This window comes from Streptomyces sp. NPDC007164, assembly GCF_040634135.1.
Classification (GTDB): domain Bacteria; phylum Actinomycetota; class Actinomycetes; order Streptomycetales; family Streptomycetaceae; genus Streptomyces; species Streptomyces sanglieri.
Window position 1 is genome coordinate 170,482 of record NZ_JBEYFB010000008.1, and the last position, 53,961, is coordinate 224,442.

General features: G+C 66.8%; 53 protein-coding genes, 1 tRNA gene and 2 pseudogenes (1 of these 56 only partly in view). 34 read left to right on the plus strand and 22 right to left on the minus strand.

The window, feature by feature from the left end:
• Positions 1–1,234, minus strand: partial view of a molecular chaperone DnaK gene (gene dnaK / locus ABZ622_RS14410; RefSeq protein ID WP_360542883.1) — the 5' portion only. The gene continues 620 nt to the left of window position 1, outside the view; the window shows 1,234 of its 1,854 coding nt (coding positions 1–1,234); it begins with the start codon at positions 1,232–1,234; the stop codon falls past the left edge of the window.
• 317 nt (positions 1,235–1,551) lie between these two features.
• On the opposite strand from dnaK, the gene ABZ622_RS14415 reads away from it, so the two are divergent.
• The 5 genes from ABZ622_RS14415 (at position 1,552) to ABZ622_RS14435 (ending at position 7,601) form a co-directional block, all read left to right on the plus strand.
• Positions 1,552–2,286: a sugar transferase gene (locus ABZ622_RS14415; RefSeq protein ID WP_360542885.1), complete on the plus strand. Its 735-nt coding sequence runs from the start codon at positions 1,552–1,554 to the stop codon at positions 2,284–2,286.
• A 96-nt stretch (positions 2,287–2,382) separates the two neighbouring features.
• Positions 2,383–4,650 (plus strand): (Fe-S)-binding protein, encoded by a 2,268-nt coding sequence (locus ABZ622_RS14420; RefSeq protein ID WP_360542887.1) that lies wholly within the window; start codon positions 2,383–2,385, stop codon positions 4,648–4,650.
• 235 nt (positions 4,651–4,885) lie between these two features.
• Positions 4,886–5,863 carry a Yip1 family protein gene (locus ABZ622_RS14425; protein ID WP_360542889.1) on the plus strand — a complete coding sequence of 326 codons (978 nt, stop codon included), beginning with the start codon at positions 4,886–4,888 and terminating at the stop codon, positions 5,861–5,863.
• A 176-nt stretch (positions 5,864–6,039) separates the two neighbouring features.
• The gene (locus ABZ622_RS14430; protein WP_360542985.1) at positions 6,040–6,447 is read left to right on the plus strand and encodes a YciI family protein; all 408 of its coding nucleotides are present in this window, start codon (positions 6,040–6,042) and stop codon (positions 6,445–6,447) included.
• Between the two features lie 8 nt (positions 6,448–6,455).
• Positions 6,456–7,601 (plus strand): DUF6596 domain-containing protein, encoded by a 1,146-nt coding sequence (locus tag ABZ622_RS14435; RefSeq protein ID WP_360542987.1) that lies wholly within the window; start codon positions 6,456–6,458, stop codon positions 7,599–7,601.
• Positions 7,602–7,668: 67 nt separating this feature from the next.
• Here the strand turns inward: ABZ622_RS14435 and ABZ622_RS14440 are convergent, their stop codons facing one another.
• On the minus strand, positions 7,669–8,166 hold the full coding sequence (locus ABZ622_RS14440) for a phosphoribosyltransferase (protein ID WP_360542989.1): 498 nt from the start codon (positions 8,164–8,166) through the stop codon (positions 7,669–7,671).
• A gap of 23 nt (positions 8,167–8,189) precedes the next feature.
• Complete coding sequence (dcd, locus tag ABZ622_RS14445) at positions 8,190–8,765, minus strand: dCTP deaminase (protein WP_072487843.1); 576 nt, start codon at positions 8,763–8,765, stop codon at positions 8,190–8,192.
• Between the two features lie 476 nt (positions 8,766–9,241).
• On the opposite strand from dcd, the gene ABZ622_RS14450 reads away from it, so the two are divergent.
• Positions 9,242–9,312 (plus strand) — tRNA-Gly (locus ABZ622_RS14450).
• A gap of 220 nt (positions 9,313–9,532) precedes the next feature.
• On the opposite strand, the gene ABZ622_RS14455 is transcribed toward ABZ622_RS14450, so the two are convergent.
• From ABZ622_RS14455 to ABZ622_RS14465, 3 genes are all read right to left on the minus strand, one after another.
• Positions 9,533–10,741 carry a tyrosine-type recombinase/integrase gene (locus ABZ622_RS14455; RefSeq protein WP_360542891.1) on the minus strand — a complete coding sequence of 403 codons (1,209 nt, stop codon included), beginning with the start codon at positions 10,739–10,741 and terminating at the stop codon, positions 9,533–9,535.
• Positions 10,741–10,953 carry an excisionase family DNA-binding protein gene (locus tag ABZ622_RS14460; protein ID WP_360542893.1) on the minus strand — a complete coding sequence of 71 codons (213 nt, stop codon included), beginning with the start codon at positions 10,951–10,953 and terminating at the stop codon, positions 10,741–10,743. Before ABZ622_RS14460 ends, ABZ622_RS14455 begins: the two co-directional genes overlap by 1 nt.
• Before the next feature lie 1,796 nt (positions 10,954–12,749).
• Entirely contained in the window at positions 12,750–13,121 is a 372-nt protein-coding gene (locus ABZ622_RS14465; protein ID WP_360542895.1) for a hypothetical protein, read from the minus strand.
• Between the two features lie 303 nt (positions 13,122–13,424).
• Here ABZ622_RS14465 and mobC point away from each other — a divergent pair, with 303 nt between their 5' ends.
• Positions 13,425–13,871 carry a plasmid mobilization relaxosome protein MobC gene (mobC, locus tag ABZ622_RS14470; RefSeq protein ID WP_360542897.1) on the plus strand — a complete coding sequence of 149 codons (447 nt, stop codon included), beginning with the start codon at positions 13,425–13,427 and terminating at the stop codon, positions 13,869–13,871.
• On the plus strand, positions 13,872–15,536 hold the full coding sequence (locus ABZ622_RS14475) for a relaxase/mobilization nuclease domain-containing protein (RefSeq protein ID WP_360542899.1): 1,665 nt from the start codon (positions 13,872–13,874) through the stop codon (positions 15,534–15,536). It begins immediately after the preceding gene.
• 45 nt (positions 15,537–15,581) lie between these two features.
• On the opposite strand, the gene ABZ622_RS14480 is transcribed toward ABZ622_RS14475, so the two are convergent.
• Together ABZ622_RS14480 and ABZ622_RS14485 are read right to left on the minus strand one after the other, a co-directional pair.
• Positions 15,582–16,145, minus strand: a complete 564-nt coding sequence (locus tag ABZ622_RS14480; RefSeq protein ID WP_360542901.1) for a peptide deformylase — start codon at positions 16,143–16,145, stop codon at positions 15,582–15,584.
• Positions 16,142–17,092 (minus strand): helix-turn-helix transcriptional regulator, encoded by a 951-nt coding sequence (locus tag ABZ622_RS14485; RefSeq protein ID WP_360542903.1) that lies wholly within the window; start codon positions 17,090–17,092, stop codon positions 16,142–16,144. The genes ABZ622_RS14480 and ABZ622_RS14485 overlap by 4 nt, the downstream gene beginning before the upstream one ends.
• A 164-nt stretch (positions 17,093–17,256) precedes the next feature.
• Between ABZ622_RS14485 and ABZ622_RS14490 the strand changes: the two genes are divergently transcribed.
• From ABZ622_RS14490 to ABZ622_RS14505, 4 genes are read left to right on the plus strand one after another with little or no spacing between them, the layout of a single operon-like run.
• A complete protein-coding gene (locus ABZ622_RS14490) occupies positions 17,257–18,417 on the plus strand; it encodes a glycosyltransferase family 1 protein (protein WP_360542905.1) in 1,161 nt (386 codons plus the stop codon).
• The gene (locus ABZ622_RS14495; RefSeq protein WP_360542907.1) at positions 18,414–19,118 is read left to right on the plus strand and encodes a hypothetical protein; all 705 of its coding nucleotides are present in this window, start codon (positions 18,414–18,416) and stop codon (positions 19,116–19,118) included. Before ABZ622_RS14490 ends, ABZ622_RS14495 begins: the two co-directional genes overlap by 4 nt.
• On the plus strand, positions 19,115–20,356 hold the full coding sequence (locus ABZ622_RS14500; RefSeq protein WP_360542909.1) for a hypothetical protein: 1,242 nt from the start codon (positions 19,115–19,117) through the stop codon (positions 20,354–20,356). Before ABZ622_RS14495 ends, ABZ622_RS14500 begins: the two co-directional genes overlap by 4 nt.
• Complete coding sequence (locus ABZ622_RS14505) at positions 20,356–21,246, plus strand: hypothetical protein (RefSeq protein WP_360542911.1); 891 nt, start codon at positions 20,356–20,358, stop codon at positions 21,244–21,246. The genes ABZ622_RS14500 and ABZ622_RS14505 overlap by 1 nt, the downstream gene beginning before the upstream one ends.
• Here ABZ622_RS14505 and ABZ622_RS14510 read toward each other — a convergent pair.
• Positions 21,204–21,707 carry an ATP-binding protein gene (locus tag ABZ622_RS14510; protein ID WP_360542913.1) on the minus strand — a complete coding sequence of 168 codons (504 nt, stop codon included), beginning with the start codon at positions 21,705–21,707 and terminating at the stop codon, positions 21,204–21,206. The genes ABZ622_RS14505 and ABZ622_RS14510 overlap by 43 nt on opposite strands.
• 100 nt (positions 21,708–21,807) lie before the next feature.
• Between ABZ622_RS14510 and ABZ622_RS14515 the strand changes: the two genes are divergently transcribed.
• Positions 21,808–22,725: an FkbM family methyltransferase gene (locus ABZ622_RS14515; protein ID WP_360542915.1), complete on the plus strand. Its 918-nt coding sequence runs from the start codon at positions 21,808–21,810 to the stop codon at positions 22,723–22,725.
• A 94-nt stretch (positions 22,726–22,819) separates the two neighbouring features.
• Entirely contained in the window at positions 22,820–23,293 is a 474-nt protein-coding gene (locus tag ABZ622_RS14520; protein WP_360542917.1) for an NUDIX domain-containing protein, read from the plus strand.
• A 466-nt stretch (positions 23,294–23,759) separates the two neighbouring features.
• Here the strand turns inward: ABZ622_RS14520 and ABZ622_RS14525 are convergent, their stop codons facing one another.
• Positions 23,760–25,055: a DUF6602 domain-containing protein gene (locus tag ABZ622_RS14525; RefSeq protein WP_360542919.1), complete on the minus strand. Its 1,296-nt coding sequence runs from the start codon at positions 25,053–25,055 to the stop codon at positions 23,760–23,762.
• A gap of 123 nt (positions 25,056–25,178) precedes the next feature.
• Positions 25,179–26,021: a hypothetical protein gene (locus ABZ622_RS14530; protein ID WP_360542921.1), complete on the minus strand. Its 843-nt coding sequence runs from the start codon at positions 26,019–26,021 to the stop codon at positions 25,179–25,181.
• Between the two features lie 1,470 nt (positions 26,022–27,491).
• On the opposite strand from ABZ622_RS14530, the gene ABZ622_RS14535 reads away from it, so the two are divergent.
• On the plus strand, positions 27,492–28,112 hold the full coding sequence (locus ABZ622_RS14535; RefSeq protein ID WP_360542923.1) for a hypothetical protein: 621 nt from the start codon (positions 27,492–27,494) through the stop codon (positions 28,110–28,112).
• A 21-nt stretch (positions 28,113–28,133) separates the two neighbouring features.
• Positions 28,134–29,006, plus strand: a complete 873-nt coding sequence (locus ABZ622_RS14540) for a TIR domain-containing protein (protein ID WP_360542925.1) — start codon at positions 28,134–28,136, stop codon at positions 29,004–29,006.
• Here the strand turns inward: ABZ622_RS14540 and ABZ622_RS14545 are convergent.
• Positions 28,896–29,894 (minus strand): hypothetical protein, encoded by a 999-nt coding sequence (locus tag ABZ622_RS14545; RefSeq protein WP_360542927.1) that lies wholly within the window; start codon positions 29,892–29,894, stop codon positions 28,896–28,898. The genes ABZ622_RS14540 and ABZ622_RS14545 overlap by 111 nt on opposite strands.
• 1,546 nt (positions 29,895–31,440) lie before the next feature.
• On the opposite strand from ABZ622_RS14545, the gene ABZ622_RS14550 reads away from it, so the two are divergent.
• Positions 31,441–31,788, plus strand: coding sequence for a transcriptional regulator (locus tag ABZ622_RS14550; RefSeq protein WP_360542929.1), 348 nt, complete (start codon positions 31,441–31,443; stop codon positions 31,786–31,788).
• Complete coding sequence (locus ABZ622_RS14555) at positions 31,785–32,456, plus strand: nucleotidyl transferase AbiEii/AbiGii toxin family protein (RefSeq protein ID WP_360542931.1); 672 nt, start codon at positions 31,785–31,787, stop codon at positions 32,454–32,456. The genes ABZ622_RS14550 and ABZ622_RS14555 overlap by 4 nt, the downstream gene beginning before the upstream one ends.
• Before the next feature lie 292 nt (positions 32,457–32,748).
• On the opposite strand, the pseudogene ABZ622_RS14560 reads toward ABZ622_RS14555, so the two are convergent.
• A pseudogene (locus ABZ622_RS14560) lies at positions 32,749–33,117 on the minus strand (site-specific integrase); the annotation flags it as partial.
• A gap of 67 nt (positions 33,118–33,184) precedes the next feature.
• Between ABZ622_RS14560 and ABZ622_RS14565 the strand changes: the two are divergent.
• Positions 33,185–33,613, plus strand: a complete 429-nt coding sequence (locus tag ABZ622_RS14565; protein WP_360542933.1) for a hypothetical protein — start codon at positions 33,185–33,187, stop codon at positions 33,611–33,613.
• 348 nt (positions 33,614–33,961) lie between these two features.
• Here the strand turns inward: ABZ622_RS14565 and ABZ622_RS14570 are convergent, their stop codons facing one another.
• A complete protein-coding gene (locus ABZ622_RS14570; protein WP_360542935.1) occupies positions 33,962–34,453 on the minus strand; it encodes a hypothetical protein in 492 nt (163 codons plus the stop codon).
• A 211-nt stretch (positions 34,454–34,664) separates the two neighbouring features.
• Here ABZ622_RS14570 and ABZ622_RS14575 point away from each other — a divergent pair, with 211 nt between their 5' ends.
• The 3 genes from ABZ622_RS14575 (at position 34,665) to ABZ622_RS14585 (ending at position 36,247) form a co-directional block, all read left to right on the plus strand.
• Positions 34,665–35,102, plus strand: coding sequence for a hypothetical protein (locus ABZ622_RS14575; RefSeq protein ID WP_360542937.1), 438 nt, complete (start codon positions 34,665–34,667; stop codon positions 35,100–35,102).
• A 150-nt stretch (positions 35,103–35,252) separates the two neighbouring features.
• Positions 35,253–35,702, plus strand: coding sequence for a hypothetical protein (locus tag ABZ622_RS14580; protein WP_360542939.1), 450 nt, complete (start codon positions 35,253–35,255; stop codon positions 35,700–35,702).
• 275 nt (positions 35,703–35,977) lie between these two features.
• Positions 35,978–36,247, plus strand: coding sequence for a hypothetical protein (locus ABZ622_RS14585; RefSeq protein ID WP_360542941.1), 270 nt, complete (start codon positions 35,978–35,980; stop codon positions 36,245–36,247).
• 445 nt (positions 36,248–36,692) lie between these two features.
• Here the strand turns inward: ABZ622_RS14585 and ABZ622_RS14590 are convergent, their stop codons facing one another.
• From ABZ622_RS14590 to ABZ622_RS14610, 5 genes are read right to left on the minus strand one after another with little or no spacing between them, the layout of a single operon-like run.
• Positions 36,693–37,130: an NUDIX domain-containing protein gene (locus ABZ622_RS14590; protein ID WP_360542943.1), complete on the minus strand. Its 438-nt coding sequence runs from the start codon at positions 37,128–37,130 to the stop codon at positions 36,693–36,695.
• 30 nt (positions 37,131–37,160) lie between these two features.
• Positions 37,161–37,952, minus strand: a complete 792-nt coding sequence (gene fabG / locus ABZ622_RS14595; RefSeq protein ID WP_360542945.1) for a 3-oxoacyl-ACP reductase FabG — start codon at positions 37,950–37,952, stop codon at positions 37,161–37,163.
• Positions 37,933–39,051 (minus strand): hypothetical protein, encoded by a 1,119-nt coding sequence (locus tag ABZ622_RS14600; RefSeq protein WP_360542947.1) that lies wholly within the window; start codon positions 39,049–39,051, stop codon positions 37,933–37,935. The genes fabG and ABZ622_RS14600 overlap by 20 nt, the downstream gene beginning before the upstream one ends.
• Positions 39,048–40,955 (minus strand): nucleotidyltransferase domain-containing protein, encoded by a 1,908-nt coding sequence (locus tag ABZ622_RS14605; protein ID WP_360542949.1) that lies wholly within the window; start codon positions 40,953–40,955, stop codon positions 39,048–39,050. Before ABZ622_RS14605 ends, ABZ622_RS14600 begins: the two co-directional genes overlap by 4 nt.
• Positions 40,956–40,965: 10 nt before the next feature.
• Positions 40,966–41,265 (minus strand): hypothetical protein, encoded by a 300-nt coding sequence (locus ABZ622_RS14610; protein ID WP_360542951.1) that lies wholly within the window; start codon positions 41,263–41,265, stop codon positions 40,966–40,968.
• Between the two features lie 271 nt (positions 41,266–41,536).
• Between ABZ622_RS14610 and ABZ622_RS14615 the strand changes: the two genes are divergently transcribed.
• Positions 41,537–42,856: a tetratricopeptide repeat protein gene (locus ABZ622_RS14615; protein ID WP_360542953.1), complete on the plus strand. Its 1,320-nt coding sequence runs from the start codon at positions 41,537–41,539 to the stop codon at positions 42,854–42,856.
• Between the two features lie 10 nt (positions 42,857–42,866).
• Here the strand turns inward: ABZ622_RS14615 and ABZ622_RS14620 are convergent.
• Positions 42,867–43,192, minus strand: a pseudogene (locus ABZ622_RS14620) (hypothetical protein); the annotation flags it as partial.
• 227 nt (positions 43,193–43,419) lie between these two features.
• Positions 43,420–43,938, minus strand: coding sequence for a hypothetical protein (locus ABZ622_RS14625; RefSeq protein WP_360542955.1), 519 nt, complete (start codon positions 43,936–43,938; stop codon positions 43,420–43,422).
• Here ABZ622_RS14625 and ABZ622_RS14630 point away from each other — a divergent pair.
• The 8 genes from ABZ622_RS14630 (at position 43,928) to ABZ622_RS14665 (ending at position 50,634) form a co-directional block, all read left to right on the plus strand.
• Complete coding sequence (locus ABZ622_RS14630; protein WP_360542957.1) at positions 43,928–44,134, plus strand: hypothetical protein; 207 nt, start codon at positions 43,928–43,930, stop codon at positions 44,132–44,134. The genes ABZ622_RS14625 and ABZ622_RS14630 overlap by 11 nt on opposite strands.
• Entirely contained in the window at positions 44,115–44,762 is a 648-nt protein-coding gene (locus ABZ622_RS14635) for a pentapeptide repeat-containing protein (RefSeq protein WP_256088848.1), read from the plus strand. The genes ABZ622_RS14630 and ABZ622_RS14635 overlap by 20 nt, the downstream gene beginning before the upstream one ends.
• Before the next feature lie 276 nt (positions 44,763–45,038).
• Entirely contained in the window at positions 45,039–45,179 is a 141-nt protein-coding gene (locus ABZ622_RS14640) for a hypothetical protein (RefSeq protein ID WP_360542959.1), read from the plus strand.
• Positions 45,180–45,195: 16 nt separating this feature from the next.
• Positions 45,196–46,623, plus strand: a complete 1,428-nt coding sequence (locus ABZ622_RS14645) for a DUF6177 family protein (protein ID WP_360542961.1) — start codon at positions 45,196–45,198, stop codon at positions 46,621–46,623.
• Positions 46,624–47,804: 1,181 nt separating this feature from the next.
• Positions 47,805–48,008, plus strand: coding sequence for a cold-shock protein (locus ABZ622_RS14650; RefSeq protein WP_072489439.1), 204 nt, complete (start codon positions 47,805–47,807; stop codon positions 48,006–48,008).
• Between the two features lie 296 nt (positions 48,009–48,304).
• Positions 48,305–49,828, plus strand: a complete 1,524-nt coding sequence (locus tag ABZ622_RS14655) for a DEAD/DEAH box helicase (RefSeq protein WP_360542963.1) — start codon at positions 48,305–48,307, stop codon at positions 49,826–49,828.
• Between the two features lie 46 nt (positions 49,829–49,874).
• Entirely contained in the window at positions 49,875–50,273 is a 399-nt protein-coding gene (locus tag ABZ622_RS14660; protein ID WP_360542965.1) for a hypothetical protein, read from the plus strand.
• A 49-nt stretch (positions 50,274–50,322) separates the two neighbouring features.
• Positions 50,323–50,634, plus strand: coding sequence for an SCO5918 family protein (locus ABZ622_RS14665; RefSeq protein WP_266417282.1), 312 nt, complete (start codon positions 50,323–50,325; stop codon positions 50,632–50,634).
• Between the two features lie 121 nt (positions 50,635–50,755).
• Here the strand turns inward: ABZ622_RS14665 and ABZ622_RS14670 are convergent, their stop codons facing one another.
• A complete protein-coding gene (locus ABZ622_RS14670; protein ID WP_360542967.1) occupies positions 50,756–51,115 on the minus strand; it encodes a hypothetical protein in 360 nt (119 codons plus the stop codon).
• A 942-nt stretch (positions 51,116–52,057) separates the two neighbouring features.
• Here ABZ622_RS14670 and ABZ622_RS14675 point away from each other — a divergent pair.
• From ABZ622_RS14675 to ABZ622_RS14685, 3 genes are all read left to right on the plus strand, one after another.
• Positions 52,058–52,396 (plus strand): helix-turn-helix domain-containing protein, encoded by a 339-nt coding sequence (locus tag ABZ622_RS14675; protein ID WP_259927793.1) that lies wholly within the window; start codon positions 52,058–52,060, stop codon positions 52,394–52,396.
• A gap of 228 nt (positions 52,397–52,624) precedes the next feature.
• Positions 52,625–52,828 carry a cold-shock protein gene (locus ABZ622_RS14680; protein ID WP_008735947.1) on the plus strand — a complete coding sequence of 68 codons (204 nt, stop codon included), beginning with the start codon at positions 52,625–52,627 and terminating at the stop codon, positions 52,826–52,828.
• 511 nt (positions 52,829–53,339) lie between these two features.
• A complete protein-coding gene (locus ABZ622_RS14685; RefSeq protein WP_360542969.1) occupies positions 53,340–53,687 on the plus strand; it encodes a transcriptional regulator in 348 nt (115 codons plus the stop codon).
• Positions 53,688–53,961: the final 274 nt, after the last annotated feature.

The window sequence follows — 53,961 nt, forward strand, 5'->3', positions numbered from 1 at the left end:
AGACCTGGATCTGCACGGACGGCTGGTTGTCCTCGGCCGTCGTGAAGATCTCGGAGCGCTTGGTCGGGATCGTGGTGTTGCGCTCGATGAGCTTCGTCATGATGCCGCCCTTGGTCTCGATACCGAGGGACAGCGGGGTGACGTCGAGCAGCAGGACGTCCTTGACCTCGCCCTTGAGGACACCGGCCTGGAGCGAGGCGCCGATGGCGACGACCTCGTCCGGGTTCACACCCTTGTTGGCCTCCTGGCCACCGGTCAGCTCCTTGACGAGCTCGGCGACGGCCGGCATACGGGTGGAGCCACCGACGAGAACGACGTGGTCGATCTCGGAGAGCTGGATGCCCGCGTCCTTGATGACGTTGTGGAACGGGCTCTTGCAGCGGTCCAGGAGGTCGGCCGTGAGCTGCTGGAACTGCGAGCGCGTGAGCTTCTCGTCCAGGTGCAGCGGGCCCTCGGCGGACGCCGTGATGTAGGGCAGGTTGATCGTGGTCTCGGTCGAGGACGAGAGCTCGATCTTCGCCTTCTCCGCGGCCTCGCGCAGACGCTGGAGAGCCATCTTGTCCTTGGACAGGTCCACGCCGTGCCCGTTGGCGAACTGCTTCACCAGGTAGTCGACGACGCGCTGGTCCCAGTCGTCACCACCGAGGTGGTTGTCACCGTTGGTGGCCTTCACCTCGACGACGCCGTCACCGATCTCCAGGAGCGACACGTCGAAGGTGCCGCCGCCGAGGTCGAAGACGAGGATCGTCTGGTCGTCCTTGTCGAGCCCGTACGCCAGCGCGGCGGCGGTCGGCTCGTTGACGATGCGCAGGACGTTGAGGCCCGCGATCTCGCCGGCCTCCTTGGTCGCCTGACGCTCGGAGTCGTTGAAGTACGCGGGGACGGTGATGACCGCGTCGGTCACCTTCTCGCCCAGGTACGACTCGGCGTCGCGCTTCAGCTTCTGCAGGATGAAGGCGCTCATCTGCTGCGGGTTGAAGCTCTTGCCGTCCAGGTCGATCTTCCAGTCAGTGCCCATGTGGCGCTTGACGGAGCGGATGGTCCTGTCGACGTTGGTCACTGCCTGGCGCTTGGCGACCTCGCCGACCAGCACCTCGCCGTTCTTCGCGAAGGCGACGACGGACGGCGTGGTCCTGGCGCCCTCTGCGTTGGTGATGACGGTGGGCTCGCCGCCTTCGAGAACGCTGACGACGGAGTTAGTCGTGCCCAGGTCGATGCCGACCGCACGTGCCATTTCAATTCCTCCAGCTTGACTACTTGAGTGGATCTGACTCAAGGATGCACGACCCCCGCCCCACTGTCAACAGACCTGAGTCGAGTCGACTCAACTATCGTGCACAGACCCCGCGCGGACCGCCATTTCCCTTGCCATTCCCCTCGCCGCTTCCCCGCCATCCCCCGGCCCTGCGACCCGGTCGCGCGCGACACCGCCCACCCCCGGGCGGCGCAACCCTCCCCCATCATCGCCCCATGGGATCGTTCTGTCACAAAAGGCCGCGAGTCACGCAAAACCGACACTCGATCCGCCGCGAACCCAGGCAGGTGCGAACGATGCAGACACAGGGACAGAGGGGAAGCGCGAGACGGAAGGGGTCGCCACCGTTCCGGAGCGCGGGCCGGTACGGGCCGCCGCCGGCGCCGGCGCTGTCCGCGGTACGCGCTCGGGTACGGCAGTGGGAGCCCCCGCCGGCCAAGCGCGTACTGGACGTGACCCTCGGCTCGGCCCTCCTGACCCTGGCCGGCCCGCTGCTCGCCGCGGGCGCCCTCGCCCTGGCGGCGCGGCGGCCCCCCGGCGGCGTACTGACCCGTTCCGACCGGGTCGGCCTGGACGGCCACGTCTTCGTACTGCGCTCACTTCGCACCCGGCGGCTGCGGCTGGACCTGCTCTCCCGGCTGCCGTACGTCGTCCGGGGGGACCTCTCACTGGTCGGCCCGGAACCCCTGGCACCGGGCGACCCGCGGACCGGCACCGACCCCGCCGGAACCTCCGCCTCCCCCGGCGCGAGACACTGGCGGCAGGAACTGAAACCGGGCCTCACCGGCCTGGCGCAGATCCGCTCCCGTTCCGGGATGCCGTGGGACGAGCCCGCCCTGCTGGACCAGCACTACGCCGAGCACCACGGGGTGCGGCTGGACCTGGCCATCCTGGCGAGCGCCGTACACACACCGCTGCGCGAGGCGGCCCGAGGGCTAGCACGGCGCGGCAAGGCAGGCCCGAGCGACACAGATCACCGCCCCTCCGGCTACAGCACGGCGGAAGAAGTGGGTAGTGTCGGCACGGACTGATTAAGTTACTGCTTAGTAATGCCGGATAATCGCCAGTACTCGTCTCATTGACGCCGGATCCCACCCTCCCCACCTCGCAGGCCCGAGGAGCCCCCAATGCAACTCGCCGCGATCATCGTGTCGCTGGTTCTGATCGTGGTCGGCGTGGCCCTGTTCGTCCGCGCCCTCCTGCAGATCTACAACTTCATGCGGCTCGGCCAGAACGTGCCCGCGGGCACCCGCACGGACGAGCCCGCACAGCGCACCGTCACCGTGGCCAGGGAGTTCCTCGGTCACACCCGGATGAACCGCTGGGGCATCGTCGGTGTCGCGCACTGGTTCGTGGCGGTGGGCTTCTTCTCCCTGCTCCTGACGATCGTCAACGCCATCGGCCAGCTCTTCAAGGCCGACTGGCTCCTGCCGGTCATCGGCGACTGGGCGCCGTACAACGTCTTCGTCGAGTTCATCGGCACGATGACCGTGCTCGGCATCCTGACCCTGATCGTGATCCGCCAGCTGGCCCATCCGCGCAAGCCGGGCCGCAAGTCCCGCTTCGCCGGGTCCAACTTCGGCCAGGCGTACTTCGTCGAAGCCGTCATCCTCATCGTCGGCGTCTGCATCTTCATGCTGCACGCCCTCGAAGGCGCCCAGCACCACGTCGCCGGCTACGAGTCCTCCTTCTTCATCTCGTACCCGGTCGTCAACTGGCTGGAGGGCATGGACGTCTCCACCCTCCAGAACCTCACCTACTTCTTCGCCGGCCTGAAGATCGCGACCTCCTTCATCTGGATGATCACGGTCGCCCTGAAGCAGGACATGGGTGTCGCCTGGCACCGCTTCCTGGCCTTCCCGAACATCTGGTTCAAGCGCAACGCCAAGGGTGAGACCTCGCTCGGCGAGCTGCTGCCGATGACCTCCGGCGGCAAGGAGATCGACTTCGAGGACCCGGGCGAGGACGACGTCTACGGCGTCTCGCAGATCGAGCACTTCTCCTGGAAGGGCCTGCTCGACTTCTCCACCTGCACCGAGTGCGGACGCTGCCAGTCGCAGTGCCCCGCCTGGAACACCGGCAAGCCGCTCTCCCCCAAGCTCCTGATCATGTCCCTGCGCGACCACGCGCACGCCAAGGCCCCGTACCTGCTGGCCGGCGGCGGCAAGGACATGGAGGGCAACGAGAAGGCGACCGAGGAGCAGCTGAAGGACGTCCCCGCCGCGGCTCTGGCCGAGGCCGAGCGCCCGCTGATCGGCACGGCCGAGGAGAACGGCGTCATCGACCCGGACGTGCTGTGGTCCTGCACCACTTGCGGTGCGTGCGTGGAGCAGTGCCCGGTCGACATCGAGCACATCGACCACATCGTCGACATGCGCCGCTACCAGGTGATGATCGAGTCCGCGTTCCCGTCCGAGGCGGGCACGATGCTCAAGAACCTGGAGAAGAAGGGCAACCCCTGGGGCCTCGCCAAGAAGCAGCGCGTCGAGTGGACCAAGGAGGTCGACTTCGAGGTCCCGATCGTCGGCAAGGACGTCGAGGACCTCACGGAGATCGACTACCTGTACTGGGTCGGCTGCGCGGGAGCCCTCGAAGACCGCGCCAAGAAGACGACGAAGGCCTTCGCGGAGCTGCTGCACATCGCGGGCGTCAAGTTCGCGATCATGGGCGGCGACGAGAAGTGCACCGGTGACTCGGCCCGCCGGCTGGGCAACGAGCCGCTGTTCCAGCAGCTCGGCCAGGAGAACGTCGCGATGCTGAACATGGCGTTCGGCGAGGATGACGAGGACGAGGCGACCAGGAAGCCGAAGTCGTCGAAGAAGATCGTCGCGACCTGCCCGCACTGCTTCAACACGATCGCCAACGAGTACCCGCAGCTCGGCGGCGAGTACGAGGTCATCCACCACACCCAGCTGCTCCAGCACCTCATCGACGAGGGCAAGCTGATCCCGGTGACCCCGGTCGAGGGCCTGATCACGTACCACGACCCCTGCTACCTGGGCCGTCACAACAAGATCTACACCCCGCCGCGCGAGATCATCGCGAAGGTCCCGGGCCTGCGCAACGAGGAGATGCACCGCCACAAGGAGCGCGGCTTCTGCTGCGGCGCCGGTGGTGCCCGGATGTGGATGGAGGAGCGGATCGGCAAGCGCATCAACAACGAGCGCGTCGACGAGGCTCTCTCCCTCAACCCCGACATCGTCTCCACCGCCTGCCCGTTCTGCCTGGTCATGCTGACCGACTCGGTCAACGGCAAGAAGAACGACGGCAAGGCGAAGGAGTCGATCCAGGTGGTCGACGTCTCGCAGCTGCTGCTGGACTCCGTGAAGACCCCGGCCGACCCGGCCGGGGAGGCGGAGTCGGCGGACGCGCCGGAGCCGGAGCCGGTGAAGTAACCCGGCGAGCCGCACGACGGAAGCGGCCGGACCTGCCCAGAGGGCGGGACCGGCCGCTTCCGCTTTTCCGTACGCGGCCGGCTCCGGCCTTTCCGTACGCGGCCGGCTCCGGCCTCAGGGCCCTGGGGCGGTCCCCCCGGGGTTCCCCTAGGGGATGTCACAGCTCGGCGGCAATGGCGGGCAGGTTCCCCGGGCCCCCTGACCGCACCGGCCCGGACCAGGTACGTTCGATGACGTGGCTGGATTCAGGATCGGACGCGGCCGGGACAACCGCACCCCGCAGCAAGCGCAACAGCAACCGCGGCAGCAGCCGTACGGCACACAGGCACCACCGCCGTACGGTCAACAGCCCTGGCCGCCGACGGGAGGCAACACGGCCCCGCCCCCGCCCCCGTACAACAACGGCGGACACGGCGGACACGGCAACGGCGGCGGCTACAACGGCGGCGGCCACGGCGGCGGTCATGGCGAACCGGAGTACTTCGGCGACCCATACCAGCAGCCCCAGCATCCCCACCAGCCCCACCAGCCCCAGAACCCTCACGGTTCCCCGCAGCACGGCGACCCGTACGCCAACTCCCCCGGCCACACCCAGGCATTCAGCATCGGCGAGGACCCGTACGGCCCCGGCGACACCTACCACGCCGGCCAGGCCCCCGCCCAGCCCACGGGCCCCCGGCTGCCGTGGAAGCAGCTGCTCAGCGGCATCGTGCTCCGCCCGGGACCGACGTTCTGGCAGATGCGCGACTACCCCGTCTGGGGTCCGGCGCTCATCGTCACCTTCCTGTACGGCCTGCTCGCGCTCTTCGGCTTCGACCAGGCCCGGGACGACGCGATCCACGCGACGATCTCCACGGCGGTGCCCTACGTCGTCATCACGGGCCTCGGCTTCGTCATCGGCGGCCTGGTCCTCGGCGCGGTCACGCATACGCTCGCCCGCCAGCTGGGCGGCGACGGCGCGTGGCAGCCAACGGTGGGCCTGTCCATGCTGATCATGTCGATCACGGACGCGCCCCGCCTGATATTCGCGCTCTTCCTCGGCGGCGAGAACTCCCTGGTCCAGATCCTCGGCTGGATCACCTGGCTCGCCTCGGCCGCGCTGTTCACCTCGATGGTGAGCAAATCGCACGACCTGCCCTGGCCGAAGGCGCTGGGCGCGTCCGCGATCCAGCTGATCGCCCTGCTGTCGATCATCAAGCTGGGCACCATCTGACGCCCGCCCGCGCATACCCCCGAAACCCCCGGCACATCCCGTGCGCCGGGGGTTTCGGAGTCCCCGGGCGAAAGATTTCGAAATCCATGGGCGAGTGATGTCGAGAACCCGTGGCGTGCTCCGTCCCAGTGGTGAGCGCGACCACAATGGTCCGCACCGGCACCGAGGAGAACACGATGGCCAAGTACCTGCTTCTCAAGCACTACCGCGGCGCCCCGAGCTCCGTCAACGACGTCCCCATGGACCGGTGGACGCCGGAGGAGATCTCCGCGCACGTGCAGTACATGAACGACTTCGCGGCCCGGCTGGAGAAGACCGGCGAGTTCGTCGACGCCCAGGCGCTCGCCCCCGAGGGAACCTTCGTCCAGTACGACGGCGAGGGCCGCCCGCCGGTCACCGACGGTCCGTTCGCCGAGACCAAGGACCTCATCGCCGGCTGGATGGTGATCGACGTCGACAGTTACGAGCGCGCCGTCGAGCTGGCCGGGGAGCTGTCGGCGGCCCCCGGGGCGGGCGGGAAGCCGATCCACGAGTGGCTGGAGCTGCGCCCGTTCCTGACCGCGATGCCCACCATCACCGAGTGACTTCGTCGATGAACGAGGCCCTGCTCCGGAGCCTCACACCGAGCGTGCTCGGGATCCTCGTCCGCCGCGGAGCCGACTTCGCGGCGGCCGAGGACGCCGTGCAGGACGCGCTGGTCGAGGCGGTCCGCGTCTGGCCGGCCGATCCGCCGCGCGACCCGAAGGGCTGGCTGATCACCGCGGCCTGGCGCAAGTTCCTCGACGCGAGCCGGGCGGAGACCGCCCGCCGCCGGCGCGAGGACCTCGTCGACGAGGAACCGGCGCCCGGCCCCGCACCCTCGGCGGACGACACGCTCCAGCTCTATTTCCTGTGCGCCCACCCGTCGCTGACCCCGTCGTCCGCCGTCGCGCTCACCCTGCGCGCCGTCGGCGGGCTCACCACCCGCCAGATCGCCCGGGCCTACCTGGTGCCCGAGGCGACCATGGCGCAGCGCATCAGCCGTGCCAAGCGCACCGTCTCCGGCATCCGGCTCGACCGCCCCGGGGACGTCGCCACCGTGCTGCGCGTCCTCTACCTGGTCTTCAACGAGGGCTACTCCGGTGACGTGGACCTCGCCGCCGAGGCCATCCGGCTCACGAGGCAGCTCGCGGCCGCGATCGACCACCCCGAGGTGTCGGGGCTGCTCGCGCTCATGCTGCTCCACCACGCCCGGCGCGCCGGGCGGACCGCGCCGGACGGCAGCCTGGTCCCGCTCGCCGAGCAGGACCGCACCCGGTGGGACACCGGGGCGATCGCCGAGGGCGTCGAGATCCTCCAGGCGGCCCTGGCCCGCGACCGGCTGGGCGAGTTCCAGGCCCAGGCCGCCATCGCGGCCCTACACGCCGACGCACCCACCGCCGAGGAGACCGACTGGGTGCAGATCGTCGAGTGGTACGACGAGCTCGCCGGCCTGACCGACAACCCGGTCGTCCGCCTCAACCGCGCGGTGGCCATCGGCGAGGCGGACGGACCACGCGCCGGCCTGGCAGCACTCGCAACGCTGGACGACTCGCTCCCCCGCCACACCGCGGCAGCGGCCCACCTCCACGAACGCGCCGGCGACCTGACGACAGCGGCACGCCTCTACGCGGAGGCGGCCAGAAAGGCACCCACCCACCCCGAACGCGACCACCTGACCCGCCAGGCAGCCCGCCTCAACGCCCGGAACCGCCACTGACCGGCCCGCATCCGGGCCGTATCCGGAGCCATATCCGGAGCCATATCCGGGCCCGCCCGTCCGGGGATCAGGCGTCGAGAACCTGCCCGCTGCGCCGCACGACGGGTTTGTCCACACTCCACGGGAAGTTGATCCAGCGGTCGGTCTTCTTCCACACGTATTCGCACTTCACCAGCGAATGCGACTTCTCGTAGATGACCGCGCTGCGCACCTCGGCGACATGATCGATACAGAAATCACGCACCAGCTTCAGCGTCTTCCCGGTATCGGCGACATCGTCGGCGATCAGGACCTTCTTGTCCGAGAAGTCGATGGCATTCGGAACGGGCGCCAGCATGACCGGCATTTCCAGGGTGGTGCCCACCCCGGTGTAGAACTCCACGTTCACCAGGTGAATGTTCTTGCAGTCCAGCGCGTAGGCCAGTCCACCGGCGACGAATACCCCGCCCCGCGCGATGCTGAGCACCACATCGGGCTCGAACCCGTCGTCCGCCACGGTCTGCGCCAACTCACGCACGGCGTGCCCGAACCCCTCGTAGGTAAGGTTCTCCCGCACCTCGTCCACGTTCACGTCATCGCTCACGGACGTCACACCTGGGTCCGATGGAAATTCATGAAGGAACGCGACGCGGTCGGCCCACGCTGGCCCTGGTACCGCGACCCGTACCGCTCGGAGCCGTACGGGAACTCCGAGGGCGAGCTCAGCCGGAACATGCACAGCTGCCCGATCTTCATCCCCGGCCACAGCTTTATCGGCAGCGTCGCCAGATTCGACAGCTCCAGCGTCACATGCCCGGAGAAACCGGGGTCGATGAACCCGGCGGTCGAATGCGTGACGAGCCCGAGCCGCCCCAGCGAACTCTTGCCCTCCAGCCGCGACGCGAGATCGTCGGGCAACGAAATGACTTCGTACGTCGAAGCGAGCACGAACTCACCGGGGTGCAGGATGAACGCCTCGTCCCCGTCCGGCTCGACCATGCGAGTCAGATCGGCCTGCTCGACGGCCGGATCAATATGCGGATAGCGGTGGTTCTCGAACACCCGGAAGTAGCGGTCGAGCCGCACATCGATGCTCGAGGGCTGCACCATCGACGCGTCGAACGGATCAATGCGCACACGTCCGGCGTCGATCTCGGCCCGGATGTCCTTATCTGAGAGAAGCACGCCCCGAGGATACGCAGAACGCGCGGGCCCACCCCAATCCGGGACCACCCCGCGCGCCTGCCACCGCCTCTGCCGCCGCTACCGCCGCTCGAACACCACGGGCACGGCATGCCGCAACCGAGCGCAACGCGGACAGCGAATAAGCCGCCCTGGACCGATCCGCCCGGCCCCGAGCTGCTGCATCGGGAACGAAGCGGTAGCGAAAACGTGCCCTTCGGCACAGCGGACGACGGTGCGCTCCATGGAGTCCATCAAGTCCCTTCCCCAACAAGCCTTGGACGAGAAAGCCACATTAGGGGATGAACAGGACGCCACTCCAGGCGGCACTCCGACCACCCACGCTACGCCCCCAACTCCCGCCCACGACACACGCATCCACCCTCCCACCACAACGAAAAGGCCCCACGGCGCAAACGCCGGGGACCAGGCATGGGGTACAGTGTGGAGCGGTAGACGCCGCTCGGGCGGCACACCTCGCGGGTGTAGTTTAATGGTAGAACATGAGCTTCCCAAGCTCAGAGCGCGAGTTCGATTCTCGTCACCCGCTCTTTGATGAAGGCCCTGGTCAGAGACCAGGGCCTTGTTTGTTGTCTAGACCACTTTTAGGGCCCGTGCCATTCGCGTGCCATAACGACCCTCCCGACCTGCATCAATAGTGGATCCGTCACTCCCCAGGCCGAGCGCTCCGCTACCAGGTCCCGCATCGTGAGATCACTTCCAAGTCGCCTGCGTCACATCCACGGTGCGGACGGTCTGCTCCTGCCCGATCAACGCCGCGCGGCCCGTGGGGCGGATGGTCCGAGCGGGCGCGGCACCAGCGGGTGAACGGTCGCGCCACCACTCCCCGTGGCGGCGGCCGACTGCTGGCGGCGTACGTCGAGATCGATGTTGGCGGCAAGCCTGCGCTGGTGTTCCTTGGTGGAGTGCTGGTAGATCAGTTGCGCGCGCTCGGAGGACTGGCCGGCTCGGACCATGAGGTCCTTGAGCTTGGCACCGGTGTCGGCCGCGAGCGTGTTGCCTGTGTGCCGTAGGTCGTAGAAGCGGAAGCCTTCGGGCAGCCCGGCCTTGTCCCGGGCCCTGCGCCACTTGCGGCCGAACGTAGTGCCGCGCAGTACCGCCCCCCTCTTGCCGACGAAGACAAGCCCGTCCGGCCCCGGCTGGGCAAACCATTCCAGGTGTCGGCGAACGTCCTCGTGGAGGAATGACGGCAGCACGATCTCCCGTCGGCCCGCCCGGGACTTGGGGGCGCCGACCACGCGGCGACCTGTGTTGAGCTCCGGTGCGGCACGGCGAACCCAAAGCGCACTGGAGTCGAGGTCCACGTCCCGCCGCCGAAGCTCGGCGAGTTCCTCGGGTCGCATCGAGGCGAAGGCTCCGAGCAGAACCATGAGGCGCCAGCGCAGGCCGATCACCTCTGCCGCGGCGAAGACCTGGTCGACCGTCGCCACGGGTCGCTCGTCAGCATCCTCGCGACCTGCCCCGCGGATACGGCAGGGGTTCTTGCGCAGCATGTCGTCCTCGACGGCGGTCTCCATCACGGCCTTGAGAAGCCGGTACGACTTGGCCACCGTGGTGGCACCGGTGGCGGACAACCGCTCCGCCCGCCAGGCTCTGACCCGAGCGGGGCTAATCATGTTGACGTTCATCTCGCCGAACGTCGGCTCCAGGTGAAGCCGGAACAGCCGGCGGTACAACTCAGCCGTGGTCGGGGCCAGGCCGCGTTCCGCGATCCAGCGCGTGGCGTAGTCGGCGAACAAGACTTCCCCGGCGGTCGGGTCGAGCCAGTCGCCCCGCATCTGCTCCGCTTGGATCTGGATGAGGAACGCCTCCGCATCGCGCCTGGTCTCGAAGGTTTCCGGCGCGGGCCGCAGGGTGTCATCGGCCGTGCTGGGGTAGCGGGCCTGGTAGCGCCCTGAGGGCAGTTGTCGTATCGCGCCGAATGTGCGGCGCGGAGCCTTCTGGCGCGGACGGGCCATCAGGCCGCAGCCCTGAATCCGGAGCGGAGAGTACGGACCGGCTCGACCGTCCGCGCCTCCACGTAAGCGTCCAGCGCGGTGTCGGAGATGCGAACGTGCTTGCCAACCTTGACATACCGGATGCGACGCTCGGAGACGAGTCGACGGATGAATCGCTCACCGACACCGAGACGTTCGGCTGCCTCGGCCACGCCGAGAAGGCGGTCAGCCATTCGAGACCGCCTCCTCCCACGTGTCGGCGGGCCATGGGGTGGTAATCACTGCGGGTCGAGGCAAGGATGTTCCTTCTACGAGGCGGCGGGTCAACAACCGATGCGCCCATGCGGGGGCACGCCCGCTGAGGCAGACGTACGGGCATCGCGACCGCTTCGAGCTATCGCGCTGCCCCCGCTGGGACTATTTCGGCATCTCGTAAGTGATACCTCTGCATCGCCGGTTTGGTTAACCGGCGATGTGCGTCTATGTTGCCTCGACTCCCAGCAGATTTCGGGAGTATCGGAGTTGGGGATCCGGCCCAAATTTTGCTGACCTGAAGCCAAAGGTGAATCGGTCACGGGCGCCATCAGCATGAACTTCTTGGTGAACGGCCGATTCGGGTCTATCGTTTTTGGACCGCGTTCCGCCGGCGTTCGCCGTCGGCTGCTCGCTTTGTGCGAAGTAACCCTGGACTTGCGCGAGGCGATGTGGCTTCCTTCTTGGTCCAGTCGCTGAAATGAAGGCCGCCCGGATCGGCCTTCGGTGCGCCAGCTCCGTCCGACGGCAGCACCGCCGTCGCGGCGATTCGCGGCCACCACCACCCCCTGCTTCGAGGAGCCGCCGAACCATGAGCCACGATGCCCGCGTCTGGGTATGGGACCACAGCCTCAGCAAAGGCACTGCCCGCATGGTCCTCACCTTGATCGCCGATCGCTGCATCGACCACACCTGCACGGCCTACGCCTCCGTCCCAGCCCTGATGCGACGCGCGAACGCGTCGCGCAGCGCCGTTCGGGACGCGCTGGACAAACTGGTCGCCAGCGGCGAGATAGTCCGCCTCGACGGACGCAAAGGGCCTCGCGGGGAATCGTATTACCGCCTCCCCGAAGCCGCCCGTTTCATGACCGAGGACGTTCGAAATCCGACCCATCAGGAGGGCCAGATTCCAACCCCCGAGGTACCGGAATCCGATACCTCCAGCAGCAATGCGGACGGGCCGGAATCCGACCCCGGGGTACAGAATCCAACCCCGGGGGGTGCCGGATTCCGATACCTCGGGGGAGCAGAATCCGACCCCCAGAACAGAAGTGAACCAATAGGAACCAGTAGGTACAGCAGCAGTGCACCCATCCCCGCCTCTCAATGGCAGATCGACGCGGGCAGCGACTCCTGGCTGCGGAGCGAGGGGCACCTCACCCGCCTTGGCGAGGAGGGCGTACGAGTGGCGGACGACAAGTGGCGGGCCTTCCGGGCCGGCGCGTCTCCACGCTCGAGTGCCGCGTGGGGTGCCGACTGGCGAGCGTGGATCACTCGCGAGCGGAGCCCCGCCCCAGTAGCGCCCCACGCAGCCGCCAGCCCCAGTGGCGGGTCAGCGAGCCCCAAAATGACCCGGTCGGAGGCGCACCTGACAGCTCTGCTGGCAGCCCTCGATGAACCGGTCCCGACGGTGTAGCGCCCTCGCCTGCCCGGCTGGTCCGCGAGGTGCGGGGACAGTGGGGACCGGTCCCCGCACAGCTCGGTTCGCTGGGTACGGTCCCCCTGACGGGCAGTCGGGGACCGGTCCCCGACTCAGGTGGGGACCGGTCCCCACCAAGTTCACCCCTGTCCCCTGCCTCTTCGGGGACCGGTCCCCGAAGAGGCAGGGAAACCGCAGGTCAGTGCGGACCGTCTACGCCATACGGTCGGCCCCCGAGCTCACGCCTCAGGGCTCAGAGCTGCGGGACCAGGCCAGCGGGGGCCGGCAGCCGACGCAGTCGGTCCCCGCCGCGTGTGCAACGAGCCGTGCCCAGGTCCCTCGGATCGGCATCGTGCTTCATGCCGGTAGCTGCCAACGGGTGCTGGCGAAGCATGTGACGGCGGAGTCGAGGAGACGGCCGAACTCTGCCGGGGTGCTGATCCGGGGACCTTCGGTGAGGACCTCGTACTCGGTCAGCGCATCGAGGTCTGCCCAGCCTCCGCGATACAGGACAAGGTGTAGTTCTGCCCATCCGTCACTGCCTTGGATGCGCAGACCGATCGAATCCGGATCGCTTACACGGGCCCGGTCGGTCTCCAGCGGCTGCGGCCAAGGCGCAAGGCCGTCCCGCCAGGTGATTGGACGGGGAGCGAGTCCCGCCGCACTCCAGGCAGAGAGGCGCTCGGTGATCTCGGCGGCGGCCGAATCGAGATCGATGACGTGGTCCATGGAGCAATCCTCCCCGGTCGCCCCTCACCCGCAAGGCCCTGACCGAGTTCCGGCCAGCCCAGCCGTCCAGGGCCGACGACCAGTCAACGTTCGACACCCAACCCCCACCTCGGAAAGAGTCCCATGTACGGCGCGCAGCACGAACCCCCCAGCAGACCGAGACAGCAGATGAATCGCCCCCAGGCACCAGGCGAAGCAAGGTATGGCGTTGGACCGTCCAAGGGCCGGTCCAACGCAGAAGCCTCCGCCCCGGGGGTGGCGGAGGCAGACCCCCGGCGCGAGGGCGCACCGGGGACAGGGGGTGTGCGTGCCACCGACGAGGCCGCGCTGCGTCGTGTCGCCCGTCGCCGTGCCCGGCAGGACGTGCAGCGTCGAGAGCGTGTCGATGTCCGCTACAGCGTCGACGAGAAGCAGGCGATCCTCGCCGAGGCCCGTCGTCACAATCTGGCCGGCGCGCACCTCGTCGGCGCCATCGTCATGGCCCATCTGGACAGCGACCTCGCCCTGCCCGCCGAGCGTGCCGCCACCGATGACCTGATCGACGAGTACGCCGCCCTGCGTACCGAGCTCGCCAGGATCGGCACGAACGCGAACCAGATCGCCCACCGCCTCAACGCCGGCGGCGACGCACACCCTGCGGACGCCGCCGTCCTCGCCGAAGCCCACCGGCTCGTGGCGACCGTGAGGCAGGCGGTCACGGCGGTCGACACCGCCGCCGATGTGGCCGCCACGAACCGCCGGGCGGTCTGATTGATCGCGAACATCGTCAAGCCCGGCCACAAAACACGGGGCGTCCTGAACTACCTGTACGGGCCCGGCCGCGCCAACGAACACACCGACCCCCACCTCGTCGCCTCCTTCGACGGCTTCGCACCCGACCCCGGCCGCGACCCCGACGCCACCCTCGCCCAACTCGCCACCGTCCTCGACCTGCGGGTCAAGCAGGCCGGCCACAAGGCCCCGAAGAACCACGTCTGGCACTGCTCGATCCGGGCCGCCCCCGAAGACCGCCATCTGACCGACGACGAGTGGGCCGCCATCGCCCGCCGCGTCCTCGACGCCACCGGAATCGCCCCGGCCGACGACCCCGACGCCTGCCGCTGGGTCGCCGTCCGCCACGCCGACGACCACATCCACATCGTCGCCACCAAGGTCCGAGGAGACCTCCGCCCGCCGAGGAACTGGAACGACTTCCTGCGCGCCGACAACGAACTGGTCGCCATCGAGAAGGAGTACGGGCTCCGCCAGGTGCCACGGGGCGACCGCACCGCCTCCAAGCGGCCGACCCGCGCCGAGCAGGAGAAGGCCCGCCGGACCGGCAACGCCCGAACTGCCCGGGAACACCTGCGCACCGTCATCCGCACCGCCGTCTCGGCGGCCACGAACACCGAGGAGTTCTTCCGGATCGTCGAGGGGGCCGGAGCCCTCGTCGACGTCCAGTACTTCCCCTCCGGGGAGGTCCGCGGCTACAAGGTCGCCCTCGACGACGACACCAACGCCCACGGCGAGCCCGTCTGGTTCTCCGGCTCCACCCTCGCCCCCGACCTCTCCTACCCAAAGATCGCCGAACGCCTGACGGCCACAGCCTCAATGTCGGCGGAACGGACTGATGCCCCGGCCTGGCAGCGACTCGCCCGCGCCGTCGACGGGATACCCGACCGCCTCGCCCACAGCGAGGACGACGCCGGACAAGCCCACATCACCGTCCTCGCCGAAGCCCTCGACGCACTCCCTCTGCTCGCTCCGGCCGCCATCCGGCCCCGGCTCGTCGAGGCCGCCACCGCCTTCGAGCGCGCCGCCCGGTCCCGCGTCCGCGCCCATCACCAGCAGGCCCAGGCCACCCGCCGGGCGGTGAAGGCGATCCTGCACGAACCCGCGCCGAAGGACGGAGCCCTCCTCGCGATCGTCCTCGACGCTCTCCTGCTCGCGGTCATCGCCGCCCAGCACTGGCACCGCGCCCGCGGCCACCACCAGCAGGCCGAGGCCGCGCAGCGCGCAACCACGCACCTCCGCGTGGCCTACCGGGCCGCAGCCACCGAGCCCCTGACCGCGCTCCGCCACCGGGGCCGGCAGCTCGCCCCATGGCTGCTGAAGCAGCAGGCCGCCGCAGTGCGCCGAGCACTGCCTGACCTGGCCGAGCAGATCCTCGCCGAACCCGGCTGGCCCGCCCTCGCCACCACCCTCAACGACGCCACAACAGCCGGCCGCGCTCCCACCGCGCTCCTCATCCAGGCCGCCCGCCACCGAGAACTCGACACCGCCACAAGCCTCAGCGAAGTCCTCACCTGGCGCTTGAACCGCCTTCGAGAACCCGTCGTCAGGAAGCCCCCGCGCAACAAGATGGAAGGGCGAGCCCAGCCCGGTTCCGCCACCACACCGCGAGCCGTGCCGTCGGCTCGGTCAAGGACCCGGTGACTTGGAAACGGCCCGAGCTTCGCCCAGGGCCGGCCAAGTGGACTGTCACTGCTCGTAGGCCCATGCGCGGCCGGTCTGGCGGTACTGCTCGACGGGGATGGGGGTAACGCCGGTGCGCATCCGCGCGGTATAGAGCAGGCCGTCCAGGTGGTCGATCTCGTGGTGGATCAGGCGGGCGAGTCCGCGTTCGTAGGTGGTGGTCACCAGCTGACCGTCCAAGGTCGTGGTCTCCACCGTGATCCGAAGGGGCCGGGGCACTAGGCCGCGGACGTCGAAGAACGACAGACAGCCCTCGTACTGCTCGTCCGCGTCGCTGGAGCGGTCGGTGATGCGGGGGTTCAGCAGCACGACCGCAGGGGTGCCGGGGGGCTGGACCACGGCAGCGGCCCTGTCGATCCCGATCTGAGGGGCCGCGAGACCCATGCCCTTGGCGAACGGGTGAACCTGCCCGATCCGCTCCATGGCGGCGAACATCTGCTCGACAGCCTGCTCGGCCGCCTCGCGCTCGGACGGCAGAGTGAAGGCGCGGGCGGGCTCGGCGAGAACTGGAGCCCCATCCTGCACGACGCCGAGGTCCCGCATCTGCTCGCTGGGCCGCGCCTGGTTCACGTGAACTCCCCTTGATTCATGTCCCGTTCGGTTCGGCCTCGGAACCGCCATTCCAGACGGTACCGGGCGTGGAGTGCGGGTGTGGAGGTGCTCCAGGAGAAGATCCGCATCCCGTTCTCCTCGCGCTGTATCGGGGCCGTCCGCAGCGGTGCGGCCTCGGCAGTCATGGAGGTTTCGGTGCCCCACACGGCGGGGTCGAGTGCGGTGGGGAAGGCGAGTTCGACCGCCAGGTGCTCGGTAGGCAGGCGGACGGCACGCTGGAACCAGCGGCCCCACTTCTCGTCGCCCACCGAGTAGGCGTACTCGATCCAGACCGACTCGCCCGGGTAGAGGGGGAAGCGGCCCTCGCTGTTCTCGAACGCCAGCCACACCTCCTTGAAGGCGTCGCGGTCGTGCTTGGTCTGCCAGTGCATCGCCTCGCCGCAGCAGGTCGCGGTCAGGGCGAGTTCGTCCCAGGTCAGCGGGTGTTTGCGGTAGTGGGCGTTGGAGCGTTCGGGTTCGCCGGGGTAGCGGTCGACGCTGATGCGGATCAGGTAGCGGGTGATGGGTTCGCTGCCGGTGTTCCGCAGCAGTCGGCGCATCGTCAGCCGGTAGTGGCTGCCGTCGTAGTCCAGACGGGCCGCGTCGTGCTCGACGACGATCGCCGAGCCGGTCGCGTACGGCTGCTCGGCTCTGCGGGGAGCCGGCGCCAACGGCGCCGGTGCGGTGCGGGCCTTGGCCGCCTCGTAGTCACGCCACCGCCGCCAGATGGCCTTGCCCGCGTTCAGCGCCTCCTCCGCGCGCAGCGCGAAGTCCTCCGTCGGCTTGTGTCGGCCCGACTCGACATGGCTGACGTAGGACGGGTCGAAGCCCATCCTTCTGGCTAACTCCCGCTTGGCGAGGCCCCGCACCTCGCGCCAGTGAGCCACATCCGCCGCGAACGCCTCGGCCGCTTGCTCGGCCGTCAAGGCATCATCCCGCGCGTCCATCAAAGCCCCCGCCCTGGCTGCCGGATGAGATGAATGAACCGTGAGTGATCTCGATTCACCATTCTGTCATGGTCGCAGTCACGCGTTTCCTTCCTTCACTGGCCCAGGTCGATCCCCGGGCCCCAAGAAGGAGGGTCGCAGCGATGCGCGTGCTGTATCTGCTCAATGTCTCCAACAGCAGTCAGCTGACTGCCGATTCCGGCTTCACCTTCGCCGACCTGCTCGCCCCGGCCCTGACCGACGCCGGGGCGGAGGTGACCGTGGCCTCTCCCGTCCCGATCGGCGACGCCCGCGTGCACTTCGCGCTCACCACGACGCCGTCCACCAAGTACCGGGCTCGCTTCGACCCGGGCATGGACGCCCTGGTCGCCCTGTTCCGTGACCGGCGGCCCGAGGTAGTGGTGGCCAACCAGATCGAGGCCGCTACCGCGATCCGGGCCGCACTCGTGGAAGCCGGGGTGGACGCGCTGGTCGCGGGCTACTGCCACTACCTGCCGTTCTCCATCGCCGACACCGGCACGGGCGCTGCGGAGCTAGACCCGGCGATGGACGACGGCGGCCTCGGCCGGAGCGTGCTGCTGGCCTTCGCCGCCGGTCTCGCAGCCTGTGACCGCGTCCTGGTCCACTCCTCCACCGCCGCCTCCTGGACCACGGCGGCAGCCGCCCGCGCCGACGTCGACCTCAGCGAGAAGCTGCACATCGTCCCCGCCCCCAGGGACGTACGGCTGGTGCGCGACCCTGCCGACATCACCCCACCCGAGGGCCAGGCCACCGGCATCTACAACCACCGCCTGTACGCGCACTACGGCACCGCCCGCTTCACCCAGCTCGCCCGCCACCTCGTCGCTGACGCCCCGGTGCGGCTCACGGTGATGGACCTGTTCGGCACCCGCAGCCCCGAACGCGTCCGCCTCGACCCCAGCCCCGAACGGCACCTGGAAGAGCTCGCGACCACGGACGGCGTCACCATCGCCTCCGACCGCGGCGACCGCGTCCGCTACCACGACCTGCTGGCTGGCGCCCACTTCGGCATCGCCCCCTTCCGGCCCGGCTGCCCCTGGTCCATGTCGGTCATCGACTGCCAGGCGATGGGCCTGCCCGTAATCGGCCCGCGTACTGGCTGGCTGGCCGAGCACATCGACAACGAGCTGCTATTCGACACCGACGAGCAGGCCATCCGGATCGCCACCCGCCTCGCCACGGACCCCGAGTTCTACCTCCTGCACGCCAAGCGCGCCCACGCCTCCACCACCGATCTCGCGCCCGCCGCGGTGGCCGCCCGCTACCTGGAGGCGATCCAGTGACCGGCTTCGACGCGGTCCAGCTCTCCTACGACGAGCCGCTGGCCGGCTCCCTGCACACCCGCCTCGCCCGGGTACTGGGCGGCAGCGTCAAGCGCCTGCACGGGGTCCGCGGGATGCGGCGTGCCTACCGGCTCACCGCCGAGCTGGTCGACACCGAGACGTTCTTCCTCGCCGACGGCGACTTCGCCATCGACCCCGAGTTCTCCGCCGCCGCGGTGGAGCCGCTGGCCGACGGGGTGGCGATGCGGGTGTGGCAGGCCGTGAACCCGGTCAACGGCCTGACCTACGGATACGGCGGACTCAAGCTGATCAGCCGTACGGCGTTGAGGGAGATGGGCCAGGCCGTCGACGTGCTGGCCGCCCTGCCCGGACGGGTCGAGTTCTACCGCCAGACTGCTGGCATCACGCGGTTCAACCAGAGCCCGTTCCACGCGTGGAAGGCGGGCTTCCGCGAGTGCGCGATGCTCGCGCGCGGCAGCGAGTACGGCATGACCGACGCCTCCGCCCAAGAACGTATCGGCGCGTGGACATCCAGTCGCGACGGCGAATACGGCCCCTACGCGGCGTCCGGCGCCCACGACGGGCTCGACTTCGCCAAGGCCGCCGCCCGCGACCCGCAGCGCTTCGAGGTGCTCAACGACCCGACCTGGCTGCACCGGCACTTCACCGCCTTGTACGGCGAGCAGGCGGTCACCGGGTGAGCAACGCACCTGGGCCGCTGGTGTTGATCGAGCCATACGCGCACCGGGGCGGCGGCCACCACCAGCACACGCTGACCGCGCTCGCCGCCGCACAGCCGAAGAGCCTGGTCGTGGCTCCTGAGGGGCTGGGCGAGGGCCTGGGCCCGCTGGCCCGGTCCGGTGCCCGGATCGCCGCCGGGCCAACCGGGGCGGCGGCGAGGGTCCTGCTGGCCGGGGCGCGGGCGGCGGGGCGTGTCTCGGCCGCCAGTCAGCGGGCCTTCGCCTCCCGGAGCTGGCCGCGGGGAGCCCGCAGGTTCCCGCACCAGGTCACGCTCCTCGCCCGGTGTCTGGCCGAGGCCGCGTGCCTTCGCACCGCGCGCCGCCTCGCCCCGCGGCCGGCGGCCGTGGTGATCCTCAGCGCGAGCGAGGCCCTGCACGGCATGGCCGCCCTGCTCGGCGGCTTCCCTCACCTGCGGTTCGTCCACGAGGTGGTCACCACCGAAGACCGTCCGGTCCGGTGGCTGGGCCGGCTCGCGCGCCAGGGCGAGAAGCAGGTGGTTACGCTGTGCCCGACTGCCGACGTCCGCGACCAGGTCGCAGCGGCCTTCCCCCACCTTCGCTGTGAGGTGCGGGCGTTCGCGGTCGACGACGGACGGCGGCTGACCGACGTCGAGCGCGACGGCGCCCGCGCCGCCCTCACCATCCCGACCGACGCGAGGGCGGTGTGCCTGGTCGGCGGCTGGTGGCCGTACAAGGACATCGCCACCGTCGACGCGGCCCTCGCCCGCCTCACCACCCCGCTGCACGTGCTGGTGTGCGGCACCCCGCTGGACGACGACGTCCTCGATCGCTGGCACCGGCTGCCCCACGTCCGCCTCCACACGGTGCCCGGCCCGGTCGCCGACGAGGTCCTGCGGCTCGTCTACGCCGCCGCCGACGCGGCCCTCGTCGCCCGCAAGCCCGGGGTGGGCAAGGAGTCGGGGCTGGTCATGGACGCCGTACGGCTCGGTGTCCCACTGATCGTCTCCGCACACAACCGCGAGCTTTCCGCTCGGTTGAGCGGCCAGCCGTGGGTGAGGCTCTTCCCTGCCGGAGACCCGGATGCTCTCGCCGAGATGCTGGACAAGCTCACGTCCGAGGCGCCCGCCCGGCCGGGGCCAACGGCGCCGACAGTGCTGGACATGTACCCGGCGGCCGAGCAGACCGCCTTCCTCACCGACACCTACGCCCACCTCCACCTGACCAAGGAGCGCTGCTGATGTTTGTCCCTCCCGCCCTGGTCGCGGTCATCGGCCCGGTCGAGCCGGCCCTGCTGGCTGCCTGGACCGCCCACTACCTCCGGCTCGGCATCGAGCAGTTCCACCTTGCCTTCCATTTCCCCGACCACGTACCGGACGCCTGGCGGCACCAGCTGATCGCGGCCTGCAGCGACTTCGGCATTGCCCCCGCCCAGATCAGCACCGGCCCCTGGCACGAGCACACCAACACCCAGCTCCGCGACTCCCTGCGCGAGCAGGCCGGGACCGGCTGGCACCTGCTCGCCGACTCCGACGAGTTCCAGACCTACCCCGCCCCGCTCACCGTCGTGCTCGCTCAGGCCGAGAAAACCGGGCAGAAAGTGGTCGGCGGGCTGATGCTCGACCGCGTCACCAACGACGGCCGCCTGGCCATGTGGCGCCCGGAAATCGGCCTTGACCGGGCTTTCCCGCTCGGCGGACACCTCACCCGCCGCCTCCTCCAGGGTGACCCACGCAAGATCGTCCTCGCCCACTCCTCGGTGACCATCGCGTCCGGAAACCACCGCGCACCGGGCCACAAACCCGACCCGAGCACGCTCGCGTGCGTGCACCATTTCAAGTGGCGTTCGGGTGTCCTGGACGACCTGCGCCGACGGGTCAAGCGGTTCACCTCCGGCGAGTGGGCCGAGCACACCCCGGCCGTCCGCAGCGAGGCGTCCCGCCTGCTGCAGCACATCGACCGCCATCGCGGCCGCATCGACGTCTCCGACCCCCGCTTGTCCTTCCGTCATGTCACCCTTGACCGGCTGCCGGACGGCTGGGCCGCCGAAGCCGCCCAGCTCGCCACCACCTGGCGGCCTCCGCGGCCTCAGAACCAGCCGGATTCCACGGTCTCCTCGCCCTCGCCCTGAGGTACCTCGAAGCGGGCGAAGAAGTCGTCCAGTGCCTCAGGAGTGACGAGCAGCGCGTTCGCGTCTCCCCGCGCGTTGCGTTCCGCCAGCCTGCGCAGCAGCTCCTCGCGCTCCACCGGGAAGTACAGCAGCCGCCACCGGCCGCCGGCGGCCTCCACCAGTTCCTTCATCTCCTCGCGGTCCTTGCGCGGCCACAGCCCGTGGTCCCAGACCACGTCCCGGCCCTCGGCGACCAGCTCAGCCAGTCGCCGGTACAGCTCGGCGATCACCGGAGTCTCCTTCTCGAAGTACGTGTTCTCCGGGTAGTCGACGCCGTACCGACCGTGCCGCTCGTAGACGACCTCGTCCACCGACAGCCGCACCGCTCCCTGGGGCTCCAGCACTCGCTGGGCGTAGGTCGTCTTCCCGGAGCCTGTGAGCCCGACCAGCAGGTACACCACCGCAGCGTCGCTCACAGCCACGAACAACTCCCCTCAGCACCGCCAGCGTTCTCTCGCCAGTCTGTCACCACCGGCCGGCCCGGGGACCCCATTCCCAGGCCGCCGTACGAAGGAGACGCCCATGCCCGCCTCCGCCCTCGCCCGCGCACTGCGGGCCTACGTCCGCCACGCCCCCGGAACGGTCGGCAAGGCGCGGCTCGTCGGCCGCTTCCTCGACGAGCACCTGCGCACCCACCCCCTCCACACCACCACCCGGCTACGTACCGGCGACACGGTTACCGTCACCACCAGCGACGTCATCCAGCGCTACCAGTACCTGTTCGGCGAGTGGGAGCCGAACCTGAGCGCCTTCCTCCGCGACCGGCTCCGCCCCGGGGACACCTTCATCGACGTCGGAGCCCACCGCGGCGCGTTCACCCTCCTGGCCTCCCACACCGTCGGCGCCCGCGGCCGCGTCGTCGCCATCGAGCCCCACCCCCGCTACCACGACGACCTGACCACCGCGGCCACCACCAACCACCGAACCAACATCCGGGCCATCCGCTCCGCCGCCTCCGACACCCACGGCACCCTGACCCTCTACCTGGAGGACCCCGCCAACCTCGGCCACACCACCGCCATCCGCCCCCGCCGCGTCCACGAGACCGTCGAGGTACCCACCGCGCCCCTGGCCGACCTGGTCAGCCGGACCGAACTCGCCACCACCCGCATCATCAAGATCGATGTCGAAGGCGCCGAAGCAGCCGCGATCCGCGGACTCCTGCCCGCCCTCCCGCAGCTGCGCGACGACGCGGAACTCGTCATGGAAGTCACCCCCAGGCTCCTGGCCAAGCAGGGCGAGAGCGCCGCCGAGATCCTCGACACCCTGTGCGAACACGGCTTCCACGCCTACACGCTCACCAACGACTACGACCCGACCACCTACCCCCGGGCCATGCGCCGGCCGCAGCCGCCCGTCCGGTGCACCGAACCCCCGAAGGAGATGACCGACCTGGTCTTCTCCCGCACCGACGCCGACCGCCTCACAACCGGGCGCTGAACACCGACCCCACATTCCGTGCGGCGGGCCAGGTGGAGCCTGCCGCCCGGACCACTGACACCTTCCGGCACGTCTCCACGGATTGGGTACCGCGATGAACACCAGCGTGATGAACAGCCGCAACGCCGTCTGCGTGATCGTCCACGACAAGGACAGCGGCACGATCGCCGCCGTGCACTACGCCGCCCGCAATTGGTCCCCGCAGCCAGCGTGGACCCTCCCCGGCGGCAAGGCCGAACCAGGCGAAGCCCTCGACGAGGCCGCCGCCCGCGAACTCAAGGAGGAAACCGGCCTGCTCGTCGACCCGGCCGATCTCGCGCTCGTCCACGTCGTCCACGTCGAACAGGGCTGGGACCAGGCCGGCCAGCTCATCGTCTTCGTCTTCGCCACCGACACCTGGACCGGCGACCTGACCAACACCGAGCCAGACAAGCACCTGGCGGCCCAATGGGTCCCCGCGAACCACCTGCCCGAGCCCGCGTTCCCGACCACCGTGCAGGCCCTGGCCGCGTACCGGAACGCACGCCCCAGCTTCTCCCGTTACGGGTGGCCGGCCACCGCTGAGTGACGGGAGATACGCCAAGGTGGTCCTGGCGGATCTCCCTACAGCACCCGCGTGTCCGACGCACGGCCCTGTTCGTGCCAGTGCTTGGTTCACCGCCTGGTCGTCTTCGTCTCAGACGCGGGCCTTCCTTCCGACGCCGATCCCTGCGATAGCCGTGCCGTTACGTCTGCCGTTCTGCTGGGAGCCTCGATCCGGCCGCCGCTGTCAGTGCCACCGCCTACTCTCGCGAGACGGACCACAACGAGGAGGTTCGGTGCGGCGCCCCCCGGTGAGCGAGCACAAGATCCTTATGCAGGAGTGAGTGTGGGAGCTGAACAACGCTCTCGGGCTGGACCCTGCCCGCTTACTCCAAGGCAGTCATCCGACTGACCCGATGCTGAGCGCCCGGCGTACCTCCGACACGTTTTCCCAGCACCTACGTAAGACCCAAATGCCAACCTGAGGAGCCACAAGGCTAGCCTCCGGAAACTCAATCGCGCGAATTCTCAATCTGGCGAAAAATCCAACGGTCCAATCGGCCAGTACTATTCTCCGCAGCAACATATTCACCCGTCGGGAGAATTGCCAACTGGCACTTTTTTGCGATCAGCTTCAGGTTCTGCCCAGATGAGGCGACAAGACGGGTTTCCAACAGGCGGTTGCGTACGTCGCAAAAATCAACGCCGCGCGACTTTAGCCATGCGATCATCTCTGGGTCATCGCAACGCACTTCCCTCCCTTGACACAACCTCGTTAGCAAAACAAACTCCTCCTCACCGATGAAATTCGGACTCCACCGCTCCGTCACTGCAGCCGCATCAAGTGCTTCATCACCAGCGTTATGCACTTGAACTTGCCAGCCACCTCTTCCATCGATGCGGGCAGCACGGCAGCTCAGTAGAGTCCTGGCTACCTCAGTCTCAAGATCCTCTCCCCAAACCTCTCCCCCAAGTCCGTACACCTCATCCAGTCGGGTCCAGATGAACTCCAGCAACAGCCTCAGCGGGTTCTCTGGCGTCGAGAAGTAAAACGGCCACCATCCATCGATCAAAGGTGTCATGAATGGCCGACCGTTGGCCTTAGCAAGGGAGTACCTACCCGAAACGATCAATTGAGGGAAATTTGCCGGACCGAATCCGTGGTTCCCAATATTCCGCTCAAGGTAGTTCGCCATCGACAATCGAAATGCCCGCTCGCTCTTAAACCCATGCATCCCGAGAATTACTCGAACCGCAGAAATCTGCTCCAGGAGAAGGGTCTGAAGTAGGGCATCCTCTTCGTACGAGAGGGCGACAGGACCTTCCCCATCCCAAGCCAACTTCCCAGTCATCTCCGCGAACGTCCTAACTGACGGAGCCATACTTCGATCAGGGTCGTCCGGCACCTCGTCATCACCTTGATGGTAGGCGTGCTCGATCTCGCTGACTGAATTAAGCTGAGCAAACGCATCACGAAGCTCGGCCGAGTGAAGATTCTTCTTAACTTCGACAACGGCAATGATATCTTTAACATGCCACACATAAGAGTTGGTATACGGGAGCCTTTGCCCCTCACCCCGAACCACCATGCAATCAAGTTGGCCGGACATGCGTCCGCGACCGTCGCGAGCAAATCCGGATACCACCCGCAAACCCAATCCGTCTGGCAGGGCTCGATTCAATACGTCTGAAGACAGCCCCTCATACATGTCTCCAATTGTCGGAGCATGCTTTACAGGAGCATCGTCGAGTTTAGGCAGCTCGTCTCGAATAATGCCGGCCAGAAGGTCGGCAATCGTGCGAATCACTAGACCTCACCCACAAATCGACCCAACTTACGCGCCCGAGAACATTATCGAAGGAATTCCCTTTTAGCCAGTGGCGCACCAAGACAAACCGCCAGCGCACTCCTGTTCCTCGCATGGACAGGATCAGACGGAGCCCTCGGGGAGACTCAGCTTCGCAGCCAGAAGCTCTTCGGTCCCTTCCAGGCGGAGCCCGCACAGTGCGCAACCGAAGAAACCACCGTACCTGTCAGGCTCCTCGTCCTCTGCCGCCAGAACGATGAGCGCGTTATTCTCACAGGCTGGGCATGGAAACCAACCCATAGGGGGCCCAGGCTCACCGGTTTCCTTATGTATCCCGCCAGGGAACCATTCGCTGCGACGGCTCCTGAGTGGGGCCTGCACACCTTCCAGGAGTTCAGCCGGAAGGTTGCCAAAGCGGTCATCGAAGCGATTTCGAGCTTGCCGGATTCGGAGCTGGACCTCGCGTTCGGTCTGATTACGCTGGTGATCAATGGCAATACGGACCGCGCTGTGCCATCTTCCCCAGAAGGATGTGAGGGGCGTGGTCAGCCCTACATGTAGGGCCTGCACGGACTTCGCCAGAGTGGCTAGCAGAGCTCTCCCCTGCTCGCCTCCGGTCGAGTGGGCCACACCGTTCCGCAAGTCGATCAAGAGATCCAACTGCCCATCAGCAGGCAGGATTTGCAGCGTTCGCAGCCGACTGATCGTCTCGGCCGCCCCGATGGTGCGCACTTTGCTCGCTGTTCGGTGACCGCCGAGGTGGAACAGCATCTCTGCGCTACCCCGCATCTCCGCGACATAGATGGGGTTCTTCCCCACCAAAACCGCCTTACCCAGCCGTTCGATGGCGACCCCCGCGTGGAGAACGAACTCGTCGTACTCGCCACGCGCGTGATCGTCCATGGCTTTGTGCGCAGCCTTCCTCGCACCTTCAAGGAAGCTCTCGAATGAGAGGGAATCATCCATGCGGAGACGTTAACAATGCCTGCGGTGCCGCATCGACCGGTTTGGTGGCGCAGCCACCAACGGGGCCTGGACGGCCGCCAGCGCGGGATCGCCAGGCCGGCCAGTTTGCTGGCATAAAGCACGCTTGGCGCCACAGCGCAGATGCGCACATCGTCGCGTGGCGTTCCCGACTGGAACACTCCACGCGACCCACCCGACGAGCGCGTGCCCCATCCGTGCCCTTGGCAGCGGTGAACAGTGGTCAACACCGGCATGGGAAAGCCCTCACAGCGAGCCGCTAAGTGACCGATACTTGCAGGTCGGAGGCCGTATCGGCACTGTGGGCGCCATAGATTCCCAAGCTCAGAGCGCGAGTTCGATTCTCGTCACCCGCTCTTCTATGGAGGCCCTGGCCGAAGACCAGGGCCTTGTTTGTTGTCTAGACCATTTTTAGGAATTGTGTCATTCACGTGCCACAAGGACCCTGTCGGCCTGCATCAATGGCGTACACGGCGCCCCTGATGTCGAGAGCCCCGCCGTGCAGTCCCATCTCCCGAGATTCACTTCAAGTGGCCTGCGTCATGTAAGCGGTGCGGGCAACCTGCTCCCTGCGCGATCAACGCCGCGCAGCCCGTGGAGCGGATAGTCCGGGCGGGCGCGGCACCAGCGGGTGAACGGTCGCGCCCCCTCCCCGAGGCTGCGGGCGACTGCTGGCGGCGCACACCGAGATCGATGTTGGCGGCGAGCCTGCGCTGGTGCGCCTTGGTGAAGTGCTGGCAGATCAGCTGTGCGTGCTCGGAGGACTGGCCGGCTCGAACCATGAGGCGCTTGAGCTCGGTCCCAGTATCAGCCGCGAGCGTGTTGCCCGTGTGCCGCAGGTCGTAGGAGCGGAAACCTTCGGGAAGCCCGGCCTTGTCACGGGCCCTGCGCCACTTGCGGCCGAAGGTGGTGCCACGCAGTGCCTCTCACCGACGAAGACGAGTCCGTCCAGCCCCAGCTGGGCGAACCGCTCCAAGGGCAGTGGCGGCGTCGTGGTCACCGTACTGGGCGAGGGCTCCGCCACCACCAGTAATAAAGCGTTGCCGCCACATCGTCAGCACCTCACGGCATCTATTCACCACGACGGCCACGGCCAAGTCCGTATCTTGACGACCCCGTGGCTTCCACCAGATGTCCGTTCGGCGTCTCCCCGTCGGTGAGCCGCCGGGTTCGCCCGCATGTTCTCGTAGATCGCGTCCCCGCGGATCTTCCGCTACATCGCTGCGGATCCTCTTGATTAGGGACAGCTTCGTGTGGAGTGACGACCAGTGAGGCCCCCCTCGCGGCTCCACGCCATGAGATCAGCCGATTCGTAAAAGCGAGCGTGCGCAAAAATCATCGCGCCAGATAAACTCTCGCGACGGCGGAATAAATATTAATTAATTCTTTCATGACCGCCACCAAAGCGCCATAGACGTTCTATTCACAAGCCGTGACGAGATCCTCCTACCCATGATTAAATACCAGCGAAGCAGAGCCCTGGAGATTCTGATGAACGCAGCAATGGTAACGGCTTGCGCCACTATCCTGGTTGCCATCATGGCCTACTGGATGAACCACCAAGGAGAGGACCGCAGATATCTGAAAAATGCGCGAATCGACCGGGTAAATAGTCAGTTAAAAGAGCTCTACGGCCCACTTCTCGTCCTCACGGAAACAAACGAGAGAGCGTGGAGCGAGTACTACAGACGCTACATCCTCCCTGCCGGATATCCGGACGAGAATCCGCTGCCGGGGCCAGAGGAAGCGCGCTGGCACATCTGGGTAGAAGCAGTGTTCGCTCCTACGGCCCAGAAGATGAAGGATCTCATCACTGCTCGAGGTGATCTGATCATCGAAGGGGAACTACCTCTTGTGGTCCAGCAATTCTGCGCGCATGCAGCGACCTATGATGCTCTTTTGGCCAACTGGGGCGGAGCTGGCGCACGCAAATCTACTCTAATTCGCCATCCGGGGAGCGACTTCCTGTCTTACGTCCGCAAGTCATATAGATCGCTCAAGGCGGAACATGAACTCCTACTTACGGAGGCGCATGAGAACGGGCGACACGAACTCGATCAATCAGCACGCTGATCAAAACACAGGGAGACCGCCGTGAAGGTATTTCTTAGCTGGTCCGGAGCGCGTTCAAAAAGGACTGCTGAGGCATTGCGCTCCTGGCTGCCAGATGTCCTCCAATATATCAACCCATGGCTCTCCAGTGTGGATATCTCCGCAGGGAGGAGAGGGGTCCGGCAGATCTTCGACGAGCTTTCTGAAACAAACTTTGGAGTCATTTGCGTAACCCCGGAGAATCAGACTTCCCCTTGGGTCAATTTTGAAGCAGGATCCATTGCCAAACAAGTCGATGAAGGCTATGTGGTACCTTTCCTGATCGGCATGAAAACTACCGAACTCGTCAGCCCTCTCAGCCAATTCCAGGCCATCGCCGGGGAAAATAAAGACGACGTACAGAAACTCCTCTTCGATATCAATGAAACATCGGGCAGCTTAGCGATCCCCCGTGAGAGACTGGAACGCGCCTTCCAAAGAAGTTGGCCGGAATTCGAGGACAGAATGCGCAGCGTCAGTGAAATTTCCTCAAAAGACACTCTCTCAAACAAGGTACATCGATCCGAAGCCGATATGACGGAGGAGATCCTCCTCATTGCCCGACAGCTCGATCACCGGATGGCGGAGATCGAGAGGCATGCCCCACGAATGGATGGGACAGCGAGGAGACACCCTAGGGAGATCCGCCGGATTAGCGAAGAAAAATTCATTGCCTCCTCATTTGCAAAAATCGGCTGGGAGGCAATTAACTCCTCTTGGGAGGGCGAAAACGTGGTCATCGTTTCGCAGAATAAAATGGGGTCCTCACAGTCGATTTCGCTCGATTTTATCGAGCGGCTCGCCAAGTCCTTGGGCCGGGAGGTAGTGGTGTTGGGGGAGGCCGGCAAGGTGATTGCCCGCAGTGACACCGCCTGAATCCCCAATACCTTCCTGGTGCCCGAATTTCACCTGGACCGGTTCGGGCATCTCCTCCTTCTTCCTCAAACGCCCAAGCCGCAATTTACTGGCCCTGTCGGGTTCTACCCAAGCGTTCCATGCCCTGATGTAAATTGCCACTTGGTCCCGCAAGCTCATCCTGCGCCTAGAACCCCGCTTCTGTGTTTCCTTCGGCACCTCTCGCAGGGCGAGCCTGACATCACCAGGATCTAGATTCGCACCAGACTTAAGTCCGGAAATCCACTCGTCAATTTCTGCGGCAGGTGCTGCTTCAGTGGTCAAAAAATACCCCACTGCCACCGCAGTCTGACTTGCGAATAGATGCTTGGAAAGGTCACGTCCAATAGTCACTGCCTCCCCATACCTGTTTTTATCTCTATTGTATGCGGCCAAGATTCGGTCGTTGGGTACATATGCCCCAACACCAGTCCAGCGATCGTTCGGAATCTCTTTGAAGAGGAGAACATGACGAATGGTAGAGGAAAGCAAGGGAAGATATTTCGCTCCGGTCGACAACAGTGTGTCTGCCGCACTCCGACGCTTCCCAGTGTCGAGAACTGGAAAAACATCTCTAGATAGCCCGTCGAAGACGAACATCACTACAGGAGTATTGGCCTTAATGATCGCATTAAGCCGATGCTGGCCGTCGAGAAGCTCTCCAGCCTCATCGAAGGCAATGCCCTGATGGGTCAATTTCCATTCGCCACGAAGAATGGTATCCGCTAGGGAGTTAACCCGTCCATCATCCAGTCTCCTATTAACCGAGGACCGGGAGAGAAAATTTTCGGCAAGCTCTGGGGTCACCTCGATGATTCGCGAGACTAGGCTTCCCGCCAACTCCCCCGGGATCCCCATATTGATAGTCATTCCCTAATCTTAAGACCACTGACTCCCGGTATCCCCCTCGGATCGAAAGTGATCAATTATGATCGATTAAGCCCGTTGCAGAGCATCTCCGACGTCCTGTCGCGGCAAGGTATAACTCGCAGCAATGGGGGCAGTAGGCCGTTCGGGCACTTGCGGAAGTCGTCCAGTCGGCATCTCTAATGCGCCTGGAGTCCCAGTTGCCGAGGCCGAAATTTTGGCCAAATGCGGCTTAACGAGTCCTTCTACAGCAGAAGGTCTCGTTCTTCGCAGATCCGTGCAGTAAGCCAAATGCGCCCCCAGGCTGACGACAGATGTCCGAATGAGCACTCCCTCAACACCAACCTGTTCGAGCTTGAGGAGCGGCTGGACAGCACACGGCGGGTGTGCGAGGTGAACGGCTGCCAGGTCGTCGAAGTCGGTGACCGTGTACTGCTGCCCGAGAACTACGTGAGTCGTCTCAAGAATGGGCCAGGTCCCGCCCTGGGTGTAGTCACCAAGCTCGGCACCACCTACCGAGGAGCCCCACCCGACGTCGTAGGACGGGCACCGGAAACTAGCGGGGAACGGCTGACGGAACCTCGTGCCACAACGTGCCAGTAGGGGCGGTGAACAGCGGTCCACACCAGGCATGGGAAGACAGCGAGAGTCTTGCCAGTGGGGCCCGATTCCACAGGGCAGAGGCAATATGAAGGCCCGAGCGCCGGGTGATTCCCAAGCTCAGAGCGCGAGTTCGCTTCTTGTCACCCGCTCCATACATTCCATACGAAAGCCCCAGGCCAGCGGCCTGGGGCTTTCGTGTTGCCCAGAACCTGCGGGAGCACCTGCGGCGGTACGGTCAGCTCTGTCGTTTGAGTTCGCGCACGGCCGCGGGCCGTGCGAGGCGCAGGGGGAACGAGGCCGCGAGGTCGCCTCCCTCTGCCAGAACGGCACCAGGGGAGGGGAAGATCAGCCGCGGGGGCCGTGACCGCGGCTCGACCGAGCTGTGCAGCAGGTGTATGGACCGGCCCCGCAGCGATGGCACGGCCGTGCTCGAGGGCGAGGCGGCCATCGCAAGCCGGGCTGCCCGGCCGAGGCCATGCAGTACGGCGAAGGTAGTGACGTAGGCGTTCCGGATCAGACCGAGAAGTTCGAACAGGACTGGGTGTCGGGCCGGTTGGTCAGTTCGTCCTGGACGAGGAGATCCAGGGGCTGGGCAAGAGTACGGGTCCACGAGGCGTACTCCTGCTGCACCCCGAGCGCAAGCGGAACCTGCCCAGCGCCGTGCGCTGAGGGGAACGGGTCTCGGTCGTCAGGGGGCCATCAGCGACATGGCAGCACTCGCCGCGGCCGGGCTCGGCACCACGACAGGTACCGGCGCCGATAGGCGAGGGGATGTCGAAGCCTCCGCCCACTGCCCCTCGCGGCCATCAGCGGCAACCTGTTGTGGGCCTTCGGCTACAACGTCGTCATTCCACTCGCCGCGGTGGGTCTGCTCGACCCGATGTTCGCAGGAGTGGCGTCTGCACACCGAGCCGCTCATCGTCGGCTCTTCCTGGATAATCGATGCATGGCATCACAGCCTCGTCTTTCCGACCTCCGTCGTGCCAAGTTCGTCCGGCGCCTGCCCGCAGCGCTCTCCGAGCTTGCCGGTCCCAAACACGGCCCGGTACACCTGCCGCTCCACCTTGCCTGGTCGGGGTTGACCACGTTCGACCTCGACCGGCCCCGGCTACGGATGAGCTACTACCGGATCGTGCTGGCCGAGGGCCGGCGCGACGACTTGGTCCAGTACCTCGACCAGGACCTGCTCGTCAGTCTGTGGCCCACACTGCGCACACTGGTCAGCCCTGATGTCCGCGAGGTCTGGGAGAGCGCCTTCAGTGAGCTGGCCGACAGCTCCCGGACCGCGGCGTGAACCTCACGGGCCTGCACCACCGCTTGCTTGCAGACGTGCTTGCCGTGGGTGGCGCTTACCCTCTCGCGCTCACCGGCGGCTACGCGGTCCAGGCACACGGCCTTGTCGACCGGCTCAGCCAAGACCTCGATGTCGCGACCGAGAACCCAGATCCCATGGAGGACATCGCGACCGTCGTACGCACCGGACTGGAGCGGCGCGGATGGCACGTAGAAGCCCTGGAGACAGACCCGCTGTCCGCGCGCCTGATCGTCACCGACCCTGCCAGTCGCGAAGAGTGCGAGGTCGACATCCTCAAGGAAGCACTCTGGCGACCACCCGTACACACCGAACACGGCCTGGTGCTGTCCCTCGAAGATGTCGTGGGCACCAAGGTCCGTGCCCTGGCCGACCGCGGACTCGCCAGGGACCTGATCGATGTGCAGGCCGCCACGAGCCGCTGGAGCCCCGTCGAGCTCGAAGAGCTCGGCCGACGCCATGCCCGCGACTCCTTCGACCTCAGCGAGCTTCAAGCGCGGCTGAGCGGAGCCGACTGGATCGACGACACGGAATTCGCCGCCTACGGACTCGACGCGCAGGCGATTGCCGGGCTGCGCCGGTGGGCACAGACCTGGGCCGACGACATCGGGGAACGGCTTCACGAGCTTGAGGCCCCGCACGAGGACTGATGGCCTGACGGATGCCGCCCATTCGACAGGAATGCGGTTCGCGACAGGGGCTGGACGCCCCTCAGCCGCCGTGCCCCATCCGTGCCCTTCGGAGCGGACAACAGCGGTCATGTACGGCGCCCAGAGACCCCGCCAACCGCCACCGCCCCGATCAAACGTGCAGGTCAGAGCTAATACGGCCGTTCAAGAACCGTTGATTCCCAAGCTCAGAGCGCGAGTTCGATTCTCGTCACCCGCTCCACAACGAAGGCCCAAGTCAGCGACTTGGGCCTTGTTTGTTGTCTAGACCTGTCTAGGTGTCTCGTGCCCGCTCCGTGCCCGATGCCTGTTCATCGGCCTTGGCCGCAGCCTTCCGACGTTCGGCCTGCATCAGGGAGTCGAGTCCGGAAGCGACCTCACGTTGACGCTCGGTGCCCGAGTGCTCATAGATGAGCGCCTTCTCCGTGGACTCGCCGACACGCACCATCGTGTCCTTGAGCGTCGCGCCCGATCGGGTGGTCAGGGTGTGTCCGGTGTGGCGAAGATCGTAGAACCGGAAATCAGACGGCAGTCCGACCACGCTACGGGCCTTGCGCCACTCCCGGCCGAAGGTCGAGCGCCGGAAAGGCTTGCCCCGCTCGCCCACGAACAACAACACGCCCAGGGTCTTCTCCGCGTACCAAGCGAGCCAGGCGTGGATCAACATGAGTCGATTGAGAGTGGTGGCGCCCTCCCGTACCTTCTGGAACATGGGAGAGGGACGGGACGTCACCAACAACGTAAGTAACGGCGTGAGCGGCCATGTCAACGGGCCCGTGGTCCAGGCTGGATCCATCAACGGCAATGTGATCCTGCCTGCTACGCCGAGCCCAGAGGAGACAGAGTTACGGGCTCGCTGGGCGGCACGCACGAAACGAATTCTGGACGCCGAAGATGCAGAACGTGCAGCACGCTACGCCCAGTCTCAGTTTCAGAGACAGAGATTCCTCAAGAAGGCACGTCGTGGAATCTACGGGTCTGTCGCATGGATCCTTTTCGGCCTGTTCCTGGTTGTCGGTGGTCACGGATCCGGAGGCGACAGCACGCGAGTGATGTGGGAGTCGATTGGGTGGTTCGACGTAGTGATCGGTTTCGGATTCCTGGCGAAGCACTGGTTGGCTCTTCGACGCTACCGTTGAGTCCCGGATTTAGCAGCTGATCAACCGCTGTCCTTCAATACGTCTGCCACTTGGCGCCACTCGTGCGCAGTCGAGTGGATCACGTACCGCAGCCCGTCGCAGGAGTGGTCGTGGCACTTGATCGGCTTATCCTCGCCGCGTGCTGTGGCCTCTTCTGGCCAGGCGTAACCCGGCAGCTCGTCGAGGAGTCCCCGGCATGAGTGGTGTACGCGCAACAGCCCACAACTGAGTCGAAAAGCTCGTCGCGGACGGGTCGGTGGACGTCCACTCGGGAGCGACCTGCTGCTCGTCGAGCCATGCGCTCACGGCGCGGCTGAACTGCGCGTCGGTCATCTGTCGGTGTGCGGCTCACGAGTTGGGGCGCCACTCGTTGACCGCGTACAGCCGGTCGTCGGCGCCGAGGCCGTACAGGATCGCCGAGAACTGGCTCGCGGTTCCGTAGTCGATGCCGACCCAGTACCGGCGCATCGGCGGCAGTTCGTCGACGACGTGCCGCTGCTCGTCGAACATGTCGTAGACCGCGCCCTCGGCGATCACCCAGGTGCCCTCGATCATCCGGCGGCGCCAGAGTCCGACGTACTCGGCGCGCAGCGCGTCGATGTAGGCCACGGAGAGGCTCGGGTTGTCGTCGAGCCGGAAGTGCCACGAACGCAGGTCGACACAGTGCACGACCAGCCGGTTCCCGCCGAGCAGTGCAGCGACGTGCGCCTGCTCGTGCCCGGTCACGGCGAGATACCAGTGCGTTTGCAGCGCCGGCCCGTCCGGCACACCGGCGAGCCACTCGTCGAGCTGGTACGCGCTGCGGGTTTTGATCTCCAGCAGGCTGGACGGTCGAACCACGAGCGCTTTCGAGAACGGTTGCACGAACGGTTGTCGAGGTTTAGGGACGAAATCAGGAAAGTACGAGAGGCCAATCCTGCATAGCTGATGGGCGAGCAGGCGGCGCCAATCGTACGCAGTGGAGTGGACGGCGTAGCGCAGGGCGTCGACGCTGTGGTCGTCGAGTGTCAGGGGGTACGGTGGCGGCCTCAGATGCTGCAAAGGGGGCTCGATGGAAGCGGAGTTGGTGGCACTTGCTGCCGCAGGCGCTACGGCATTGGTTCAGCAGATGGCAGTGGACTCCTGGGCACAAGCTCGTGACCGGATGGTGTCGTTCTTCTCGCGTCGCGGTGGTGGTGAGGAAGACGTGATCGAGGGGGAGCTGGAGACCTCACGCGGAGAACTGGCGGCGGCGATGGAGGCCGGCGACAAGCAGACCGCCTTGGATGTCCAGGCGGAGTGGCGTACACGATTGCGGCGCACATTGCTGGCCAATCCGGCCGCGGCCTCCGAACTGCGGGCAATGATTGATGACTTGGCGCTCCCAAAGGGTGATCAACAGGTCGCGGATGTCCATAACACGATCAGCGGGGGCGTGCAGCACGGCCCAGTGATTCAGGCTGGCAACGTGGGCTCGCTGAGCTTCGGGACACCTTCCGGTCAGACCTGAGCCTGACGGCAGTACGGGGCCCACGCCGGCGACGGCCACGGTACGCCGTTCTCCGGGAAGGCGATGGAGGCGGTCACCAAGTGTGTTCGCGGGCATTGGCATCGGCCGCTTCGACGGTGATCTTGTGAGTTAGCGCGTATCTTCCGTCTCATGAGCGAGCAGCCGTCCATACGCAATGAGTTGAGTGGGAGCGTCGGGGGTCACGTCGTGCAGTCCGGTGCCATTCACGGCGACGTTGTGTTCACTTCGCCCACTGCGCCGGTGGACCCGGAGGCAGCGGAGACGCAAAGACGTTGGAGCGAACGTCAGCGGCGCATCCTCGATGAAGAGACCGCCAAAGAGACAGCAGAGCAGCGCCGGTTTGAAGACTACGTCAGGGTCATTCACAGGCAGCGACGTTGGAACTTTTGGTTGCTGTTGGTTGAGAGTCTGGCCGTGGCGCTGGGGTATCTGCGCATGTTCCCCTCGGCTGGGCTCGTTGGCGCCTTGGGCATTCTGTTTGGGCTGATCTCCCTGTTCGGCTGGGTCCACGGCTCCGTGCTCTTGTGGAGGGCCCGGACGGGGCGGACTATCCCAGTTCCCCGGCATCGGTGGATGTAGTGAGCAGGTGGCGTCACTTGTGCGCATTGGAGTGCACGACGTAGCAGTGCGTCGGCGCCGTGGTCGTCACGCTTGATCGGCTGGTCCTCGCCGCGGTCGGATGCTACGGGGTCCCATGCGTAGCCCGGTAGCTCGTCGAGCAGCCCGGTACATGAGCGGTGGATACGCATCAGCCCGGAGTCAAGGGCAGTCGACACGGATCGGATGCCGTCGAGGACGTCGTTGCGAGCCGGGGCGGTCCCGGGTGCCCGTCATCGTCCCGCTACAACCTTCACGTGCCGCTGAACTTGGTCGCCTACGAGAGGCACTCACGTGTACCCCGATTCGTCATCGTGCTGACGGGCAACACCGACGGATCCATACTCACCACCTACGCTGCTTCTCTGCCCGACCTGATGGATCTCCTTGCCAAATGGGCTCCGACCATGAATCTGCTCGCCCAGATCGACCGTTTGGCCAAGGAGCAAAGGGATTCGACGAGGGCTGACGAGCATTCCGCCGCGGCTCTCTCACTGCCGCGTCCTCCCTCCTGTCACGCATCGTGAGCCCGAATGGGCCTCGTACCCTGTGACGGGCCGACTGACGAGACCCTGGGGTCCGACTGTGCCTCCATGCGGTTCCGAGCCATCCTGGCCAAGAAATCTGCACGGGTGACCCGATCCCTCCCATCGCACGTAGGGTCGTGCCACAACGTGCCAGTAGGGGCAGTAAGCAGCGGTCATCAGGGGCTACACAGGAGCTGGCCACGAACACCCCAACACAAGCTTTGCCGCAGGTCAGAGGCTATTCATGGGTCGAAGTCCCGGGTGCTTCCCAAGCTCAGAGCGCGAGTTCGATTCTCGTCACCCGCTCTTTGAAAGAGCCCCAGGCCGACGGCCGGGGGCTTCTTTGTTATCCGGACCACTTGGAGTCCGCGTGCCATAAAGAGACGCCATCAGGGCCGGCTCATCCCAGAGGCGGCCCTGATGGCGTGCTGACGTACTCGAAGGCTCAGAGCGATGCCTCGACCCCGACGCTTCCGGCACTGATGACTCCCCGCAGGACGTGGGCAATCTCCTCGGGCTTGAGGTCGATGCCGTCGAGCCCCTCCGTGGTCAGTGAGATCTCCTCCAGTGCGTACTCGCCGCGGCCCTCGGCGCTGAACTCGGGGCCGGTGCGGTCATCGAAGGACCAGGTTGCGACGCGGGCGAGGTAGAAGAGCTGACGCTCGTCGTCGGACTCCATGGTGTGAAGGAGGCGGATGATGTCGGCCCTCCCCGCGATCTCCTCGTGGATCTCCCGGTGGAGGGCGGCCTCCCGGGACTCGTCGGTGGGTTCGACGCCGCCGCCGGGCAGGACCCAGTACTCGGGGATGCCGGGCCGGGTGCGGCGGATGACCAGCATGGTGTCGTCGGTGGTGACGAGGACGGCACGGACTCGTTCGATCATTTCGGTTCGTTTCCTTGCTTGTTGTCGGTCTCAGTGCAGCAGCCAGCCACCGTCGACGTGGACGGACTGCCCCGTGATGAACGAGGCGGAGGGGCCCACGAGGAACGCCACCAGGGCCGCGACATCCTCGGGACGGCCACGGCGCGGGACGCACTGGCGCTTGATCTGGTCCCCCAGCTGCGCACGGTGCTGGGCGGGGAGGGAGTTCTCGGCCTCGACCTGAATGGCTCCAGGCATGACGGTGTTGACGCAGACTCCGTACGGGCCCAGTTCGCGGGCGAGGGAGCGGGTCAGACCCAGCAGCCCTGCCTTCGCGGTGCTGTACGCGACGAGGTTCGTCCGGCCGGCGCAGGCGTTGACACTGCCAATGTTCACGATCCGGCCCCAGCGGCGTTTGATCATGTCGGGGGTGAGCACGTGGCAGGTGCGGTAGTGAGCGGTCAGGTTCACGTCGAGGGAGTAGTTCCAAGCGGTCTCGTCGGTGTCCTGCCAGGCAACGCGGGGGTAGAAGCCGGCGTTGTTCACCAGGATGTCGACGGGTCCGATCTCGGCTCGGACGAGGCCGGCCATGGTCTGGACGGAGTCTGGATCGGTCAGGTCGGCGTTCACGGCGATCCCGGGGCTGCCCGCGCGCTCGAAAGCGGCGAGGAGGGCGTGGGCGTCGGGGTCCTGGCCGAGGTGGTTGACCGCGACGGTTGCTCCGGCGGTGGCGAGCGCCCGTCCGATCTCGGCACCGATACCGGTGGCTCCGCCGGTAACGAGGGCAGTACGGCCCTGGAGCGGCCGGGTCTGGAGAGGAGTCTCAAGCAGGGGCAGGGACATTGCTGCTCCGTTCGCCGGGGTGGGGGTGAAGGGCCGGTGTGGTGGTGAAGAAGGTGTCGAGCGTCGTGTGCGGGTCCTGGATCTCGGCGAGTTTGATCAGGACGAGCAGGAGGTCGTGTCCGGTGAGCCGGGAAGGCGGGATGACGCCGAGGACGCGCAGGGCGAGAAAAGCATGGATCTCCTCCAGGCCGCTGCCGTTCTTCCTGCGAAGGCCGTCCAGCGCCCGTGTGAGGGCCGCGGCGCGGCCGGGGCTGGTGCTCCAGGAGTATCGGACATCGATGTGGCGACTGCTCCGGTGCAGTTCCAGGTGCTCGATGCACGGGCGGGCCAGGGGCGGCAGGGCGAGGCGGAGGGTGCGGGCGTACACGTCGGGCTGGTAGCGGGGGACGAGCCAGCCGCCCAGGGCCATCAGGTACCAGAGCAGGTTGGCGGCCTCGCCCGCGACGGTGTTGCGCCCGGCGAACTCGAAGTCGAGCCAGCACAGCGGGTCGGCGATGTTGGGTTCCGTAGGGTCGCCCTGCGTCAGACCGGCGAGCCTGCGGCGGTCGGGAGCCAGGGCAAGGCGGAGGTTGTCGATGGTGTTGGCGACGTTCAACGTCAGTGGTCTGCCGTTGGCAGTGAGGGTGAAGCCAGCCAGTTCCCGGAGGCTGAGGGTCGTATCGGTGTGGGGCAGGGTAAGTGGCTGGTCGCGGCGCAGGTACCAGCGGTCCAGTCGGCTACCGGGGCGGATGCGTTCGAGGTAGAGGTCCGGGACGCACTCGGCCAGCGGCACGTTCCTCCCGGTCTCCTCAGCCGCTGCTCGCAGGTCGGCGCAGACCCCGTCCACGAGGCGGGCCAGGCGGGGCTGGACGGCCGGATCGCGGTCGGCGAGGGCGATCACGTCGCCCGTCAGCAGCTCGCACCGGCCGGTGGCGAAGACGTCCTCGTAGGCGAGGAGTTGTCTGTCCGGTAACGCGATCTGCCCGTGCAAGGCCGGAACCGCGAGGCGGGAGGCGAGCCGTGCCCATCCCTTCGCCTCGGCTTCGGCCCGCTCCCAGGTCGCCACCGGCTTGTGGAAGACACCCGTTGTTGCCATGGACCGTCGGACGTTCGCGCTCACCGCGTCTCCCCAGGGAGGGTGTCCAGCCAAGCCTGGAGAACGTGGCGTGCGAGCGCTTCGGCAGCGAGCGGCTCGGTGCGGGCGGTGGTGACCAGGCTCGTGTCCTGCCGCGTGGCGTCGAGGAGGACGGTGAGGGCGTCGCTGTCGGAGGGGCACTCGATCCCACTGAAGCGCAGCTGAATCTTCGCGAGCAGCGCGGTGACCTTGTAGAGGGCGCGGAGGTCGGGGCTTCCCTTGAGGAACTGTCGGCGGATCTCGATGGCGGCCTGGATTCCGTCACGCAGGCTCATGGTGACGTCGGTGGCCGCGTCCGGAGCGAGCAGAGCCAGGCCGGGGGTGGACCACAAGGGGACCAGTGACCCGCTGCCGATGAGCGCGAGAACGTGAAGGAGTCGAGAGGTGATGGCGCCGGCCCGGCACTCAGCGCGGGTCAGTACGGTCATGCCCAGCTTGACCCCTCCGAGTTCGGTCTCCAGATCCACAAGGATCTGGCGCATCTCGTCGAGAGAGGAGGTGTCGGCCACTACAAGGACGTCGAGGTCGCTCCAGCCGTGCTGGTACTTGCCCCGGGCGCCGCTGCCGGTGACGGCCAGCAGATCGATCAACGGGCGCAAGCCGGTGGTGCGGTCGAGGAATTCGGCCAAGTAGGACTCCAGGTGCACGGGGAGTCCGAGCGCGTTGACCGGCATGGTGGAGGGCTGGTGCTCCGGCCAGCGACGTTTGAGCGCGATGCAGTCCGGCCGCCGCTCCAGCTCCAAGCGCGGTCCGTCGTTGCCGATGACCTCGTGCGCGATGGAGACGATCTTGTCCGCGCCTTGTGCGCTTTTGATGAGGTCGCGGTCGACGACGTCCTGGGCGCCGACGGTGCCCCGCCGGGTGCGTGTGGCCTCAGAGGCGTCCAGGTACGCGATGGTGAGCTGGTCTCCGAGCATCCGGGCGAGTTCGGCGGTTGAATCGAAGTCGTGCAGCGACTCGATGCTGATGGAGTCGATGAAGTGGTGGGCCTGGCAGAAGCGGTCCAGTGAGTCCACGATCAACTCAGCCTGCACCACTGACCCCAGCCGATAGGGGTCACGGATCCCCGCACGGTCGGCCGCGTCCTCAATGAGGTATCCGATCTTGAGGCGCGCGTGGCCGTGTTGGGTGCGCAAGTACTCGCCAGCCGTGCTCTTGCCACTCTCCGACATGCCGCCCAGCGCGATGACATGCACTCCTGCCAGAGCCTCACCGGGAACGTCCGGGTGCAGGGGCGCCAGGAGCTGGCGCACCTCGTCCTGGACGGCGATGGTCGGCCGGTCGCCGATGCGGATCACCATCGGGAAGCGCCCATCGTCGACGAGGCGGTTGATCTGCTCATGGAGGTGACGTTGGTACGCCGCGTAGATGTCGGTGACTGTCACCTCGTGAGCCAGGCTCCGACGCGTACCTTCCTTCGGGTCGTCGCAGTGCAGGAGGACGAGGGCATGCTCGCTCTCCTCGGCGGCCCGCAGGTCGGTCTCGTACGGGGCCAGGAGGAGTCGGGCCCGGTCCGCAGCCTGCGCGGCACACAGGTCCTCCCGTACGGCGACCGTCGCGGCGACGGACGCCTCCAGCATCGGGATGCCCCGGTCCAGCAGGCGCACCGGCGCGGAGAAGGGGTGCCGGGAGCGTTCCAGGTAGGAGGCGGCGAGGACGTCGGCGACCTCTTCGACCGGGCCGGTCTCGAACCACCAGCGGGCCATGCCGTCGGCCTTGATGGCGGTCCAGCGGGGGTCGTAGTGGTCGAGCGGGCCTGCTGAGGTCGCGGCCGGGCCCATGCGCCGGGCGAGGATTCCGATCTGCTTGGTCTTCCCGGTGTTGTCGGGGCCGCTGATCGCGACCGACACGGGGAGGGGATACGTGTCGCTGTTGTACGGACTGGACATCGGCTTCCCTTCACTGGTGATACGGAGCGGGTACGCCTTCAAGGCGCCGCGAGCGCCCTGCGGCGAGAACTCGATGGGGCTCCGACCTCGCCCCGGATCGAGAGGCAAGGACGGGCCGGAGTGCCTGTACGGGGCCGTCGGCCAACGGAACGGCCTTGGCGCTGAGCGTCGGCTGCGCCAACGGGACCTGTGCGGAGGAGTGCTCGGTGTGGGCCAGAAGTCCGACCATGGCGAGCCCGGCAGCCGTGCTGAGGGCCCACACCCAGCTCAGGGCGGTCTCCAGCGGGTCGGGTACGTGGGAACGGCTCATCGGACCGTCTCTCGGACGGCGGAGCCTTGTGCCGCACTGGGCCGGCGCGAGAGCGGGAACGTGCGGGTCGGTGCGTTGTCAGTGGGCATCGCCACCGTCGGTTCCTCTCACCGTGTCCGGGCAGGCGCCAACAGGCCCTGAACTGGGCTTATTCGAGCCATTCGGAGATCTGCGGAGTGATGTTCAGTGAACGACGGGCCGCACTCCCGGGACAGGGCCCAGGATGTAGTCCTGCGTAATCCCGCGTAATCCAGGTGGGGAGGGTGACGAGGTGCCGAGGAACCCGGCCGTCGCGGAACTGATCAAGCGGGCCTGCCAAGAACGCGGCTGGGGCCCCTCGGAGTTGGCGCGTGCCCTCGGTCTCGCCGAATGCGGTGACCCGCGCCGCCTGCAGCGCCAGCACGCCCGGCGGTGGATAGAAGGCGAACGAACCCCCGGCCACTGGTGGCCCTACATCGCGCAGGTGCTGGCGCTGGATCCCGAGGCGATCAACCTCCCGGAGCCCACGCCTGCGGCACCCCACACAGATACCGTTGCATCAGTCCTGCACCTGGGAAGGAGCGACGTGGAACGCCGGGAGTTCATCCTCGCCTCCAGCGGATACGCGCTGTCCGCACTCGGCCTGCCCGACATGGACAGCATCACCCGCCGAACCAAGACCGCCCTTCCCGGAGCGGTCCGCGTCGGCCAGGGCGAGGTGGCCGCCGTACGACACATGGTCAAGGCCCTCGGCGACTCCGCCTCCGAACTCGGCGGCGGGCACGCCCGCCACCTGGCCGTCCGCTATCTCACCCACGACGTCGCCCCCTGGCTGGAGGGCCACTTCACCGAAGCCACCGGCCGCGACCTGTTCGCCGCCACCTCCCAGCTAGTCCACCTCGCCGGCTGGATGGCTCAGGACGAAGGCGACACCCCAGAGCTGCGCGGCCTCGCCCAGCGCTACTACGCCCATTCCTTCCGCCTGGCGGCGGAGGCCGGCGATCCGGAACTGTCAGCAACGGCTCTCCGCGGCCTCGCCGTCCAGTGCGTCGACCTCGGCTATCGCGCCGAGGCTGTGCAGCTCGGCGAAGCCTGCGTGGAGTACGGCCGCCACCTCGACAACCCGCGTGCGGTCGCCTACTACGAGGCCACCCTCGCCCACGCCGCCGCCAAGGACGACGACCGCCGCATGGCCACCAAGCACCTGGCCATGTCCGAGACCGCCATCGGCAAACCAGCCGCCGCGGCCGGCGATTCCTGGGCCGCCCACTACTCTCCTGGCCGCTGGGCCCACGAATCCGGCATGATCCTTGCCCGCCTCGGCGACCTCGACGCCTCCGAGGAACATCTCCACCTCGCCCTCGACATCCACGGCCTCGACCGCCGCCGCACCCGCGCCATCGTTCTCGCCGACCTCGGCGGCGTACGCCTGCGCCAAGGCGACGTCGACGGCGCCATGGCCACCTGGCGCGACTTCCTCGACTGCGCGGACGGCATCCGCTCGGTGAAGGTCCAGGCTGCACTGCAAGACATGCGTGTCCGCCTTCGGCGGTATGGCGGCGTCCCGGAGGCGCAGGAACTCCGCGAGCGGGCGGCCCGCGTCACGGGCTAAGGGCCGTCCCCTAAATGCTCGCCGAGCCGCCGCAGGGTGGGTCGCCGTGCAGCCCTTGCCTATCGACGAGGGCAGGGTTGTACATGCGGGCGATGCCGAGCATCGCGGGGTTGACACCGTCTCCCTTGAGGCGGCAGTCGCGGAGGATCTTCCGGGTCTTCATGCGGGCGAAGACGTGTTCGCCCCGGGCCTGGACTGCTTGTGAGACCGGTTGTGCTCTTCTTTCCAGTTCGGGAGCTCGGCCTGGCCGCGCTCGCGGCGGTGCGAGATGACGAGTCCGGTGCCCGGGTAGCTACCGACGGCTGTCACGAGGGTCTTACCGACGGCGGCCTTGGCGGTTCCCTCGATAAAGAACTCGATGCGGTTCCCTCGATCTCGATAAAGAAGAGGACTAGTGCCCGATCAGCCCGCTCAGGCCCCCCGACGCCGACTGCCAGGCCTGCCCCCGCCCGGTGTCGGCCGGAGGACACAACGAGCAGGGGGCCGACGCCGCCGCAATTGGATGTACGGCCTGGTTGCGCGGGACGTACTGCGCCACAAGCTCACGAATTTCAGACAACCATTCAGCGCACGAACAGAAAAACGGCGATCACCGCAATGCCGACCGCGTACATGCATCGGGTCTTCCATTCCTGAAGCTCCTGCTCCAGCTTCTTCAGCTTCGCGGTGTACTGCCGTTTGCCCTGCTCCTGCTGCCGGCGATACCTCTCCGCGAGGGCTACCACGTCTAGCTTGACCAGGGAAATTCTTCGCTTCCGCAAGCCCTCGGTTCGCTTCGGCGATGACAGTGTTTCCCTCTTGGCCTCCACCAGCTTCTTCATGCCCTCCAGGACCCGGCCGAGGTCCGAGACCACGGGATCGTTCTCCAGGTAGTTCACTGCCCGTGAGAAGTCGTCCAGCCGCCTCGAATCCACCAAATGTGCAGTACTGGAGAAACCTTCGAGGACATCCATGCTCAGACCGTTGGCCGCCTGGCTGAACATCTCGGCCATCGACCAGTTCGTCTTGCTCGAAAGCGCGTTGGAGAAGTCCTTGAGGACCTTCGCGTCGAGGCGGTTGAGGGCTGAGGCGGTGCGCGACAAGTCGCAGCCGTTCAAGGGTGCGTACGACCCGGCCAATAATGAGGCATGGGTCAACAAACAACTGGTGAAGCAGATCGAAAAGCGCGGACGCATAGTAATTATTGACATCCGGAATGCAAATCAAGCGGCAATCGACAGCGTCAAAGCAACTGTTGAAAGCCGCGGTTGGGGAGATCGTGTCATCTGGTATCCGTAAGAACTGGAAGCCGAACGTGCTCCCCACTGATCCGGACGCCACACGGCAACTGCAGGAATGGCTTGCCTCGAGTGAGTACAACCTCAACGGGATGGGCCGTGACTTCCGGGGCGCCGACCTCTCGGGCGGAGACTTCTCGAATGCATGGTTCACCGACGCAATCCTGGTAGGCGTACGACTTGCCAGCACGTCCTTCTACCGGGCCGACCTTCAGTCGGCCGATCTGACCGGAGCGGATCTGACCGGGGCTGATCTCGTCAGGGCGAACCTGGACGAGGCGGTGCTCCGATCAGCGCGGCTCGACGGAACGGACATGGTCCGGGCTTCGCTGTGCGATGTCGACGCGTCGGGAGCGAGCTTCCGCAGAGCACGGTTCCTCGGTGCTTCGCTGATCGACACCGACATGAGGGGAGCAGACCTGACCGATGCTGTCCTTGACGAGAACTTCTTCGAGATCAAAGTCGACGACACTACAGTGGTGCGTGGCCTGACGGGCACCGTTTTCGGGCCGATCACTGTCTTCAGCGGCGAATCATCCCAAGAGCTGGCCGGCGCAGAACTCGAGGCATGGATCGGTGCGCGAGGCGGACAAGTACGAGTGATTCCTCCGCGCCGCCCATCACAATAGGGCCTGGCGGCCCATTAGTCGGAATCCACCAGTTCTGCAGCAGGTGACTGGTTTTCGCTGATCTGCCAATTCTTCTGGTTTCAAAGTCGAGCGGCTCTTCAGGCGGCTCGTCGGCGACGAACGCAGAGGATCCAGTAGCCGTCCCATGCACTGCCATCGTGAATTGTGCGACACGGATTTCGGCGGTCAGCCGACGGACGAAATCGACGACGTGATCCACGACGCGCTCGAACGTCCCTGCTGCACCGGCCCTGTGCCCCTGGCCTCGTCGCCTTGATGAACAGCCCCGGTGCGCCCGAGATCGGGCGGTTGTCGGCTTGCCTGGTGCTGACGACCTGGGACCAGTCGGTGGGATACGGAACGGTGATCCGTGCTGCCGCGGACGGCGGCAGCAAGACGACAGCCGACCACGCATGATCGGAGAATACTTCGCATGACCAAGGACGTGATCGCGCTCACCGAGCGTGTACCGGACGCGCTGAGCGTGCTGGCGGGCCTGCTCGCGGGCGGCCCGGACCTGCGGGTCGAGGCTGCTGGCGAGGGTGCCGTGGTCCAGCTGTGTGATGCTGAGGGTCGTCCACTCGTCTCGATCGAGGTGCCGCTGCTGCTCCAGGTGCAGGGTGAGGCGGCCCGGTTGCTGGGGCCCGACGTCGAGCCGCCGGGCGACGGTCCGGCGTGGTGGGTCGAGGCCCGCGCCGCCGCGGGCGTCCCCCAGGCCGAACAGCTCGCAGGTGCCTTCGCAGCCCGGCTGACCATGCTCCTGGGCGGCAGGGTCTGGCCGCCGGATGCCCCCGGCACCGTCGGTGCGGCCCGCCCGGTCGATGTTTCGGGCGTCACTGCCGTACCAGCCCCTGCTGCTGCCCAGCCAGCCGTCGACATGCTTACCGACAAGGCTGCCGTTGTTCTCCAGGACCGACCGGTCGTCCCCATGACGAGCTGGCTTTCCGAGGCGCTGCGGGCCACCGTGGACAGCGACCGATGCCTGCAGATCGTCACCCCACCGCACTGCCGTCTCTCCCTGCCCACCCGCATGCTGTTGCAGTCCACATCCTCGCGTTGGGTGGTCCAGGACGAACGGTGCGGCTACTACGACGGACTGACCGGCGCAGTGCTGCGCTGGCAGAACGACACCTTCTCCCCGGTCCGGGACGAGAACGGTGAGACCCCGGTGGCGGACGCCTTCGCAGAGGTTCGGCCCATCGGCGAGTGTCAGCTCATCGTTTCCTTCCGCACCCTGCACCCTCCCAGAGCGGACCTCGTTCTCGGCGGCGCGCTGGAAGCCGCCTGGCAGGCGTTGGCCGGTGGCCCGCCGGCCAGCTGGGGGACATCGGAGCCGGCCGGTCTGGCCTGGTCGAGGCGGCAGCTGACCGAGCTGGCGTACGAGCGTGCCCCGCAGCCCACCTGGACGGTGGTCGTCGGCGCCCCGGACCGTCCCGCCCTCGCCACCCTGCGCGTGATCCGCACACCGGAAGGCGTCGAGGAGGACATCACCCTCACAGTGGGCTACGGGACCGATGAGAAGCCGCCCCTGGAAGCGCTGCCGGAACTGGCCGACGACCTGGTGACCCGGCACGGACTGAAGACCATGCTGTGCCAACTCCGCGCGGCACGCCAAGACCTGAGCGCCCCACCCCACTTCGAACACCCACCACTGCCCTACGCCTTCGTACTGGGCCCCGCGGAGGTCCGGGAGGCAGGGCGCGACACCGCGAGCAGAACACCGCTCAAGGAACGCCCGGTGCGACTGGGGCCGAACGCCCGACCCGGCTTCTACTACCCACTCGGCGACGGAGAGACCGCCGAGAGCTGGCACGCGCTTGAACAGCTGATGCGCCATTTGCGAGGTGCACCGCCCGCCTGAGCAGTCACGCCCGTACAACTGGCAACTGGGCATCCCGCCCCACCACACCCCACCGGGCAAGCTGGCTTCCTTCCTGGGGGCCTTCGCCGACGCCGCACAGGAGGCCGTGCCACAACGTGCCAGAAGGGGCGGTGAACAGCGGTCGCCAAAGGACAGCCGACGCTTATCAGGACGGGTCCGCCGACACTCGTTCCCGCAGATCAGACACCATGAGCCAGGCGCGGTACCAGGTGATTCCCAAGCTCAGAGCGCGAGTTTCGATTCTCGTCACCCGCTCCACAATGAAGGCCCTGGTCGGAGACCTCTCCGCGCCCTCCGCGCGCCTGCCTGTACGCGGCGAGCATGGCGTCGGTGGCTGGCGGGCCCACCGCCACGCGCGACGGGCCAGTCCCGGCCTGCCCCGGGGCCATCAATGAGCAGTTCGGCAACGACCGCTTTGTCGCCGCGCAGATGATGTGTTCGGTGATGAGTAACTCATCGAGTGGCGTGGCGGCGGCGCCGATCATCTCGCCACCCTCGATTGAGCCGACAGCCGCTCCATTACGGAGCCGAAGCCCCCGCAGCCCATCCGCCGTTCGGCAAGCCATCCTCGGCCCGATGGACGAAGGCAACCGTCACTGCCGGAACCGTTCAGTCTCCGGACGCCACTTTTGCTTGTCGGTGCTGAGGACTCGTCCCGGGCGGGCATTCGTCATTCGGCATACTCCACTGTGCTCGCCACGCGAACTCCCCTTCCCGGAACGACGGTTGACCGGCGAAGGTCGGCGGGCTCGCGGCTACAGGGTCTCCTGCGGGCTGCCGGGAGGGCGCCCCGGGGCGCAGACGCAGGTTCCGATGGGCTGCAGACGTCGCAGCCGATTGGCCACCTTGCTTTCGAAAAACGCTGCACTCGAGGTAAATGAATACCTGTGCCGGCCGCCTCAGAATTTAACGGCCCTTACTGGGAGAGTTTCTGCCGCAGCGCGCACGGGGAAATATTTGTCGCACGCAATCCTCCATGGCGTGCTACTGTCGGACTCGGTTGCAGTTTTGGTACCCAAAAACTTCAAGCGCCTCCGGTCGGCCTCGATGCCGCAGGGTAGCGCTTTGTATTTCCGGTCATTTTCCGGGCGGGGCATCATCGCGGCGACGCGGTTTCCGTACAGTACGGATTCCGGTGTACTGCCCAAAGGAGATATGACATGGCTACTGGCACCGTGAAGTGGTTCAACGCGGAAAAGGGTTTCGGCTTCATCGAGCAGGACGGTGGTGGCGCTGACGTGTTTGCCCACTTCTCGAACATCGCCGCCCAGGGCTTCCGCGAACTGCAGGAAGGCCAGAAGGTCAGCTTCGACATCGCGCAGGGCCAGAAGGGCCCGACGGCCGAGAACATCGTTTCTGCCTGACGCTGGCGCACATTTCGTGGCTGGGGCCCGCATCCCTCGGGGTGCGGGCCCCAGCTGCACGCATTTCCGCAGCGATTCATCCACGGGAATAAAACATTGAGGCGCACAGGCTCCTCGGAGCCGTGCCCGGCGATGCACCGGATTCCTTTTCGCGCGCCATCTCCCATTTTTGCGTACGTCGACACGAATTTCCCGTGGGCCACGTTCGCATTCCATTCGGCCCGTGCCTGTGATTCCCCGCGCTGCTCTTACGCTGCGGAATTCCTTGATACGCGCCGTATCAAGGAAGGTTCTCCATGAACCCCACACGCACGAAAAGCCGTTCCTCCCGTGCCCGCCGCAACGGCGGCCACGGGTACGACTCCACTGCTGGTTCGATTCGGGGCAGTCGCTTCGGTTCGTCCGCCCCGAACCGTTCGGCAGGTCCGAACCGTTCAGCAGGTCCGAGCCGTTCGGGTGGTCGGCGGCCCGCCGCGATGCAGGGAGAGTTCGCCCTGCCCGAGACGGTCACTCCGGCGCTGCCCGCAGTCGAGGTGTTCAGCGACCTCGACATGCCGAGGAGCCTGCTGGCCGCGCTCACCGCGCAAGGCGTGGCCACGCCGTTTCCGATCCAGGGTGCGACGCTGCCGAACTCTCTGGCGGGCCGCGACGTCCTGGGCCGCGGCCGGACCGGCTCCGGCAAGACTCTCGCCTTCGGCCTGGCCCTGCTGGCCCGCACCGCCGGGCAGCGCGCCGAGCCCCGTCAGCCGCTGGCCCTGGTTCTGGTTCCCACCCGGGAACTCGCTCAGCAGGTCACCGACGCCCTCACCCCTTACGCCCGCGCTGTGAAGCTGCGCCTGACCACTGTCGTCGGCGGGATGCCCATCGGCCGGCAGGCGAATGCGCTGCGGGGCGGCACCGAAGTCGTCGTGGCCACCCCCGGTCGCCTCAAGGACCTCATCGACCGCGGTGACTGTCGGCTGGACCAGGTCGCGATCACTGTCCTCGACGAGGCCGACCAGATGGCCGACATGGGCTTCATGCCGCAGGTCACCGCGCTCCTGGACCAGGTCCGCCCCGAGGGCCAGCGCATGCTGTTCTCCGCGACCCTGGACCGTAACGTCGACCTTCTGGTCCGTCGCTACCTCACCGACCCCGTCGTCCACTCCGTGGATCCCTCCCAGGGTGCCGTCACCACGATGGAACATCACGTCCTGCACGTGCACGGCGCCGACAAGCACCGGCTGACGACGGAGATCGCGGCGCGCGACGGCCGGGTGATCATGTTCCTGGACACCAAGCACGCCGTGGACCGCCTCACCCAGGACCTCCTCACCAGTGGTGTCCGGGCTGCCGCTCTCCACGGCGGTAAGTCACAGCCGCAGCGCACCCGCACCCTCGCCCAGTTCAAGACAGGGCACGTCACCGTCCTGGTCGCGACGAACGTCGCGGCGCGCGGCATTCACGTCGACCACCTCGACCTCGTCGTGAACGTGGACCCGCCGACCGACCACAAGGACTACCTCCACCGCGGCGGCCGTACCGCGCGGGCCGGCGAGTCCGGCAGTGTCGTCACCCTGGTCACCAACAACCAACGCCGCGACATGACGCGCCTCATGGCGGCCGCCGGCATCGTGCCCAGGACCACCCAGGTCCGCTCCGGCGAGGAAGCACTCAGCCGGATCACCGGCGCCCGGACCCCCTCCGGCATCCCCGTGACGATCACCGCGCCGACACCCGAGCGGCGCAAGCGCGGCACGGCCTCCCGCAGTCGACGCAGCCCGGCCGCGGCTGCCCGGCGCGTGAGCGGGCGACAGTCCGCCTTCGATGCGGCGGCCTGATCACCGCGTGGTCCGGAAGCTGACCCATCTCTGCAGGAGGCACGTTGTGACACTGGTCCAGATGCAGCCCCACCCGGCGAACGCCGGCCTCGTGCCCCGGACGGCGCTCAAGGCCATGAACACGGCCGGGCCACAGGTCTGCGACGACATGACCGTCGAGGTGGCCCTGTCCGTCATGGCCAGTGCCAGGACCGGACACCTGATGGTCTGCGACAACGACAGCCTGTGCACCGGACTGGTCACCCGGGCCCAGCTCACCATCGTCCGCGACGGCCCCGCCTACACGGACCGGCTCCAGCTGCGCGACATCCTCAGCGACCGCGGGCCGCACACCTCGCCCGCCACCATGATGGCCGAGCACGTCACGCACCGCCGTCGGCTCGCTACCCAGTCCGTCGTGGACGAGCAGGACAGCGCCCCGGGCGTCCCTGCCCTGGCCCTCTGAACCGTCTCACCACGGCGGAACAATCCCCTTCTTCTCCCTGTGAGGCATCGTGCGCTGTGTCATCGCCCGCTTCCCGTTCGAACTCACCAAGAGCGGCGTCCTGGAATCCATGAAGGGCATCAAGCCCGAGGAGGTCGTCGGCGAGTCCGTGACCATCGGCCGCCGCGCCTACCCCGTCAAGCAGGTCGGCGAGGTCATCACCCGCCAGGATCGCCGCGACTTCAGCGCCGACGAAGTCCTCCGGGCCATGACCAAGCTCGGCTTCACTTGCCGCAGCCTCCCCCGGACCGCCGCGCCCACCCGCGCCCTCAGCCCACTCCAGCACGCCTCCGCGATGCTCGGCACCCCGGTGGCCGTCTGACCATCTGGCCACCTGGCCGATGGGAAGCGCGAGCTGACACCTGAACAGTCGGGAGGGCCCGACCGGCACACGCCGGTCGGGCCCTCCCGCGTACCGGGGAGTTTCTCTACGCGGCGCGACGTCAGTGATCGGAGTAGCTGAAGTCGCCCATGGTCCAGGCGCTGACATCCGCGATCGAGACGCGGTACATCCCACCCGTCTCCGGAATCCCCACCGTGCCCTGAAGGATCCGCGCCATATGGAAGTGCAGATACGCGGGCGGCCCGTCCTCCCGCGTCGTAGCGGTGAACGCGGCGGAGAACTCGCCCAGCCGGGACGAGTCCGTCAGGACCTCCGACACCCGTTGCCTCCACACGGCTTCGGGCGCCAGCCGGCCGGTGATGACAGCACCACCGGTGACCACGGTCAGGGACATCTGATTGTTGTGCCCGGACTCCACCAGCGTGGCGACGTCAACGAGCAGCTCGTCAGGCTTCGACATGAGAGCCGATCCTATTCGCGGGTCCGTCCCGTCCGTCCCCCAGACCGGTCGTACTGCCGAGCGAGACGGGCAGTCACCGTCTTCCCCTCAGAGGCCCGCCGGCTGACCGCGGTCGCTCTGACGAGTCGGTTGACCACGGGCCGGCCGAAGTCTCCGGCGAGGTCGATTACCTCCTCACGAGATACACAAAAATCTCTCTTGGCCAGAGTAGACATTGGGCGGTGACGTGGTTATGGTTTCTCTCGTAACCCAGAGAGACAGCAAGACCTGGCAGAGACGAACTGCCGGTAGTACATGTAGTTGCAGGGCGGTGCGGCAGTGGAGTTTCGAAGCCAGGGTTGTTGAAGGACGGCGACGGGACTGACAGCCGGACCGGGTGGCCCGCAGTGAGGGGCCGCCGGAGCGGGACCGCTGTCATGACAGTTGCGGTGCCCGTGAGTGCAGTCCGCAGTACCCAGCAGTGAAGTGACTGAGCGGTACCTCGGTGAAGGCGTCGGCTGCGGACGCGCGCACCGGGAAGTTCGGCAGTGGGGTTCCAAGCCAGAGCAGACGCAGGACGGGCAACGGGGCTGGCTGCCGAAGAGTGGCGCTGTCACAGGCCACTGAGCAGTTCGCACACCAGCAGTACGCAGTAGAGCAGTACCAGTAGTACGCAGTACCCCCATGGTAGGTAATTGATCACCGAGGGAAGAACGGAGGAGCCCGCGCCATCAGGATCGCCTGGGCTGAAGTCTTTGGCCCGGGTACCGCAGGACATCGATAGTGAGGTGGTCTCCGGTCAAGCAACCGCGATCCCCGCACTCCCGACAGCAGCCAGGTCGGGGCCGCGGATACAGAATGCCGGTGCAGTATCAGGGCCGGCAGGTGGTGTAGTAGTTCCTTCGGGGCCCTGGTGCCGTACGGCACCAGGGCCCCTCCACGCGTTCCACAAGAGAGGTGCAAGTGACAGCAGACGACTCGTACGGCCGTCTTGACGACGACGACTACCCCGCCTACACGATGGGCCGGGCCGCCGAGATGCTCGGCACCACCCAGGGCTTCCTCCGCGCCATCGGCGAAGCCCGTCTGATCACCCCGCTGCGCTCGGAGGGCGGCCACCGCCGCTACTCCCGCTACCAATTGCGCATCGCCGCCCGCGCCCGCGAACTGGTCGACCAGGGCACGTCCATCGAGGCCGCATGTCGCATCGTCGTCCTGGAAGACCAGCTGGAAGAGGCGCAGCGCATCAACGCCGAGTACCGCCGCGCCGCCGAATCGGCAGAGCCGCCGACCGCGGACTGAGGCGGTGCCCGCCGGACACCGGCGGGCACCCCGCACAGGTGCAGGCGATTCCTCTGGTGACGGGGTGTGCGGACGTGTACCGTCCCGGTGAGTTGTCGTGGTTCGGAAGTTCCCTCTGCCCACCCCTTCGGTGTGGGCGTTTTGCTGTGCTGTGCCGCAGGAACCAGGACGATCACCTCCGCCTTCCGCATGGAGCGGGAGACGTCAGTCGACTGGAAGGCATGAGACATGGCTACGGGAACTGTGAAGTGGTTCAACGCGGAAAAGGGCTTCGGCTTCATCGCTCAGGACGGTGGCGGCCCGGACGTCTTCGCCCACTACTCGGCGATCAACTCCTCGGGCTTCCGTGAGCTACAGGAGGGTCAAGTCGTGACGTTCGACGTCACCCAGGGCCAGAAAGGCCCCCAGGCGGAGAACATCAACCCGGCCTGACCTTCCCCACCCCTCCGGCGGAACCGGGATCCTCTGGGTCCGGCCGCAGGCTACGGCGGCCCCGGACCGCCCGGTCCGGGGCTCGCTCACGCAATCATTCGGGTTCTGGATGTATGTGTGTGGGGTGCCGGCCGGGAAACGACGGTACTGGGCAGGAGCTTCGCCTCCTCCGTCCCCTGGCAGCACCGCATGCCACAACGTGCCAGTAGCGGCGGTGAACAGCGGTCGACAAGGCATCTGCCAAGGTGGCAAGAACAGTACCTTCAGTGGACGTTCTCGCAGGTCAGCAGCCCTGTGGTCCATCACGCGCAGGGTGATTTCCAAGCTCAGAGCGCGAGTTCGATTCTCGTCACCCGCTCCATGCAGAAGCCCCAGGCCGGCAGCCGGGGGCTTGTTTGTTGGTAGCTTCACCGCTGGTGGGGCGGCGGTCGGTTGGGCCGGTCTCCTGCTCGCAGGAGTGGTGTCTGCGGCCCGAGCGGCTCGTCGTCGGCTCTTCCTGGATAATCGACGTATGGCATCACAGCCAGGCCTTTCCGAACTCCGTCGTGCCAAGTTCGCCCGGCGCCTGCCCGCAGCGCTCTCCGAGCTTGCCGGTCCCAAGCACGGCCCGGTACGCCTGCCGCTCCACCTTGCCTGGTCAGGGCTGACCACGTTCGACCTCGACCGGCCCCGGCTGCGGATGAGCTACTACCGCATCGTCCTGGCCGAGGGCCGGCACGACGTCCTGGTCCAGTACCTCGACCAGGACCTTCTCGTCGGCCTGTGGCCCACACTGCGCGCACTGGTCAGCCGGGATGTCCGCGAGGTCTGGGAGAGCGCCTTCGGCGAGCTGGCCGACAGCGCCCGGACCGCTGCGTGAACCCGCCGGGGCGGCGAAATGCTTGGCGTGCGGGGCCGACGGAACCGGGTAACGTCTTTGTCATGTTCTTCCAGACACTGATTTACGAGTGAGAGCGTGACGGGCCCCTGCTGACGTGCCTCGACGTCGCCGTGCCCGTCCCCCACCGATGAATCCGTAGATCACTTCACATCATTCCGGGAGTCTCAATGATGAAGTCAAGCCGCTTGCGTGACAGGCGGAGCGGAGGTGAAGACTCGTCCGTCACGCAGCAAGGCCCACAACACGCTGGCTC

Coding starts and splice junctions, on each gene's coding strand:
- ABZ622_RS14580 (WP_360542939.1), top strand. CDS start 35,253: ATGAGCGAGCAGCCGTCCATACGCAATGAGTTGAGTGGGAGCGTCGGG.
- ABZ622_RS14460 (WP_360542893.1), bottom strand. CDS start 10,953: ATGGCTGACCGCCTTCTCGGCGTGGCCGAGGCAGCCGAACGTCTCGGT.
- ABZ622_RS14590 (WP_360542943.1), bottom strand. CDS start 37,130: ATGATCGAACGAGTCCGTGCCGTCCTCGTCACCACCGACGACACCATG.
- ABZ622_RS14575 (WP_360542937.1), top strand. CDS start 34,665: ATGGAAGCGGAGTTGGTGGCACTTGCTGCCGCAGGCGCTACGGCATTG.
- fabG (WP_360542945.1), bottom strand. CDS start 37,952: ATGTCCCTGCCCCTGCTTGAGACTCCTCTCCAGACCCGGCCGCTCCAG.
- ABZ622_RS14640 (WP_360542959.1), top strand. CDS start 45,039: ATGAACAGCCCCGGTGCGCCCGAGATCGGGCGGTTGTCGGCTTGCCTG.
- ABZ622_RS14550 (WP_360542929.1), top strand. CDS start 31,441: ATGGCATCACAGCCTCGTCTTTCCGACCTCCGTCGTGCCAAGTTCGTC.
- ABZ622_RS14515 (WP_360542915.1), top strand. CDS start 21,808: ATGCCCGCCTCCGCCCTCGCCCGCGCACTGCGGGCCTACGTCCGCCAC.
- ABZ622_RS14490 (WP_360542905.1), top strand. CDS start 17,257: ATGCGCGTGCTGTATCTGCTCAATGTCTCCAACAGCAGTCAGCTGACT.
- ABZ622_RS14655 (WP_360542963.1), top strand. CDS start 48,305: ATGAACCCCACACGCACGAAAAGCCGTTCCTCCCGTGCCCGCCGCAAC.
- ABZ622_RS14650 (WP_072489439.1), top strand. CDS start 47,805: ATGGCTACTGGCACCGTGAAGTGGTTCAACGCGGAAAAGGGTTTCGGC.
- ABZ622_RS14520 (WP_360542917.1), top strand. CDS start 22,820: ATGAACACCAGCGTGATGAACAGCCGCAACGCCGTCTGCGTGATCGTC.
- ABZ622_RS14465 (WP_360542895.1), bottom strand. CDS start 13,121: ATGGACCACGTCATCGATCTCGATTCGGCCGCCGCCGAGATCACCGAG.
- ABZ622_RS14415 (WP_360542885.1), top strand. CDS start 1,552: ATGCAGACACAGGGACAGAGGGGAAGCGCGAGACGGAAGGGGTCGCCA.
- ABZ622_RS14605 (WP_360542949.1), bottom strand. CDS start 40,955: ATGTCCAGTCCGTACAACAGCGACACGTATCCCCTCCCCGTGTCGGTC.
- ABZ622_RS14530 (WP_360542921.1), bottom strand. CDS start 26,021: ATGGATGATTCCCTCTCATTCGAGAGCTTCCTTGAAGGTGCGAGGAAG.
- ABZ622_RS14505 (WP_360542911.1), top strand. CDS start 20,356: ATGTTTGTCCCTCCCGCCCTGGTCGCGGTCATCGGCCCGGTCGAGCCG.
- ABZ622_RS14435 (WP_360542987.1), top strand. CDS start 6,456: ATGAACGAGGCCCTGCTCCGGAGCCTCACACCGAGCGTGCTCGGGATC.
- ABZ622_RS14645 (WP_360542961.1), top strand. CDS start 45,196: ATGACCAAGGACGTGATCGCGCTCACCGAGCGTGTACCGGACGCGCTG.
- ABZ622_RS14610 (WP_360542951.1), bottom strand. CDS start 41,265: ATGAGCCGTTCCCACGTACCCGACCCGCTGGAGACCGCCCTGAGCTGG.
- ABZ622_RS14420 (WP_360542887.1), top strand. CDS start 2,383: ATGCAACTCGCCGCGATCATCGTGTCGCTGGTTCTGATCGTGGTCGGC.
- ABZ622_RS14670 (WP_360542967.1), bottom strand. CDS start 51,115: ATGTCGAAGCCTGACGAGCTGCTCGTTGACGTCGCCACGCTGGTGGAG.
- ABZ622_RS14430 (WP_360542985.1), top strand. CDS start 6,040: ATGGCCAAGTACCTGCTTCTCAAGCACTACCGCGGCGCCCCGAGCTCC.
- ABZ622_RS14680 (WP_008735947.1), top strand. CDS start 52,625: ATGGCTACGGGAACTGTGAAGTGGTTCAACGCGGAAAAGGGCTTCGGC.
- ABZ622_RS14545 (WP_360542927.1), bottom strand. CDS start 29,894: ATGACTATCAATATGGGGATCCCGGGGGAGTTGGCGGGAAGCCTAGTC.
- ABZ622_RS14455 (WP_360542891.1), bottom strand. CDS start 10,741: ATGGCCCGTCCGCGCCAGAAGGCTCCGCGCCGCACATTCGGCGCGATA.
- ABZ622_RS14535 (WP_360542923.1), top strand. CDS start 27,492: ATGATTAAATACCAGCGAAGCAGAGCCCTGGAGATTCTGATGAACGCA.
- ABZ622_RS14565 (WP_360542933.1), top strand. CDS start 33,185: ATGGGAGAGGGACGGGACGTCACCAACAACGTAAGTAACGGCGTGAGC.
- ABZ622_RS14685 (WP_360542969.1), top strand. CDS start 53,340: ATGGCATCACAGCCAGGCCTTTCCGAACTCCGTCGTGCCAAGTTCGCC.